At 71.0% G+C, this 55737-nt stretch carries 54 protein-coding genes (2 of these 54 cut by a window edge); 27 read left to right on the top strand and 27 right to left on the bottom strand.

The window, feature by feature from the left end; translation table 11 throughout:
- From AABA78_RS01675 to AABA78_RS01655, 5 genes are all read right to left on the bottom strand, one after another.
- Positions 1-115, bottom strand: the 5' end (the start) of a protein-coding gene (locus AABA78_RS01675; protein ID WP_338261331.1) for an anhydro-N-acetylmuramic acid kinase. It extends 1049 nt beyond the left edge of the window; only the first 115 of its 1164 coding nucleotides appear in the window; it begins with the start codon at positions 113-115; its stop codon lies beyond the left edge, outside the window.
- A gap of 139 nt (positions 116-254) precedes the next feature.
- The gene (gene murQ / locus AABA78_RS01670) at positions 255-1202 is read right to left on the bottom strand and encodes an N-acetylmuramic acid 6-phosphate etherase (RefSeq protein ID WP_338261330.1); all 948 of its coding nucleotides are present in this window, start codon (positions 1200-1202) and stop codon (positions 255-257) included.
- A gap of 23 nt (positions 1203-1225) precedes the next feature.
- Positions 1226-1417 carry a 50S ribosomal protein L28 gene (gene rpmB, locus AABA78_RS01665; protein WP_014398134.1) on the bottom strand — a complete coding sequence of 64 codons (192 nt, stop codon included), beginning with the start codon at positions 1415-1417 and terminating at the stop codon, positions 1226-1228.
- A gap of 105 nt (positions 1418-1522) precedes the next feature.
- On the bottom strand, positions 1523-3043 hold the full coding sequence (locus AABA78_RS01660) for an NAD(P)-binding protein (protein ID WP_171417226.1): 1521 nt from the start codon (positions 3041-3043) through the stop codon (positions 1523-1525).
- 94 nt (positions 3044-3137) lie between these two features.
- A complete protein-coding gene (locus tag AABA78_RS01655) occupies positions 3138-3827 on the bottom strand; it encodes an HAD family hydrolase (protein WP_171417228.1) in 690 nt (229 codons plus the stop codon).
- An 83-nt stretch (positions 3828-3910) separates the two neighbouring features.
- On the opposite strand from AABA78_RS01655, the gene AABA78_RS01650 reads away from it, so the two are divergent.
- Positions 3911-4984: an enoyl-CoA hydratase/isomerase family protein gene (locus AABA78_RS01650; RefSeq protein WP_338261329.1), complete on the top strand. Its 1074-nt coding sequence runs from the start codon at positions 3911-3913 to the stop codon at positions 4982-4984.
- Positions 4985-5073: 89 nt separating this feature from the next.
- Here the strand turns inward: AABA78_RS01650 and AABA78_RS01645 are convergent, their stop codons facing one another.
- From AABA78_RS01645 to purM, 3 genes are read right to left on the bottom strand one after another with little or no spacing between them, the layout of a single operon-like run.
- Positions 5074-5607, bottom strand: coding sequence for a 2-thiouracil desulfurase family protein (locus AABA78_RS01645; RefSeq protein WP_338261328.1), 534 nt, complete (start codon positions 5605-5607; stop codon positions 5074-5076).
- Positions 5604-6269 (bottom strand): phosphoribosylglycinamide formyltransferase, encoded by a 666-nt coding sequence (purN, locus tag AABA78_RS01640; RefSeq protein WP_338261327.1) that lies wholly within the window; start codon positions 6267-6269, stop codon positions 5604-5606. Before purN ends, AABA78_RS01645 begins: the two co-directional genes overlap by 4 nt.
- Positions 6266-7303: a phosphoribosylformylglycinamidine cyclo-ligase gene (gene purM / locus AABA78_RS01635; protein ID WP_338261326.1), complete on the bottom strand. Its 1038-nt coding sequence runs from the start codon at positions 7301-7303 to the stop codon at positions 6266-6268. The genes purN and purM overlap by 4 nt, the downstream gene beginning before the upstream one ends.
- Positions 7304-7455: 152 nt before the next feature.
- On the opposite strand from purM, the gene AABA78_RS01630 reads away from it, so the two are divergent.
- The 9 genes from AABA78_RS01630 (at position 7456) to AABA78_RS01590 (ending at position 18075) form a co-directional block, all read left to right on the top strand.
- The gene (locus tag AABA78_RS01630; protein WP_120527168.1) at positions 7456-8106 is read left to right on the top strand and encodes a Crp/Fnr family transcriptional regulator; all 651 of its coding nucleotides are present in this window, start codon (positions 7456-7458) and stop codon (positions 8104-8106) included.
- Between the two features lies 1 nt (position 8107).
- On the top strand, positions 8108-8863 hold the full coding sequence (locus AABA78_RS01625) for an MBL fold metallo-hydrolase (protein ID WP_120527169.1): 756 nt from the start codon (positions 8108-8110) through the stop codon (positions 8861-8863).
- Positions 8864-8935: 72 nt separating this feature from the next.
- Positions 8936-9787, top strand: coding sequence for an acetyl-CoA carboxylase, carboxyltransferase subunit beta (gene accD, locus AABA78_RS01620; RefSeq protein WP_120527170.1), 852 nt, complete (start codon positions 8936-8938; stop codon positions 9785-9787).
- 19 nt (positions 9788-9806) lie between these two features.
- Positions 9807-11120: a bifunctional folylpolyglutamate synthase/dihydrofolate synthase gene (locus tag AABA78_RS01615; protein ID WP_338261325.1), complete on the top strand. Its 1314-nt coding sequence runs from the start codon at positions 9807-9809 to the stop codon at positions 11118-11120.
- 9 nt (positions 11121-11129) lie between these two features.
- On the top strand, positions 11130-12401 hold the full coding sequence (locus AABA78_RS01610; protein WP_338261324.1) for an alpha/beta fold hydrolase: 1272 nt from the start codon (positions 11130-11132) through the stop codon (positions 12399-12401).
- A gap of 98 nt (positions 12402-12499) precedes the next feature.
- Entirely contained in the window at positions 12500-13996 is a 1497-nt protein-coding gene (locus AABA78_RS01605; RefSeq protein ID WP_338261323.1) for an AMIN domain-containing protein, read from the top strand.
- A gap of 51 nt (positions 13997-14047) precedes the next feature.
- Complete coding sequence (locus tag AABA78_RS01600) at positions 14048-16720, top strand: LPS-assembly protein LptD (protein WP_338261322.1); 2673 nt, start codon at positions 14048-14050, stop codon at positions 16718-16720.
- 71 nt (positions 16721-16791) lie between these two features.
- Positions 16792-17142: a helix-turn-helix domain-containing protein gene (locus tag AABA78_RS01595; RefSeq protein ID WP_014398120.1), complete on the top strand. Its 351-nt coding sequence runs from the start codon at positions 16792-16794 to the stop codon at positions 17140-17142.
- Between the two features lie 153 nt (positions 17143-17295).
- A complete protein-coding gene (locus tag AABA78_RS01590; RefSeq protein ID WP_338261321.1) occupies positions 17296-18075 on the top strand; it encodes a TetR/AcrR family transcriptional regulator in 780 nt (259 codons plus the stop codon).
- A gap of 39 nt (positions 18076-18114) precedes the next feature.
- On the opposite strand, the gene AABA78_RS01585 is transcribed toward AABA78_RS01590, so the two are convergent.
- On the bottom strand, positions 18115-19185 hold the full coding sequence (locus AABA78_RS01585; RefSeq protein WP_338261320.1) for a M23 family metallopeptidase: 1071 nt from the start codon (positions 19183-19185) through the stop codon (positions 18115-18117).
- 315 nt (positions 19186-19500) lie between these two features.
- On the opposite strand from AABA78_RS01585, the gene AABA78_RS01580 reads away from it, so the two are divergent.
- The 8 genes from AABA78_RS01580 (at position 19501) to AABA78_RS01545 (ending at position 23827) form a co-directional block, all read left to right on the top strand.
- Positions 19501-20013 carry a hypothetical protein gene (locus AABA78_RS01580; protein WP_338261319.1) on the top strand — a complete coding sequence of 171 codons (513 nt, stop codon included), beginning with the start codon at positions 19501-19503 and terminating at the stop codon, positions 20011-20013.
- A 26-nt stretch (positions 20014-20039) separates the two neighbouring features.
- On the top strand, positions 20040-20804 hold the full coding sequence (locus tag AABA78_RS01575) for an endonuclease/exonuclease/phosphatase family protein (RefSeq protein ID WP_120527520.1): 765 nt from the start codon (positions 20040-20042) through the stop codon (positions 20802-20804).
- A 163-nt stretch (positions 20805-20967) separates the two neighbouring features.
- Positions 20968-21441, top strand: coding sequence for a phage holin family protein (locus AABA78_RS01570; protein WP_120527521.1), 474 nt, complete (start codon positions 20968-20970; stop codon positions 21439-21441).
- On the top strand, positions 21431-21640 hold the full coding sequence (locus AABA78_RS01565) for a DUF3618 domain-containing protein (RefSeq protein ID WP_120527522.1): 210 nt from the start codon (positions 21431-21433) through the stop codon (positions 21638-21640). The genes AABA78_RS01570 and AABA78_RS01565 overlap by 11 nt, the downstream gene beginning before the upstream one ends.
- 71 nt (positions 21641-21711) lie before the next feature.
- Positions 21712-21906 (top strand): hypothetical protein, encoded by a 195-nt coding sequence (locus AABA78_RS01560; protein ID WP_120527523.1) that lies wholly within the window; start codon positions 21712-21714, stop codon positions 21904-21906.
- A 28-nt stretch (positions 21907-21934) separates the two neighbouring features.
- Entirely contained in the window at positions 21935-22315 is a 381-nt protein-coding gene (locus AABA78_RS01555; protein WP_171417770.1) for a hypothetical protein, read from the top strand.
- Positions 22316-22368: 53 nt separating this feature from the next.
- Entirely contained in the window at positions 22369-22680 is a 312-nt protein-coding gene (locus tag AABA78_RS01550) for a hypothetical protein (protein ID WP_338261318.1), read from the top strand.
- A gap of 139 nt (positions 22681-22819) precedes the next feature.
- Positions 22820-23827 carry a hypothetical protein gene (locus AABA78_RS01545; RefSeq protein WP_338261317.1) on the top strand — a complete coding sequence of 336 codons (1008 nt, stop codon included), beginning with the start codon at positions 22820-22822 and terminating at the stop codon, positions 23825-23827.
- A gap of 6 nt (positions 23828-23833) precedes the next feature.
- On the opposite strand, the gene AABA78_RS01540 is transcribed toward AABA78_RS01545, so the two are convergent.
- Positions 23834-24700 (bottom strand): hypothetical protein, encoded by an 867-nt coding sequence (locus AABA78_RS01540; RefSeq protein ID WP_338261316.1) that lies wholly within the window; start codon positions 24698-24700, stop codon positions 23834-23836.
- Positions 24701-24808: 108 nt separating this feature from the next.
- Between AABA78_RS01540 and AABA78_RS01535 the strand changes: the two genes are divergently transcribed.
- Positions 24809-27415 carry a CHASE2 domain-containing protein gene (locus AABA78_RS01535; RefSeq protein ID WP_338261315.1) on the top strand — a complete coding sequence of 869 codons (2607 nt, stop codon included), beginning with the start codon at positions 24809-24811 and terminating at the stop codon, positions 27413-27415.
- A 33-nt stretch (positions 27416-27448) separates the two neighbouring features.
- On the opposite strand, the gene AABA78_RS01530 is transcribed toward AABA78_RS01535, so the two are convergent.
- From AABA78_RS01530 to AABA78_RS01495, 8 genes are all read right to left on the bottom strand, one after another.
- Complete coding sequence (locus AABA78_RS01530; RefSeq protein WP_338261314.1) at positions 27449-28516, bottom strand: alpha/beta hydrolase family protein; 1068 nt, start codon at positions 28514-28516, stop codon at positions 27449-27451.
- Positions 28517-28533: 17 nt separating this feature from the next.
- Entirely contained in the window at positions 28534-28896 is a 363-nt protein-coding gene (locus AABA78_RS01525; protein WP_338261313.1) for a (2Fe-2S) ferredoxin domain-containing protein, read from the bottom strand.
- A 167-nt stretch (positions 28897-29063) separates the two neighbouring features.
- A complete protein-coding gene (locus AABA78_RS01520) occupies positions 29064-29828 on the bottom strand; it encodes a NuoI/complex I 23 kDa subunit family protein (protein ID WP_338261312.1) in 765 nt (254 codons plus the stop codon).
- A 27-nt stretch (positions 29829-29855) separates the two neighbouring features.
- Positions 29856-31301 carry a complex I subunit 1/NuoH family protein gene (locus tag AABA78_RS01515; RefSeq protein ID WP_338261311.1) on the bottom strand — a complete coding sequence of 482 codons (1446 nt, stop codon included), beginning with the start codon at positions 31299-31301 and terminating at the stop codon, positions 29856-29858.
- A 2-nt stretch (positions 31302-31303) separates the two neighbouring features.
- The gene (locus tag AABA78_RS01510) at positions 31304-33193 is read right to left on the bottom strand and encodes an NADH-quinone oxidoreductase subunit G (protein ID WP_338261310.1); all 1890 of its coding nucleotides are present in this window, start codon (positions 33191-33193) and stop codon (positions 31304-31306) included.
- Positions 33190-34449 (bottom strand): NADH dehydrogenase (quinone) subunit D, encoded by a 1260-nt coding sequence (gene nuoD / locus AABA78_RS01505; RefSeq protein ID WP_338261309.1) that lies wholly within the window; start codon positions 34447-34449, stop codon positions 33190-33192. Before nuoD ends, AABA78_RS01510 begins: the two co-directional genes overlap by 4 nt.
- Positions 34450-34462: 13 nt before the next feature.
- Complete coding sequence (locus AABA78_RS01500) at positions 34463-34981, bottom strand: NADH-quinone oxidoreductase subunit C (RefSeq protein WP_120594655.1); 519 nt, start codon at positions 34979-34981, stop codon at positions 34463-34465.
- 173 nt (positions 34982-35154) lie between these two features.
- Positions 35155-36429: an adenylate/guanylate cyclase domain-containing protein gene (locus AABA78_RS01495; protein ID WP_338261308.1), complete on the bottom strand. Its 1275-nt coding sequence runs from the start codon at positions 36427-36429 to the stop codon at positions 35155-35157.
- A 156-nt stretch (positions 36430-36585) separates the two neighbouring features.
- Between AABA78_RS01495 and AABA78_RS01490 the strand changes: the two genes are divergently transcribed.
- Both AABA78_RS01490 and AABA78_RS01485 read left to right on the top strand, forming a co-directional pair.
- On the top strand, positions 36586-38760 hold the full coding sequence (locus AABA78_RS01490; RefSeq protein ID WP_338261307.1) for a sulfatase-like hydrolase/transferase: 2175 nt from the start codon (positions 36586-36588) through the stop codon (positions 38758-38760).
- Positions 38750-39118 carry a hotdog domain-containing protein gene (locus AABA78_RS01485; protein WP_171419998.1) on the top strand — a complete coding sequence of 123 codons (369 nt, stop codon included), beginning with the start codon at positions 38750-38752 and terminating at the stop codon, positions 39116-39118. Before AABA78_RS01490 ends, AABA78_RS01485 begins: the two co-directional genes overlap by 11 nt.
- 85 nt (positions 39119-39203) lie before the next feature.
- On the opposite strand, the gene AABA78_RS01480 is transcribed toward AABA78_RS01485, so the two are convergent.
- Positions 39204-39767: an NADH-quinone oxidoreductase subunit B gene (locus AABA78_RS01480; protein WP_171420001.1), complete on the bottom strand. Its 564-nt coding sequence runs from the start codon at positions 39765-39767 to the stop codon at positions 39204-39206.
- Positions 39768-39776: 9 nt separating this feature from the next.
- Positions 39777-40145, bottom strand: coding sequence for an NADH-quinone oxidoreductase subunit A (locus AABA78_RS01475; protein ID WP_014398096.1), 369 nt, complete (start codon positions 40143-40145; stop codon positions 39777-39779).
- Between the two features lie 286 nt (positions 40146-40431).
- Between AABA78_RS01475 and AABA78_RS01470 the strand changes: the two genes are divergently transcribed.
- The gene (locus tag AABA78_RS01470) at positions 40432-41976 is read left to right on the top strand and encodes a methyl-accepting chemotaxis protein (protein ID WP_338261306.1); all 1545 of its coding nucleotides are present in this window, start codon (positions 40432-40434) and stop codon (positions 41974-41976) included.
- A gap of 12 nt (positions 41977-41988) precedes the next feature.
- Here the strand turns inward: AABA78_RS01470 and AABA78_RS01465 are convergent, their stop codons facing one another.
- Positions 41989-42819 carry a PHP domain-containing protein gene (locus tag AABA78_RS01465; protein ID WP_171437840.1) on the bottom strand — a complete coding sequence of 277 codons (831 nt, stop codon included), beginning with the start codon at positions 42817-42819 and terminating at the stop codon, positions 41989-41991.
- A 196-nt stretch (positions 42820-43015) separates the two neighbouring features.
- Here AABA78_RS01465 and AABA78_RS01460 point away from each other — a divergent pair, with 196 nt between their 5' ends.
- The 3 genes from AABA78_RS01460 (at position 43016) to AABA78_RS01450 (ending at position 45366) form a co-directional block, all read left to right on the top strand.
- Positions 43016-44239: a deoxyhypusine synthase family protein gene (locus AABA78_RS01460; protein WP_171420007.1), complete on the top strand. Its 1224-nt coding sequence runs from the start codon at positions 43016-43018 to the stop codon at positions 44237-44239.
- Positions 44240-44286: 47 nt separating this feature from the next.
- On the top strand, positions 44287-44715 hold the full coding sequence (locus AABA78_RS01455) for an OsmC family protein (RefSeq protein WP_338261305.1): 429 nt from the start codon (positions 44287-44289) through the stop codon (positions 44713-44715).
- 123 nt (positions 44716-44838) lie between these two features.
- Positions 44839-45366: a hypothetical protein gene (locus tag AABA78_RS01450; RefSeq protein ID WP_338261304.1), complete on the top strand. Its 528-nt coding sequence runs from the start codon at positions 44839-44841 to the stop codon at positions 45364-45366.
- Here AABA78_RS01450 and speA read toward each other — a convergent pair whose 3' ends face one another.
- A complete protein-coding gene (speA, locus tag AABA78_RS01445; protein ID WP_171420014.1) occupies positions 45367-47373 on the bottom strand; it encodes a biosynthetic arginine decarboxylase in 2007 nt (668 codons plus the stop codon).
- 236 nt (positions 47374-47609) lie between these two features.
- On the opposite strand from speA, the gene clpX reads away from it, so the two are divergent.
- Positions 47610-48686 (top strand): ATP-dependent Clp protease ATP-binding subunit ClpX, encoded by a 1077-nt coding sequence (clpX, locus tag AABA78_RS01440; RefSeq protein WP_171420015.1) that lies wholly within the window; start codon positions 47610-47612, stop codon positions 48684-48686.
- On the opposite strand, the gene AABA78_RS01435 is transcribed toward clpX, so the two are convergent.
- From AABA78_RS01435 to dnaK, 3 genes are all read right to left on the bottom strand, one after another.
- Positions 48676-49440 carry a CvpA family protein gene (locus tag AABA78_RS01435; RefSeq protein WP_338261303.1) on the bottom strand — a complete coding sequence of 255 codons (765 nt, stop codon included), beginning with the start codon at positions 49438-49440 and terminating at the stop codon, positions 48676-48678. The genes clpX and AABA78_RS01435 overlap by 11 nt on opposite strands.
- Positions 49441-49461: 21 nt before the next feature.
- On the bottom strand, positions 49462-50565 hold the full coding sequence (locus AABA78_RS01430) for a J domain-containing protein (RefSeq protein ID WP_338261301.1): 1104 nt from the start codon (positions 50563-50565) through the stop codon (positions 49462-49464).
- A 1212-nt stretch (positions 50566-51777) separates the two neighbouring features.
- Entirely contained in the window at positions 51778-53385 is a 1608-nt protein-coding gene (gene dnaK, locus AABA78_RS01425) for a molecular chaperone DnaK (protein ID WP_338261299.1), read from the bottom strand.
- Between the two features lie 214 nt (positions 53386-53599).
- Here dnaK and AABA78_RS01420 point away from each other — a divergent pair, with 214 nt between their 5' ends.
- Positions 53600-54433, top strand: coding sequence for a class II glutamine amidotransferase (locus tag AABA78_RS01420; protein WP_338261296.1), 834 nt, complete (start codon positions 53600-53602; stop codon positions 54431-54433).
- A gap of 7 nt (positions 54434-54440) precedes the next feature.
- Here the strand turns inward: AABA78_RS01420 and mrtX are convergent, their stop codons facing one another.
- On the bottom strand, positions 54441-55166 hold the full coding sequence (mrtX, locus tag AABA78_RS01415) for a myxosortase MrtX (protein ID WP_338261295.1): 726 nt from the start codon (positions 55164-55166) through the stop codon (positions 54441-54443).
- A protein-coding gene (locus AABA78_RS01410) for an MXAN_2756 family trypsin-like serine endoprotease (protein ID WP_338261294.1) crosses the window boundary here: on the bottom strand, positions 55163-55737 show its 3' portion. It continues 37 nt past the right edge of the window; the window shows 575 of its 612 coding nt (coding positions 38-612); the start codon falls outside the window, past its right edge; its stop codon occupies positions 55163-55165. Before AABA78_RS01410 ends, mrtX begins: the two co-directional genes overlap by 4 nt.

The following is a 55737-nucleotide window of genomic DNA, read 5'->3' as shown; positions in this document are numbered from 1 at the left end:
CCGTGCCCTCCACGCGGCACAGCGCTGCGTCCGCCGCGTCCACGCTGGTGCCGGACAGCACGCCCACGCACAGCCGGGGCGGCAGGGAGGGGGAGGGTGGCGTGGCGGGGCGCATGCTCCAAGTCTAAAGCCCGGCACCCACGCTCGCCGGACCCCGGCCCGGCGGGCAGCCCGTGTGTCTGGGAATGACGCCCTTCGCGGCGCTCCGTGTTCGGGTTCCGGCAGTCTTCGGCCCCAGCCCGGACCGCGTTGCGTCAGGGCCGGACGCGCGGACGCGGCTTGCCGCCGGAAGCCGCCCGGGCCTTCGCCGGACGCTCGAGCCCTCGCAGGCCCGCGTCCTTCAACCGGCGCCGCGCCTGGGCCGCCGGGAGCCCCGTGAAGTGCATGGCCAGCGCCAGCTTCACGTTGTCCCCCGCGGCCTTGAGCAGGGCCTCCGCGCGCGCCGGAGGCAGGTCCGTCAGCTCCGCCACCATGCGCGCCGCGCGGGCCCGCAGCTTCACGTTCGTCGGACGCACGTCCACCATGCGCCCCCGGTACACGTGGCCCAGCGACACGAACGCCGCCGTGGTGAGGGCGTTGAGCACGAGCTTCGTCGCCGTGCCCGCCTTCAGCCGCGTGGAGCCCGCCACCACCTCCGGCCCCGTGCGCGCCAGCACCACCGTGTCCGCGCGCATGAGCGGCCCGGGCGGGTTGCAGCACACCAGCACCGTGCGCGCCCCCCGCTCGCGGGCCGCGTCCAGCGCGCCCCGGACATACGGCGTGGAGGCGGAGGCCGAGATGCCGCACACCACGTCCCGCGCCGTCGCCCGGAAGGCCCGCACCGCCCGGGCTCCCGCGCCGACGTCGTCCTCGGCGCCCTCCACGGCATGCGTCAGGGCCTTCCGGCCGCCAGCGATGGCCGCCTGGACCCGCGTCGCCGGGACACCGAAGGTGGGGGGACACTCGCTCGCGTCGAGCACGCCGAGCCGTCCGCTGGTGCCCGCGCCCACGTAGAGCAGCCGGCCGCCAGCGCGCAGCGCTTCCGCCACGGCCCGGGCCGCCGTCGCGATGGACGGCAATGCCTCACGGACCGCGCGAAGCGCGATCAGGTCTTCTTGATGCAACCGTCGGACGACCGCCTCGACAGGGAGGAGGTCCAGGTCATCCGCACGGGGGTGGAGCCGTTCGGTGGGCGGAAGCGCGGACTTTCGAGCGCGCGTCATGCCCACCGGAAGGCTCCCGGACTTCAGGCGGCCTTGGTCACCTTGCCGGCCTTGATGCAGCGGGTGCAGGCCAGCACGCGCTCGATGCTGCCGCTCACGTTCGCCCGGACCTTCTGCAGGTTCGGCAGGGTCCGCTTCTTGGTCTTGTTGTTCGCGTGGCTGACGTTGTTACCCACCAGCGGACGCTTCCCACAGAGGTCGCACTTCCACGCCATGACTGCTAACTCCTTGAAAACTGGGGCGTTCGACAGCAGCCCATAAAAGAGCGGCGGACCCTACCAGAAACAGGCCGGAAATCCAGCCGGATCCGACCCGAGGGCCTATCCCTTGAGCGGATCCTTCTTCTTCAACATGTCCTGCACCAGCCTCGCGGCGCGCATGCCCGCGAGCAGCTCGCCCTCCAGGCCCAGGCCGGGCAACACCTCGCGGCCGGCCAGGATCACGTTCTTCGCGGGCGTGCGCTGCTTCAACCCCGTGACGCCCAGGAAGGCTTCCGTTTCGAAGCTGTAGAGCGGGTGGGGCATGAGCCGGCTGCCGCGCACCCCCCCGGCGTCCAGGTAGGGGACCGAGCGCAGCGCGCGGTGCTGCTTCGTGAAGGGCATCAGCCGGTCCAGGTGCGCGTCGATGCGCTCGGCCAGCACCTTGAGGTGCTCCTCGCCCTCGTCGCGCGCGGTGGCCGGGACGAAGGCGCCCGCGCACACCACGCGCACGCCCTCCACGTCCTTGCCCCCCGTGCCCGCGGAGGTGCGCGCAGGGTGCTGCTGCACGAGCAGCGGGCCCAGCTCCGCGTCCTGGGTGTCCACCAGCACCAGCTCGCCCATGCCGCGCGGGAGCGCCGCCTCCGGCACCACCCAGTTCACGCTGAAGAGCAGCGACTTGATGTTGGATTGATCCAGGTGCTCCAGCAGGCCGCGGTTGTGCTTCTTGTCCGTGACCAGCCGGCGCAGCGCCCCGGAGTCCGTGGCCGTCACCAGGCACGACGCGCGGTAGAGCGTGTCCGAGCGCACCAGCTTCACGCCGGAGAACTTGCTGCCGTCGAACGCCAGCTCCTCCACGATGAAGCCCGCCGGGTTGTCGCGGCCCAGCACGTCGCCGCCCAGCTCCGTCAGCCGCCGGGTGAGCACGTCGCGCAGGGCGTCCATGCCGCCGGGGTAGGTGGACGGCGCGGTGAGCACCTGGGACAGGGCCCGTGTCTGCGCCAGGGGCGCGGAGGGCTTCTCCAGGTGGACCAGGAAGGGCAGCAGGCCGCGCACCAGCGACAGCGCGGGGTCCTCGCCTGCCAGCCTCGGCGCGGCCTCCAGGGCCGGGTGGTCCTTGATCAGCCCCTTGAGCTTCCAGCCGTCGAAGAAGCCGTCGGGCGGCAGCTGGGGGCCTTCCTTGAAGAAGGCGTCGGTGGCCTCGTGCTGCGCGGCGCTGCCGGTGAGCGCGCCCTGGATGCCCTCGCCGGCCTCGCCGAACTCGCGCGTCAGCTCCGCGCGGCGGCGGGCGGCGTCCCCGGGCAGGTCCACCCGGTTCCTGGGCAGCACGAGCTGGAGCTCCGGGGCGTGGGGGCGCAGCGCGCGGCCGATGGCGGTGGACAGCCCCAGCTCGTTGAGGGCCTCCTCCACCGCGGGCATCGCCTTGAGGGGCGGCGCGACGAAGGGGGCGTAGGGCAGCACGAAGCCGTCGTGCTCGTAGCCGGGCCCCATGCCGTCGTGCTCCACCAGCAACACGCGGTGGTTGCGCTTCGCCAGGAGCGCGGCGGCGAGCGCGCCTCCGACCTGGCTGCCCAGCACGATGACGTCGTACACGTGCCGGGACGGGCCCGAGGGGAGCTTGAGTTTGGCGGCGGACGTCGACATGGCCGCCGAACACTACACAACGTCACCGCGTCTGGCGCCCTTTTGGCGCCCGGGTTTCCGGGAGGCCGGACCCGGGGTGGGGCGGGTGGTCCCCTCAGACCCTGGAGCTGAACAGGCGCGCGAGCAGCTCCGGAGGCAGCGTGTCGAAGTCCGGGGCAGTGTAGTGGGCCCCCGCCTTCTTCAGCGCCTCCGCGGTCGTGGTGGTGGTGATGCCCACGGTGATCATTCCAGCGGCGCGCGCGGACAGCACGCCGTTGATGGCGTCCTCGAAGGCCAGGCACGACTCCGGGGGAACGTTCAGCGCCCGGGCCGCCGCGAGGAAGATGTCCGGCGCGGGCTTGCCGCGCGTCACCTGTTCGGCGCCGACGATGCTGGCGAAGAATGGCCGCACGGAGAGCCCGTCCAGCACCAGCTCGCGGTTGCCCTGCGGCGCGGCGGTGGCCACGGCCATGGGAAGGCGCGCGTCGCGCAGCCGTTGCAGGAAGCCCTCCGCGCCCCGGTGCAGCGTCAGGTAGGGCCGATAGATGGCGCGGTAGTGGGACTCCTTCTCCTCGGCGAGCGCGTCCAGCTCCGCGACGGAGAGGTTGCGGCCCAGCAGCTGCGGGAGGATCTCCTCGTTCTTCTTGCCCGCGAACTCGCTCTGGAAGCGTTCCGCCGTCAGGCCTTCCAGCCCGAGCTTCCGGGCGAGCGACACCCAGGCGCGGTTGTGGAAGTCCATGTTGTCGACGAGCGTGCCATCCATGTCGAAGACGGCGGCGAGCAGGGGGGCGGCTGCGGGAGTCATGTTCTTCCCAATACCGATTCTGGCCGCCATGTCACCCCCGAATCTCACGTGCGAGCCCCTTCCGGGCTGATATCCCCCACGGCATGAGCGAGGACGTGCTGCTGGAGACGCGGGGCGCCGTGGGCCTGGTCACCCTTAACCGACCGAAGGCGCTCAACGCGCTCTCGCTGGAGATGTGCCGGGCGCTGCATCCCCGGCTGGATGCATGGGCGGCGGATCCGTCCGTGAAGGCGGTGGTGATCCGCGGTGCGGGAGGCAAGGCGTTCTGCGCGGGAGGGGACGTGCGCGCGGTGGCTGCTTCGGTCGCACGGCCGGATGCGGGCACGCCGCTGTCGCGCGAGTTCTTCCTCGCGGAGTACGCGCTCAACCACCGGATCCACCACTTCCCGAAGCCGTTCATCGCGCTGGTGGACGGCATCTGCATGGGCGGCGGGCTGGGGCTGTCCGTGCACGGGGCCTTCCGGGCGGTGACGGAGAAGCTGTTGCTCGCGATGCCGGAGACGGCCATCGGCATCTTCCCGGACGTGGGCGGCGGCTGGTTCCTGCCGCGCTTCCCCGGCGAGACGGGGACGTACCTGGGGCTCACCGGCGCGCGGTGTGACGCGGCGGATGCGCTGTGGCTGGGCTACGCGACGCACCGGGTGGAGTCCTCGCGGCTGGAGGACGTGCTGGACGCGCTGGTGGCCGCGGACTGGAGCGGGCCGGGGCGCGACGTGGCGGCGCGCGTGCTCCAGGGCTTCCATCAGGAGCCGGGCCCTTCGGGGCTCGCGGCGCGGGCGGACGTCATCGCGCGGTGCTTCCAGGGGAGCCGCGTGGAGGACATCCTCGTTGCGCTGGAGCGCGAGGGGACGGCGTGGGCGGAGGAGACCCGCGCGACGCTGCTGCGCATGTCGCCCACGAGCCTCCGGGTGACGCTGCGGCAGCTGCGCATCGGACGCGGCCAGGACTACGACGCGACGGCGCGCATGGAGTACCGGTTGAGCCAGGCGCTGACCGCGCGGCCGGACTTCAAGGAGGGGATCCGCGCGGTCCTGGTGGACAAGGATCAGAAGCCGCGCTGGAGCCCGGCCACGCTCGCGGAGGTGACGGACGCGGAGGTGGAGGCCTGCTTCGCGCCCCGGCCGGGAGACGAGCTGGAGCTGCCCGCGCTGGGCTGATCCGCGAACGCAGTGATGGCGCCGCGACTGCCCGGCTCGCGGCCGATGTGTCCTTCGAGTCGGGGACGGCAGTGGCCCGCGCGAGGGGGCTACAGGTCCTCGTCGCTCACGACGGTGCGCCCGTCCGCGCGCAGGAGCGCGGTGGTGATGCCTTCACCGGGGCGCAGCACGCCGGTCTCGTAGACGCGCTGGCTGCCGCACGAGGGACTCTTCTCCTTCAGCAGCGCCACCGTGACGTCGAACCGCCGCGCGGCGTCCAGGGCCAGCCTGGCGCCCTCCTGGAACGCGGCGGTGCGGTCCTCGCGCGTCTCCCGCGTGAGGGCCCGCGCCTGGCCAGCCCACACGTCCACGCCCGTGCCACCCGCGAGGTCCACGGGAGGCCGCGGAATGCCCAGGCCCGCTGCGGCCTCCGGACAGATGGGGATGACCGCCTTGCCCTCCAGCGCCGCGAGCACGCGCTCTGAACGCTGCGAGCGTCCGTCGTAGCGGCACGCCTCGCCCAGCAGGCACGCGCTGACCAGCACCGTGGGGGCTTCGCGCAGGGCCGCCCGTCGAGCCTCCTGGGCCACGGCATCGCTCCCGGAAGACGGAGCGTGCTCCGACAGGCCCTCCACCTTCGTCACTTCGGGGCACCCGGGCTGCGCAGGGCGCCGGCGTCTCCCGTCACCCGCGCATCCACCCGGGTGCGCGTCCCGTCCAGCGTCACCGCGCCCGTCACCGCCAGCCGCACGGCCAGCGGATACAGCCGGTGCTCCTCCGCGAGGATGCGCGCGCTGAGGCTCGCCTCGTCATCCTCCGACAGCACGGGCACCGCGGCCTGCGCGATGATGGGGCCCGTGTCCGTGCCCGCGTCCACGTAGTGCACCGTGCAGCCGGCCACCTTCACGCCGCGCTCCAGCGCCTGCTTCTGCGCATGCAGGCCCGGGAACGCGGGCAGCAGGGAAGGGTGGATGTTCAGCACGCGTCCCGGGAAGCGCTTGAGGAAGTCCGCGCTCACCAGCCGCATGAAGCCCGCCAGACACACCCACTCCACGCCCGCGTCGGCCAGCACGCCGAGCACCGCCGCCTCGAAGTCCGCCTTCGACCCGAAGCCCTTGTGGTCCACCACCTCCGCGCGCACGCCCGCCTTCCGGGCGCGCTCCAGCGCGAACGCCGTGGGCACGTTGGACAGCACGCACGCCACCTCGGCCGGGTAGTCCGCCTGCCCGGCCGCGTCGAGCAGCGCCTGCAGGTTGCTCCCGCCGCCGCTGACGAGCACCCCCAGCCGCGCCCGCCGCGCGCTCATGGGTCGATGACCGCCGTGGCCTCGCCCTGGCCCGCTTCCACCCGGCCCACCTCGGACGCCTCCACACCCCGGGCGCGCAGGACCTCCAGCGCCTTCGCCACGTCCTCCTTCGCCACCACGACGATGAGGCCCAGGCCCATGTTGAACGTGCTGAACATCTCGTCGCGCGCGACGCCGCCCGTCTTCGCGATGAGGTCGAAGATGGCCGGCTTCTTCCACGAGGACTCGGTCAGCACCGCGCGCGTCCCGTCCGGCAGGCAGCGGGGCAGGTTGCCCGGGATGCCGCTGCCGGTGATGTGCGCCATGCCCTTCACCTTCACGGCCTGGCACAGCGCGAGCGCGTCCTTCACGTAGATGCGCGTGGGCTCCAGGAGCGCGTCCCCCAGCGGCCGGTCCAGCCCCGGCGGCGTCATGTCCAGGGGCAGCTTCGCGTCGTCCAGCAGCACCTTGCGCGCCAGCGAGTAGCCGTTGCTGTGCAGGCCCGACGACGTGAGGCCGATGAGCGCGTCCCCCGGCTTCACCGTCTTGCCGTCGATGATGGCCGAGCGCTCCACCACGCCCACGCAGAAGCCCGCGACGTCGTACTCGCCCCGCGCGTAGAAGCCCGGCATCTCCGCCGTCTCCCCGCCCAGGAGCGCGCACCCCGCCTGCTCGCAGCCCAGCGCGATGCCCTTGACCACCTCCGCCGCGGCGTCCACCTCCAGCTTCCCCGTGGCGAAGTAGTCCAGGAAGAACAGCGGCTCCGCGCCACAGGTGAGGATGTCGTTCACCGACATGGCGACCAGGTCGACGCCCACCGTGTCGTGGCGACCCGCCAGGAAGGCCACCTTCAACTTGGTGCCCACCCCGTCGGTGCCCGCCACCAGCACCGGCGCCTGGTACTTGCCGGGCGGCAGTGCGAACAGGCCGCCGAACCCGCCCACCCCGGCCAACACCTCGGGGCGCGTGGTGCGCGCGGCATGGGGCTTGATCTTCTCGACGAACGCGTCGCCGGCCTCGATGTCTACTCCGGACTGCTTGTAGGTCGTTCCCACGGGCCGGCCTTGTACCCCTCCCGGAGGCCCCTGTCTCGGGCCTCGGCGAGCACCTGTCGGGTTTGCGGCGGCACGCAGCCCTCGGGCGCCCGCACGATATCGGTCTGGGATATTTGACCGGTGGGATGGGGGCTGATTGACTCGCGGGCCAGATGGGCGCCGAGGAAACCCTCTTTCAACGTTTTGGCAAGGAGTTCCCCAAGGGCACCGAGCTCTTCCGCGAGGGAGAGATCGGCAAGGAGATGTTCGTCATCCAGTCCGGGAAGATCGCCATCTCCAAGCGCGTGCGCGACGTGGAGAAGGTGCTCGCGGTGCTGGGCCCGGGCGAATTCTTCGGCGAGATGGCCATCATCTCCAACAAGCCCCGGAACGCCTCCGCCGTGGTGCATGACGACGCGAAGCTGCTCGTCATCGACCCCAAGACCTTCGAGGCGATGATCCGCGGCAACGCGGAGATCGCCGTGCGGATGATCAAGAAGCTGGCCGAGCGCCTCTCCGAGGCGGACGCCCAGATTGAGAACCTGCTCCACGGCGACCCCGCCAGCCGCGTCGTGCACCAGATCCTCCAGGCCTGCCAGACGCGCGGCCGGCCGCTGGAGGAGGGCGTGGAGGTGGACTTCGCCGTGCGGGAGATGCCCCGGCAGATCGGCGTGGGCGAGCCCGCCGTGCGCAGCATGCTGGAGCGCCTGGAGCGCGCGGGCCTCATCGAGCGCAGCGGTGACAGGCTCACCGTGTATGACACGGCCCGGCTGCATGACTTCCTCAACTACCTCGAGATGAAGTGGAAGTTCGGAGACCTCTAGCGTGAAGCTGCAAGTCCTCGGGTGCCACGGCGGCGAGCTTCCCACGTGCAGGAGCACCTGCTTCCTCGTGGACGACGTGCTCGCGCTCGACGCGGGCGCACTCACCGGGACGCTCTCGCTGGAGCAGCTGTGCAAGGTGGACGACGTGCTCGTCGGCCACAGCCACTTCGACCACGTGAAGGACCTGCCGCTGCTCGCCGACCTCGTCATCGGCCGGCGCGACAGGCCCGTCACCATCCATGCCTCCCGCGAGTGCGCCAAGGCGCTGCGCGAGAACATGTTCAACAACTCGCTGTGGCCGGACTTCACGCGCATCCCCACGCGCCACAAGCCCGTCCTGGCCATCAAGACCTTCCGCGCCGGCAGCACCTTCCAGGTGGGCCCCTACACCGTGAAGAGCGTGCCGGTGAGCCACCCCGTGGAGTCGTGCGCCTTCATCATCAGCGACGGCAAGTCGTCGCTCGCCATGAGCGGCGACACCGGCCCCACGGACAAGCTGTGGAAGGCGCTCAACGCCACGAAGAACCTGAAGGCGCTGCTGCTGGAGGCCAGCTTCCCCAACAGCCTCCAGGCCCTGGCGGACATCTCCGGCCACCTGACGCCCGCCACCGTGGGCTCGGAGCTGCGCAAGTTCGACCGCAACGGCGCCCAGGTGATGCTCTACCACCTGAAGCCCGCGTTCGTGACCCAGCTCAAGAAGGAGCTGGCCCCGCTGCCCGTGAACGTCCTGGAGCTGGGGGAGACGTTCCAGTTCTAGGGGCGGTCGTGCCGCGGCGCGCCGTACGGGGGTATTGACGGCCCGCGGCCGCCGGATTAACCCCCGGGCCTCATGGCCTGGTTCTCCAAGAAGCCCCGCATCGCCGTCGACTCCGAGCCCGCCGCCGAGCCCCAGCCCTCCCGCATGCAGGGCCTCTGGGCCAAGTGCGAGCAGTGCGACGAAATCATCTACCGCCAGGAGCTCGAGAAGAACTGGATGGTGTGCATGCACTGCGAGCACCATCACGCCTGGACGGCTCGCGCGCGCCTCGCGGCCACGCTGGATCCGGACTCCTTCGAGGAGTTCGACAAGGAGCTGGAGCCCCAGGACCCGCTCGGCTTCACCGACTCCAAGAAGTACAAGGACCGGCTGAAGTCCACGCGCAAGAACCTGGAGGAGAACGACGCGTTCATCTCCGGCGTGGGCCGCATCGAGGGCCACCCCGTCTCCGTGGGCTGCTTCGTCTTCGAGTTCATGGGCGGCTCCATGGGCTCCGTGGTGGGTGAGAAGGTCACGCGCGTGTTCGAGCGCGCCTTCGAGCTCAAGTGCCCCGCGGTGGTGTTCTCCGCCTCCGGCGGCGCGCGCATGCAGGAGGGCATCTTCTCCCTGATGCAGATGGCGAAGACGTCCGCGGCGATTGCCCGCTTCCGCACCAGCGGCAAGCCGTACATCTCCGTGATGCTCAACCCCACGACGGGCGGCGTGGCCGCGTCCTTCTCCTGGCTGGGCGACATCATCCTCGCGGAGCCCAAGGCCCTCATCGGCTTCGCCGGCCCGCGCGTCATCGAGCAGACCATCCGCCAGAAGCTGCCGGAGGGCTTCCAGCGCTCGGAGTTCCTGCTGGACCACGGGATGATCGACGCCATCGTCCACCGCAAGGAGCTGCGCGGGAAGCTGGGCCAGCTGATGGGCATGCTGGGGTAGGGCGGCGGGCCTCCCACCCATGGACGCCCCACGGACTCCGGAAGAAGCCCTGCGCTTCTTCCAGGCGCTCAACCCCTCCGGCATCAAGCTGGGGCTGGAGCGGGTGAGGGACGCGCTCGCCTCGCTGGACCACCCCGAGCGCGACTACCCGGCGCTGCACGTCGCCGGCACCAACGGCAAGGGCAGCACCTGCGCCTTCGTGGCGCGTGCGCTGGAGGCCGCCGGCCACCGCGTGGGGCTCTACACGTCCCCCCACCTGGTGCGCGTCAACGAGCGGATCCGCGTCTGTGGCGAGGACATCCCGGACGACGTCTTCGGGCAGCGCATCCTGGAGGTGCTGGAGCGCTATCCGTCCGCGCTGACGGAGCCGATGACGTACTTCGAGTTCGGCACCGTGGTCGCGCTCTGGCACTTCTCCCGCGAGCGCGTGGACGTGGCCGTGCTGGAGACGGGGCTGGGCGGCCGGCTGGACGCCACCACCGCCGCGAACCCCGTCGTGACGTGCGTCACCCCCGTGTCCTTCGACCACATGGAGTACCTGGGCCACACGCTCCGGGAGATTGCTGGGGAGAAGGCCGGCATCTTCAAGGCGGGCGTGCCGGTGGTGCTCTCGAAGCAGGAGCCGGAGGCCCTGGACTCGCTCGTGCGCCGCGCGGAGCAACTGGGCGTGCCCGTGCGGCTGGAGGGCCGCGACTTCGGCATCGTCCCGGGGTCCAATGACACGCTGTCATATCGGGGCGCTGACTGGTCGCTCGACGGCATCACGCTCGCGCTGCGCGGTCCGTATCAACGGCAGAACGCGGCGGTGGCCCTGGCCTGCCTGGAGGCCCTTCAGGCCCGGGGCGTGGCGGTGACACCGGAGGCCGCGCGCGAGGGCCTGGCCACCGCGCGCTGGCCGGGGCGGCTGGAGGAGCTGGCGCGGGGCCCGACGGTGGTGGTGGATGGCGCACACAACCCGGCGGGCGTGGCGGTGCTGCTGGAGGCCCTGCGCGCCCTCTACGCGGGCAGGCCGCTGCACCTCGTCTTCGGGGTGGTGGCGGACAAGGACCGGGGGCCGATGATGCGGGCCCTGTTTCCGCTGGCAGCCTCCGTACACCTCACGCCGCTGGACACGCCGCGCTCGCTTGCCCCGGAGCGATACATCGCTGAAGCACGGGTTTTGTGTTCACGGGTCGTCTCGCACGCCTCCCTGGAGGAGGCCCTTGCGGGAGCGAGGGCCGATGCAGTGGGTCGTCCGGACGGCGTCGTGTTGGCGACGGGCTCATTGTTCCTGGTAGGCGCCGTGAAGCGATTGGTCGACCGAAGCCTTGGCGCAATGCAGCAGCAGCAGTAACTTTGCGACATGCGCCTGCCGGACTGGAGATCAGCGCTTCCGGGACCCCCGATGCCCACCGTCGACGAGGTCGATTTCCGGGCGCTGTACTCCAAGACGAACTACGTGGTGGAGACGGCGGACGGCTGGTCGCTGGTCATCACGCGCTACCGGCCGGTGAAACAGGCGTTCGCGCAGCCGCTGTTCGGTGAGCCGCTGCTGCTGGTGCACGGCTTCTCCCAGAACCGGCACACGTGGACGAGCGGCCAGTTCGTCAAGAACCTGCTCTTCTTCGGCGTGGACATCCACATCCTGGAGCTGCGCGGGCACGGCAAGAGCTCCATCGCCTTCCAGAAGGAGCGCGCCGAGCGCTTCAAGCGCCCGCTGCCGCAGGACCTGGACTACGGCTGGGACCTGGACAGCTACTTCCTCTACGACCTGCCGGCGGCCGTCTCCGGCGTCAAGCGCATCACCCGGCGCGAGCGCGTCTTCTACTGCGGCCACTCCATGGGCGGCATGCTGGGCTACGGCTACGCCGGCATCCACGACGACTTCGAGGGGCTCATCACCATCGGGTCGCCCGCGGACCTGGGGCGCGGCTTCATGCTGCTGCGCGCGCTGGCGCACGGCTCGCCGCTGGTCGCCGGCGCGGTGGACCTGACGCTGGGCGGGCTGAACCTCAACCGCCGCGCGACGTCGCTGGGCCGCTCGCTGCTGGCGAAGGGGGCGGGCGCCTTCAGCCCCGCGCTCCAGAAGCGCCTGGAGCCGGACGCGTCCAAGCCCCTGGTGTTCAACGCGGTGCCGGTGGACGTGGTGCTCAAGTGGGTGGAGCGGCAGCTGTCGCAGGCGGACGAGTCCGCGCTGTATCAGCGCTTCACGCGCAGGCTGAACCGGCTCATCAACACGGAGCGTGTCAGCCGCGACGACATCCGCTGGCTGCTGCGCGAGGGCGGCGAGCGCGAGCCGCGCAAGGTGATTGAACAGTTCGCCAAGTGGATCCGCCGGGGCGAGATGGTCTGCTACCGCACGGACTACGACTTCAAGCGCGGCTTCGGGAAGATTGAAATCCCCATGGCCATCATCTTCGGGGACCTGGATCCGCTGGCGTCCGTGGAGTCCACGCGCAGCGTGTACCGCGCCGCGAAGAGCGAATACCTGCTGTGGCGGCCGGTGAAGGGCAACAGCCACGTCGAGCTGACGATGGGGCACGACATCCGGCAGATCTGCTACGACATCAAGAACCTCATCGAGTACACGCGCACGCACCGCACGCGCTCGCCCGCCCTGCCGCGCTTGCGTTGAAGCGCGGACGTTCCGGTCAGCCTGAAAAGTTGGTGCCTCCCGGGCACGTGATAATTTCGCGCGCGTCTGTCTTCTGACGCATGTCACGGGAGTGGTCGATGAAGGGCTTCGCGGTGTCGCTGCTCGGATTGTGGCTCGTGCCGCTGGTGGCGCTGGCGCAGCAGCCGGCGGACTTCAACACCATCACGTCCGTCACCGTGAACGGCGGCACGGTGGAGATCACCGGCAGCAAGAAGCCGGACTTCAACAGCTTCACCATGACGGATCCGCCCCGGCTCGTCATCGACGTGTCCGGCGCCGTCTTCCAGGGCGTGGCGGAGGAGCAGCCGGTGGGCAACGGCACCGTGACGGGCATCCGCACCCAGGCCTACGGCACGGAGTCCTCGTCCATCGCGCGCATCCTCATCGGCTACGAGCGCGAGGTGGAGACGGACATCCAGTCCTCCGGCAACAAGCTGGTGGTGAAGGTCCTGGGCAGCGGAGGCGGCACGGCCGTCGCGCAGGCCATGCCCGCGGAAGGGCAGGGGACGCCGGCGCAGCAGGGCACCGCCGTCGCGGCCAACACGCCCGCCGGGGCCAACGCCCAGGACGCGGCCCGCGCCGCCGCGTCGGACCGCGAGGCGCAGGAGAAGGCCGTGAAGGCTGCCGCCGACGCCGCCCGGGCGGAGCGCGAGGCCCAGGAGAAGGCCGCCGCCGAGGCCGCCGCCCGCGCCAAGGCGGACGCGGACGCGGAGCGCAAGAAGCAGGAAGACGCCCGCCTCGCCTCGCAGCGCCAGGACGAGGAGCGCCGCAAGTCCGAGGAGGCCGCCGTCGCGGAGCGCAAGCGCCAGGAGGAGGAGGCCCAGGCCGCCGCGAAGCGCGCCGAGGACGAGCGCCGCGCCACCGCCCAGGCCGCCGCCGACCAGAAGCGCCAGCGGGAGGAAGAGGCGAAGACGGCCGCGGAGCAGAAGAAGGCCGCCGCGCAGGCCGCCGCCGAGGAGCGCCAGGCCGCCGCGAAGACGGCCGCGGAGCAGAAGAAGGCCGCCGCGCAGACCGCCGCCGAGGAGAAGCGCCTGAAGGACGAGGAGCGCCGCGCCGCCGCTCAGGCCCGCCGCGAGGAGCAGCAGTCGGCCCGCGAGGCCGCCGCCGAGGCGAAGCGCCAGCAGGCAGCCGAGGCTCGCGAGCGCCGCCAGCAGCAGACCGTGGCGTCCCGCGAGCCCCGCGCCCGTCCCAGCCAGGGCAGCGCCGCGGCCGAGTCGCGCGAGAGCGGCGGGGGCGCGGTGTCTTCGCGCCGCAAGACGATGACGCTGGTGGGCTTCCAGCAGCAGCCGGACAGCTCCCGCGTGTTCGTGCGCACCAACGAGCCGGTGCGCTACTCGGTGAGCGGCTCCGGCAACCAGGTGGTGCTGGAACTGGAGAACACGCGCGTGGTGGAGTCCAACAACACGCTGCCCCTGGACACGCACTTCTTCCCGTCGGCCGTGTCGCGGGTGGAGGCCTTCTCCGGGGCGGGCAACACGGTGCGCGTCGTCATCCAGCTGAAGCAGGGGGTTCGTTATGAGACACGCCAGGAAGGCGGCCTCATCACCCTCGACTTCCCGCGCCCGGGCCGGTAGGACGGGCAGGGCGCCGTTGCCGGCACGGCGCCCACCGCCCACGCCTCCCGAATGTCCTTCCTTGCTCCGGTCGCCCTGACGCTCTGGGTGGCGGCCCAGATTCCGCTGGCCACGCAGGTGGAGCTGCCCACCGGCGAGACCGTGGAGCTGGCGGCCGACTACGTCGTCTACGAAAACGACGTCCTCACCGCCCGGGGCCACTGCGAATTGCGCAGCGGCCCCAACGTGCTGCGCGCGGACGAGGTGACGTACAGCGAGGCCACGCAGGTGGCCACCGCCACCGGCAACGTGATGTTCGTCAGCGGCCTGATGGCCGCCATCGCGGACGACGTGCGCGTGGACCTGCGCTCCAACGAGGCCAACGTGAAGGGCGGCCTCTTCATGCAGAAGAAGGGCGTCACCCCCGAAGCGCTCCAGGCCGCCAAGACGCCGGACGAGCTGCGCAAGATGGGGGAGACCCCCGTCCTCATGAGCGGCACGCGCATCCGCCGCACCGGGGAGACGGCCTTCTCCGTGGACGGCCTGGCCTTCACCCCGTGCCAGTGCGGTCCCGGTGAGCCCAGCTGGCGCGTGGAGGCGAAGGAGGCCAACGTGAAGATGGGCGAGCGCGCCATCCTCACCTGGCCCGTGGTGTACGTGCGCTCGGTGCCGGTGTTCGCGCTGCCGTGGCTGTACCTGCCCCTGGCCGAGCGCCGCTCCGGCCTGCTCATCCCCCGGCCGTCCAACTCCGGCCTCAACGGCTTCGCGCTGGACGCGCCCGTCTTCGTCACGCTGGGGGAGAGCTACGACATGACGTTCACCCCGGGCATCATCACGGGCAGCGGCGACATCGACGGGCCCCGCAAGAACGAGGACGGCTCTTTCATCAAGGAGCCCCGACCCAATGGCGTGAAGGGACCCCGGTTGCTCACCGAGTTCCGCTACGTCCCCAGCGACCACACGCGCGGCCGGGCCACGCTGGGCTTCCTGTACGACCTGCGGCCCCGGCTCAACCCCACCACCTTCGCCTTCTTCCGCGAGCGGGGTGATCCGGTCGGCGCCATCGTTGACGTGAAGCGCGGCCTGCGGGGCGAGGCCTCCTGGCAGCACACGCAGGACCTGGGCGACGGCTGGCATGACCGGGTGGACGCGTACTTCGTGTCGGACGGCTTCTACACGCGCGACCTCACCGCCGACCTGCTGGTGCAGAACTACAACTACCTGCGCAGCACCGCGGTCGTGTACCAGCGCAAGGACGACCGCTACCTGGGGCTGGACGTGTCGCTGCGCCAGGACCTGCGCTACCCCTTCCGCTTCTTCCAGACGAACACCATCCCCGCCGAGGCCACGGCGGACAACGTCGCCACCAACCCCCACGGCCCGACGACGTTCCAGCGCCTCCCGGCCCTCACCCTGGCCCTGCCCCAGCGGCCCCTCTTCGGCGGGCGCGTGGTGGGCGGCCTCCACGTGGAGTACAGCCGGCTGGCGCCCCTGCGCAGCGGAGGCTTCGCGGACGACGGCTTCGACGCGAACTTCGCGCCCCTGCGCCTGTTCCGTCCGGAAGGCTACCCGCTGGAGTACAACTACTTCGCGCTGCCCCAGGACATCCTGGAGGGCAACGGCCGCTACGACCCCATGGAGCGCGAGGGCCGCGACCGCGTGCTGCTGTCCCCGGGCCTGTCCACGTCCTACGGGCTGGGCATGTGGGGCCGGCTGACGCCTTCTGTGGGGCTGCGCCAGGCCGTGTCCGTGGGCGAGGTCTCCGGCCGCACCGCCTCGCGCGGCTACCCGCTGGCGGACCTGGTGCTGGACTCGCAACTGGCGCGCACCTTCACGGACGGCGACACGCTCTATCGCCACACACTGGCCCCGTCGGTGAGCCTGCGCTACGTGCCCGGCGGCTGGGGCGCGGGGCTCACCGCCCTGAAGTCCAACGGCTCCGGCACGCTGCCCCTCATCTACGACGAGTGGGACTCCGCGGTGCCCCTCAAGTCCGACGGCCGCGTGCGCGGTTTCTTCCACGCCGTGGTCGCCGTGGACCAGACGTTGCGCGTCCGCAAGGGGCCCACCACCCGCGAACCGCTGCGCCTGCGCATCGGCCAGGGCTTCGACCTGTCCCGCATCGCGCCCGTGGCGGGCCGGGACACGGTGCAGGGCAGCGTCGTGCGCGACACCTTCGCGCGCCTGTCCGCCAGCGCCGGCGTCCTCACCGCGGGCGCGGTCGTGCGCATGGATCCCACGACGCGAGACCTCACCCAGCTGTCCGCGGACTTCACCATCGACAACGGCAAGGGCAACGCGCTGTACGCTCGCTACGACGACCTGCTCGCCGTGAAACAATTGTCAATTGACCGTGGGTTGGATCCCTTGGCACAGGGACCTGATTTCGTACGGCGGGGCGTGGACATGCTGGTGGGAGACGCACCTCGTCCCCTGCCGTCCCACAACGACCAGGTCGACCCCTCTCCGACCGAACGGGCACAGGCTCTCACTGCCGGTACGCGAATCAAACTCGGATTCGGGCTCGGATTGCGATACGAAGCGTTGGTGCAACCGCTTTATAAGGATCCGATTTCCCAGGAAAGTCAGCCTCTTGCACAGCAGACATTTGGCGTGTCCTACGGACCCGCCTGTGACTGCTGGCGCATCGAGGGGGTGGTGATCCTGCGGCGCAATCAGTCGCCGGAATTCGCCGGCGTTAATCTGAGTGTGGCCGGTTTCGGGTCCTTCGGGTCGGGAGGATAGGAATCACCCGCCGTACGCGAGCGTTGCACTCACCTCGAAACATCCCCCAGAGGACAGAGGAGAAGTACTTCGTGTCGGATCTCGGAAAAAGAATTGGTCAGCGCATTCGCGAGCTTCGCACGCAGCGCCCGGAGCGATGGACGCAGGAGGAGCTCGCGGAGCGTGCGCAGATCAGCGTGTCCTTCCTGTCGATGATCGAGCGCGGCGAGCGTGTGCCTCATGTGGAGACCCTGGCGGCGCTTTCCAACGCCCTCAGCGTCAGCCTCGGTGAGCTCTTCACGGGCACCGAGCAGACCCCTGCCCAGACGGAGGACCTGCTGCGTCCGCTGTCGGATTTCGCCCGGGCGCGTGGCCTGAATGCGCGCGACGTGGACCGCCTGCTCGGCGTGGCCCGCGTGATGTTCAACGGCTCGGCGGCCTGATACCCCTCCCGGGGAGGGACCTTCCCCGAACGTGTCCCTTCCGCCCGCCACCCCCTCGGCGAGGCGGAGGGTCCCACGTAAGGATTGACCCCGGGGCCCCGCGTCCGTAGCGTGGCTGGCTGATTCTCGAATCAACCAGCCGTGGGAGGATGCGTGGGCCAGCAGAAGACGGCGCCAGAGAGCGGGACGCGGGAGAGTGAGCGCCGCCGCACCATCCTGCGAGCCGCCATCGACGTGTTCGCCCGCAAGGGCTACCACGGCTGCCGCATCGCGGACGTCGCCAAGGAGGCGGGCGTCGCGTACGGACTCGTCTACCACTACTTCAAGAACAAGGACGAGCTGCTGGAGACCGTCTTCGAGACGGGCTGGAGCGGCTTCATCGCCCGCGCGCGCGCCGTCGCCGAGAGCGAGGGCCCGCTGGTGGACAAGGTCCGCCGCATCGCGGACGTGGCCTTCGAGGCCTACCGCGTGGACCCCCGCGCGGTGAAGGTGCTCATCCTGGAGATTGCCCGTTCCCCGGCCGGCGCCCGCATCAACCGGCAGACGGCCTTCGTGGACGTCATCCGCCTGAGCGCGCAGATGTTCACCCACGCGAAGGAGGCGGGGGAGCTGCGCCCGGACGTGGATCCGCTGCTCGCGTCCGCGCTGCTCTTCGGCTCCATCGAAATGGGGCTCACCGCGTTCGTCGTGGGGCTGGCGGACGCGCGCGACACGGCGATGCTCGAGCGCGCCAAGGCGCAGATCGCCGACTCCTTCCTCCACGGCGTGCTGCTGGGAGGCGCGTCCCCCAAGGCCGAGCCCGCGAAGCACCACGAGCCCTCGAAGCATGAGGCCGTGAAGCACGAGCCGGCGAAGCACGAGCCCGCGCCGGACGCAGCCCCGCCGAAGCGCGAGAAGGCCGCGCCGAAGGCCCGGGCCCCCAAGCGCGGCTGACGCCTCACGGGGCCCGGAGCTCGGGGCCCGCGCGGCGCGCTACGGATTGCCCAGGCCCGGCGTGTTGGTGGCCACGCCCGGGGCTTCCGGGGCGCCGGTGAAGTCCAGCTTGAGCAGCGTCTGGCCATCCACCCACCGGTCATCCGCCTTCACGCCCCAGTGCAGGTGCGGGCCGGTGACGCGGCCGGTGCTGCCCACCAGGCCCAGCGCGTCGCCCTGCTTCACCGTCGCGCCGTCCTTCACGTCGATGCGCGACAGGTGGAAGTACGCGGTGTAGAGCCCCGCGCCGTGGTGCACGAGCACGGTGTTTCCGGACGCGTAGTTGTCGCGCACCATCACCACCGTGCCGTCGTTGGCGGCGACCACCGGAGAGCCCGTGGCGCCGTCCAGGTCCACGCCGAAGTGCTGCGTCTGCAGCTTGCCGTTGAACGAGCGGCGGTCGCCGTAGGGCGCCGTCACCGTGGCCTCGCGCGGCCAGGCGAAGTTCTGGCCGAACAGCGGCGCCCGGAAGGGCTGCGCGAACGCCGCGGCGAACGCCTTGCGGTCCGCCTCCATGCGCGCCTTCACCGCCTTGGGCGGCGACACGTACTTGCTGGCCACGCGCAGCTCGCGCTCGCGGAAGCCGGGAGAACCCACGGTGAGCGCGCCGGACAGCAGCACCGGCAGGCCGCGCCCGGCGGCCGTGACGTCCACCGGCACGGTGCCCTCCGGCTGCTCCACCGGGAGGCTGGTGAGGGCCGCGTAGCCGTCGTTCCACGCGAAGAAGCGCAGGGGCCGGCCCGCGAGCGTCCCCGTGGGGAGCGCGGACGCGCCGCTCACCGTCACCAGCACCGGGTCACCCGGCTTCGGGTGGGCGGGCTGGAGCGACAGGCGCGGCCCGTCCACGGGCTTCACCTTCAGCGGCGCCAGCTCCCCCTGGACCACGGCGCCCGGCGTGGGCGCGCCCGGGGCGCGGGTGCCGGACGCGGCGGGCGGGGCCGTGGAGCCCGGCACGCTGCCCGTCACCACGGCGGAGGACGCGGCGGGCGGGGCGGCGGCGAGCGCCGGAGCCCCGGTGGCGAGCAGGGCGAGGACGAAGACGCGGGGGGCAGAGGGGGTCCGGGCGGGCATGGGCCGTTCTTTACACCACGCACGCGCGGAACCTTCCCGGACCGGCGTCGGGCGTGTTGGCTGTCTGCTTCTCTGCCCGGAAGGGCTCGCATGGATGCCACCTGCTCGACGTCTGGTCGCCCGTCCCGCGGGCAGGCCCCGGATGCGTGCCATTGTCGGTACTTGGGTGCCCTGAGAGGCGAAAAGGTGTTCCTGGCCGGACGAGCGGCAGGCAGCCGTGCCGGTTCCTCGCGCGTCAAGGCGTTACGGACGGCGAGGGGCTCCCTAGCTTTCCCACATCAACGCAGCGCATCGATTTCGAAAGGGAGGGCACGCATGCCTCGCTCCTACAGCTTCGACCACTTCCAGGTTCCCAAGACGCTGCCGCCGCAGAAGCGCAGCCTGCGTCAGCGCGACAAGGAACACCTCGCCCAGTCGTCGCGCGTGACGGTGAACAACGACGAGGGCGTCCACTACGGCAAGAGCCACGCGCAGACGGAAGAGATCCTCATGGCGCGCAAGATGGAGCTCCAGCTGGAGGAGCTGGCCCGTCCGGACGCGGACGCCAAGTTCTCCCACGGGCCGGTGTCGAAGGTGAGCGGCGCCGCGAAGAAGCAGCGCAAGGCGGCCGCGTCGCCCGTCATCGGGACGACGGCGCCCATCGGGGCCCTGCCGCCCACCCAGGAGCGCCCGCCGCAGGCCCGTCTGCCGGACCTGCTCGACGAGGCGCGCCGGCAGGTGAAGGCCATCCAGACCGGCGTGGGCGACGTCGCGGCGGCCGTGCAGCGGCTGGCGACGCTGCCCCTGGAAGCGGTGCGGCTGGCGGCCCGCCGCATCATCCCGGCCTGAAACCCGAAGAGGAGGATGGACCGCGCGTGGAGCTGACCCTGGTCTCCTACAACATCCACTCCGGCATCGGCGTGGACGGAGCTTTCGACCTGGAGCGCGTGGGCGCGGTGCTCCGCGAGGTGAACGCGGACATCGTCGCCCTGCAGGAGGTGGGGGACTTCCGGGGCAAGACGCCCCGGGAGGACCAGCCCGAGCACCTGGCGCAGATGCTCGGGCTGCACATGGCCTTCGGTCCCAACGTGGTCCGCAACGGCCGCCGCTACGGCAACGCCATCCTCAGCCGGCTGCCGGTGCTCAAGTCGAAGAACTACGACCTGAGCGTGCACGGGCGCGAGCCCCGGGGCGCGTTGCGGTGCGACCTGGACCTGGGCGGGGGCAAGCAGCTGCACGTCTTCTGCCTCCACCTGGGCCTGTCCGTGAGTGAGCGGCGGCGGCAGGAGTCGCTCCTGCTGTCCGCCGACCTGCTCCGCGACGCGGCCCGCAAGGACCCCATGGTGGTGTGTGGGGATTTCAACTCCTGGGGCAACGGGCCGGTGTCCTCGCTGGTGCGCGAGGCCATCCACGACGCCGCGTTCGAGCTGGGCGCCGCCGCGCGCACGTACCCCACGCGGCTGCCCCTGTTCCGGTTGGATCGCATCTACGTGGACTCGGGCGTGCGGCCGGTGTCGGTGACGCCGCACCGCTCGCCCTTGAGCCGGGTGGCGTCGGACCACCTGCCCCTGGTGATGCGCTTCGAGGCCCCCATCTCCGTGCAGCCGCCGGTCGCGCCTCCGGTGCAGCTGATCGGCTAGGGGTGTGGCTTGGGCTAGGCTCACCCGCGTCCGGTATCTCGCGTTGAGTGGCCGACGCTGGCGAACGCCGGACAATTTCCTCGCGGCGCGGTTGTCGCGGGGAGGTGGGGTGCCTAGGTTGGCGCCCACGCGCACAGGGACGTGAGCGTCGGCCGGAGAGCGCATGCACGTGGGCAGTGAACAGACGGATCGCGGCGTCGCCGCGCTCGTCGGGCGCATGGCGGACGGCTTCAGTCGGTTGGTGACGCAGCACCTCCAGCTGGCGCGGGTGGAGTTGGCGGAGGACGCGAAGGCCATGGGCCTGGACGTGGCGAGCATCGCCGTGTTCGTGCCCTTCCTCCTCGTGGGGTACGCCTTCGTCTGCGGGGCGCTGGCGGCCGTGCTCGCTCCGTGGACGGGGTGGGCGGGTGCGCTGGCCATCGTGGGCGCGCTGAACCTGGTGGGCGGTGGCCTGGGCATCCTTCGCGCGGTGAAGCGGATGAAGTCGCGCCAGATGATGGATGACAGCGTGAGCGAGCTGTCGCGCAGCATGGCGGCGCTCACCACGGCCCGCCCGCAGGTGGCGGCGGCGCCCGGGGTGAACACGCTCAAGGACACGACGGGAATGGCTTTCAAGGAGCCGCGGGATGGCCGCTAGCAATGGACACCTGCCGCGCACGAGCGCGGCGCTTCGCGAGGAAATCGAGCGCACCCGGGCCGACCTGGCCACGTCGGTGAGCGCGCTCCGGGTGGAGGTGGCGGAGGTCACCGACTGGCGTCAGTGGGTGCGCAAGCATCCCTATGCCTGCGTGGGCGGCGCCTTCCTCGTCGGTTACCTGGTGGGCTCGCGGCGCTGAACGGGCGCGGCCGGGCTGGGATGAAAAGCTTCAGGATGCAATCGGAAACGAACGCACAGCAGAGGGCTTCCATGGAAATCAATCCGCAGCAGATGGCAGACCGGGCGCGGCACCTTCAGGAGCAGCTGCCGAACATGGACGAGGCGCGGCAGAACCTGGTGGACCTGAACCGTCAGGTCGTCGGCTTCATCAAGGCCAACCCGGGCACGTGCCTCTTGGGCGCCATCGCCGTGGGCTTCATCGTGGGCCGCATCGCGTCCCGCTAACCGGTTGCCTGGAAAAGGGAGCACGGACATGACGAACTACTCGGGCACGACGGGCAACGGCACGGCGGAACACGGCGAGGACGCGGGCTTCGGTCAGCGCGTGGATCAGCTGGGCTCCGACGCGCAGCAGTTCATCGACAACGCGCGCAGCGCGGTGGCGGACCTGGGGCAGTCGCTGGACCTGAAGGGGCGCGTGGAGCGCAACCCCTATGGCACGCTGGCCATCGCCGTGGGCGTGGGCTACGTGCTGGGCGGTGGCCTCTTCACGCCGCTGACCGGGCGCATCCTCAAGCTGGGCGTGCGGCTGGCCGCGCTGCCCTTCGTGAAGGATGAGCTCCTGGGCATGGCGGAGTCCGCCTTCCAGGGCTACCAGACGGGTCGTGGCACGCCGCCCTCGGGCAGCGTCTAGGATTCCTGCCGCACCCCGCGTCTTTCCCCCGAAGTCATCTCACGGAGTCGGACATGCTGAGCCTGAAGGATTTGAAGAAGCTGGACAGGGACGACGTGCTGGACCTCCTCGGCCTGGAGACGCGCCGCACGACGGCGGAGTCGGCGCTGCCAGCGCTGGGCATCTTCGCGGCCGGCGTGCTGGTGGGCGTGGGCGTGGGCATGCTGCTCGCGGACAAGCCGGGCACGGAGCTGCGCGGCGACCTGCGCCAGCGCATCCAGGGCGGCCAGGACAAGCTGGCGACGGCCATCAACAACGCGCGCGGCACGGAGACCCAGCAGGGCGCGGGCTCCACGGTGCCGCCGGGTTCCCGCACCACGACCTGATTCCAGGGCGTGCGTGAAGTGCACAGAGGGCCTCTTCCCGTGGAAGCGCGGGGAGGGGCCTTCGTGTTTGCTCGGGGGGCAGGGCGGATGGCCTAGGATGCGCGTCGATGCGAGGTCCTTCGCATCAGGAGCAGATCCCGTGAGCGCGGCGAAGAAGCGACCGACAACCGGCACGAAACCGCCCGAGGCGACGCAGCCGTCGCGACACGACACGCCCGTGGACACGCCGGCGGTCGGCGAGTCCGCGCCGCTCCCCGTGCGAAACACAGACACGCAGTGGGCCGCCGGACCCGAGGGCGCGCTGGGACAGTTGCGCGCGCTGGAGACGCTGGAGTCCACCTACGACGCCTGGGCGGAGCTCAAGCGCGAGCACGCGGCCTCCGTCATCCAGTTCCGCGAGGAGCAGGCCCGGCTCACGCAGCAGGGCTCGTTCCTCCTGGGCGCGGTGCGCGCCGCGGGCATGGACGCGAACTCGACGACTCCGGGACTCCAGCCCCAGGGCGCGGCCAGCGACTTCCTCCGCGACGCGGAAGCCAAGCTCGCCAGGGCCCGTGATGCTGTCTCCCAGCGCGAAGCGGAGAGCGAAGCCCGCTACCAGGCCGCGTTCACGGAGGTCCGCGCCACGCTCCTGGACCGCGTTCAGCGCTACCTCCAGCGCAGCCGCCCGCACCTCACGCTGCTGCTTCGCCGCGTGGGCGCGGAGCGCTCCATCCTCCACGTCGCGCGCGTGCAGCCGGATGAGGCCGTGCTGCTCTGCTACCTCCTCACGCAGCGGGTGCCGTCCCGCTACGGCTTCCTCTTCGACGACTCCACCGAGGACCTGGCACTCCCGCCCGCGCCGCTCTACGCGGAGGAGTCCGTCGCCTCCGACGCCGTGCGCCCGGACGCACCGGGCCTCTTGCGCGTCATCGACGCCAGCGCGGACGTCCTGCCGCTCAAGGGCTTCATCCCCCTGCGCGTGCCCAGGCCCGGAGGAGGGGAGGACTTCTTCCGCCTCCTCCAGCGCGGCGCCGTGATGGAGGTGGAGATCGCGGATGGCTCGGACTTCCGCAGCATCCTCACCCGCGAAGAGTCGGAGCGCTTCGCGGGCCACCTCCTGCGCCTCAAGCTCGAGGAGCGCATCGGCCTGGACATCGAGGCCGGGTAGACAGGCTCAGTTCGTCCGGACGATGCCCACTTCCGCGGTGCCCGCCATGACGACGCTGCCCAGGAAGAGGTTGTCGGACTCCGGGCCGCCCATGCGCACGGCCTGGAAGATGACCAGGTAGGTCTGCTTCGGGTTCGGGAACGCCGTGGCGGGAATCGTCACGCGCGCCTCGCGGAACGTCGCGGGCGTCGCCGCCAGCTGGAGGAATTCCACCGGCGTCGTCGGCACGTTCGAGTACGTCGCCTGGCCCTTCTCCCCGTTCGCGCCCAGCGGCACCACCGTCACGAAGCCCAGCGTGCGGTCCTGGCTCGGCGGAGGCGCCGGCCGGTCGAACGCGAACGCCGTGTTCGCGTTGATCCGCACGAAGCCCTCCGCCGGGTGGAACGCCGGGATGGCCTCCTTCGTCGGCGAGTCCTCCACCCGCGCCTCGTACTTCGTCCCGCCCTGCTCCGCGAAGAACGAATAGGTGGCGCCCGACGTGTACTTCAGGTCGTCCGTGGAGTCGCTCGTCACGCCGTAGCTGCCGCCGCCCTGGCCGTTGAGCGGAACGCCCGCCGCGCTCCCCGCCCGCAGCGTCACGGTGGCCCCGCTCAGGCCCTCCGGCTGCGCGTTCTCCCCGGACTTCGTCCCGAAGAACACGAACGCCGCCGTCTGCCCGGGGAAGGACACCACGTCCCCTCCGTCCGGGCCGCCGTAGGTCCCCGCGTCGTAGCCCGCCAGCGCGGACGCGGACACGTCCACCTGCGGCGTCGCGAGCAGGGTGCCCACCATCACGTGGTCCGCCGTAATCTGATTGGTCGTCTTCTCCAGGTCGCAGGCGAGCGGCGACAGCACGGACACGGTGGCGAGGGCGGACAGCAACAGGCGTTTCATGGGCACTCTCTTGAACGGGGCACGGATGAACAGGTGACAGCAGCCAACCATACCGCGCGTGTTGACCCATAGGCGCGGGGCCGCGACGGGGTATCCTGCACGCCGCTCGTGCAACGCCTCCGCATCCACTCCTCCGGCCGCCGCTTCCTCCACCGGCTCGGCTTCTCGCTCGTCATGGCGGCCCTGTTCGGCTGCCTGCTGGGCCTGCTCGTCTCCCAGCGCGTCACAGGCCCCACGCGGCCGGACGACACACCCGCCCCCCTGCTGTCGCCCTCCGGCTTCATCGACGGCATCTCCGTGTGGCTCGACGGCGGCGAACGCGTCTTCTACGACTGGCGCATCCGCCAGCTCGGCGAGGTCTCCGAGCGCTCCGACCGCGTGGTGCTCGTCTCGATCGACGACGACACGCTCGCCGAAGCCCAGCAGGGCCCCCGCGCGGACATCGCCGCGTACCCGTGGCCGCGCCAGGTGATGGGCGGCATGGTCCACCGGCTGATGGAGGAGGGCGCCTCCGTGGTGATGCTGGACTTCGCCTACCCGGAGCTCAGCCCCCGCGCCTGCGTCACCCCCACGCGCTCCGGCCGGGGCGCCCTGTCCCAGGACGACGACGCGCTCCGGGCCCTGCTGGACCAGGACTCCGGCCACTCCGTGCTCGCCTTCCGCTGGGGCGCCGAGGGCACCCGCACGCTGCCCCCCACCGGCCGCCTGTGGCCTTACAGGGTCCGCCTGGGCAGCTACCCCGGCGTCACCGAGGCCCGCGCCCGCGCCCAGTCCGTGCTCGCCCTCCAGCGCCCCGCGTTCCTCATCCCCGCCGGCAAGGGCCTGGAGGTCTGGGCCGGCGTCGCGGACGAGGGCGAGGGCCGCAACCTGGGCGAGCAGCTGGGCACCGCCGCCGCGTCCATCCAGGAGCGCCGCGCCGCGGACGATGCCTTCCGCGTCGCGCCGTCGGACCTCTTCCTCGCCCTGGCCTCCGTGCAGGTGCAGGGGTTGGATCCGGAGAAGCTCCCGGAGGTGCGCCAGCTCCAGCACCCGGTGACGCCGCTGCTCAGCCCGGCCAGCGGCTACGGCGCCACCACGCTGCCCGCGGACCCCGACGGCGTGGTGCGCGGCGTGCCCCACCTCGTCGCGTACAGCCCGCGCGGCGGTGAGCGCTATGTCCTGCCCTCGCTGCCCCTGGCCGCCGCCATGCGGCTCGCGGGCACGCAGAAGCTGCGGTACGCGGAGGGGCGCCTGTACATCGGGGACAAGTACTCCATCCCCATGGACGCGTCCGGCTACAGCCTCCTGCGCTGGGAGGCCCCGTCCGCCACGCGGGGCGCGCGCGGCCCGCTCGCCCGTTCCATCCGCGCGTGGAACGTGCTGCTCAACCTCTTCGACACGCAGGAGGCGCGGCCCGCCCGCTTCGACCACGACCTGGACGGCCGCGCCGTCATCCTCACCAACACCAGCAGCTACGCGCCCGAGCGGCGGGTGACGCCCATTGGCCCGGGCATCGCCAACGGCGCCGTGCTGGGCCAGGCGCTCGCCAACATCCTCGCGTCGGACGGCATCACCCGCGCGCCGCCGAAGGTGGACATGCTCGCCACCATGGGGCTGGCGTTCATCGGCGCGTTCCTGGCGCTGTCCTGCAGCTGGCTCTTGCGCTCCGTGGGCGGCGCCTTCCTCTTCGTCTGCGTGGCCGTGGCCGCGGGGGCGGGCTACGTGGGCGCGGCGGGGTACGTCTTCGTCCACGACAAGCTGTGGATCGCCGTGGCCGGCCCGCTGTGGTCCGGCGGGCTCGCGTTCCTCGTGACGACGATCTACGCCTTCCGCACCGAGCAGGACGTGCGCGAGTTCGTCCACAGCGCGCTGGGCCGCTACGTGAGCCCGGAGGTGGCGCGGCTGGTGGCGCGCGACGTGAGCCTGATGAAGCCGGAGCGCCGGCAGATGACGGTGTACCTCTGCGACATCGAGGGCTTCACCCGCCTGTCGCAGGCCCTGCCGCCGGAGCAGCTGGTGCCGCTGCTCAACACCTTCCTCACGGAGATGACGGCCGTGGTGCGCGCCACGGTGGGGCAGGTGGACAAGTACATCGGCGACTCGGTGCTGGCCTTCTGGGGCGCGCCCGTGCGCACGGACCGCCACGCGCACCTGGCCTGTGAGGCCGCGCTGAAGCTCCAGGCGGCGCTCGCGCAGAAGCAGCCCCTCTGGGAGAAGCAGTTCGGCCACCGGCTGGCCGTGCGCGCCGGCATCGACACGGGCGACCTGCTGGTGGGCGACATGGGCAGCGAGCTCAAGTCCCACTACACCGTCATGGGCGACGCGGTGGGCATGGCCGGCCGGCTGGAGGCGGCCAACAAGGAGTACGGCACCCAGGTGCTGGTGGGGCAGACCACCGCGCAGCTCGCCAGCGACGCGTACGTCTTCCGCGAGGTGGACCGCGTGCTCCTGCGCGACCGTCCCCAGCCCGTCCGCGTGCACGAGCTGCTGGGCCGCCGGGGCGAGTTCTCCCAGGAGAAGCAGGCGGGCATGGCCCTCTACGAGAAGGCCCTCATCGCCTACTACGGGCGCGACTTCCTGGTGGCCCAGGAGCTGTTCCGCCGCTGCACCGTGGAGCACGGCGACACCGTGGCCCGCGTCTACGTCCAGCGCTGCCAGCGCCTCATCCAGACGCCGCCGCCCGCGGACTGGGACGGCGTCATCCGCTGGGGCCGGCGCAGCACCGACAGCCGCTGAGGCGGCTGCGTCCGGCAGGGGCGCCACGGCCCTTCAGGGCCGCGTCTCGACCCGCAGGGGCACGCCGAAGCGCGCGGTGAAGAACTGGAGGAGGTGGGCGTGCTCGAACGCGACCTCCTCCGGGCGCTCCGTGAGGTGCGCGTGCTCGGGGATGATCATCAGCGACGCGTCCTGGCCCCGGGCCCGGAGCGCGCGCACGAAGACGTCCGCGTCCGACAGCGACACCTTGGGGTCTCTCGCGCCCAGCATCAGGGCGATGGGCGCCTCCACCCGGTCCACCCACGTCACGGGGGAGATGGAGCGCAGCCGCTCCGCGTCCTTCTCCGGATCGCCGTACTCGGCGGCCCGGGCGCGGCGCAGCTCTGGCGACGTCTGGGCGAGGAAGGAGGCCAGGTCCGTCTTGGCGGCCAGGGCGAAGCCCGCGTCGTAGCTGCCCGCGAAGCGCGTCATGCCCACCAGCGTCTGGTTGCCCCCGTAGCTCCACCCGAGGATGCCCAGTTTGGGGACCACGCCCTCGCGAGTGAAGCGTTGGCGCAGGCATCGGCTGGCGGCCTCCAGGTCCGTGGCGGCCTCCAAGCGCAGGGGCCCGTCGTCCGCGCGGGCCCAGTCCTCGGAGCAGCGGGTGCCCCGAACCGCCGGCTCCGCGTAGATGAAGCCCGCGCGGAGGAAGAACTCCGGACGCCAGTGGTAGCCCGGCCTGGGACAGCCCGTGGTGTAGAAGGCGAGCACGGGACACGCCCGCTCCGAGCACGAGGGCGGAACGCGCACCTGGATCCGGAAGCGGACGTCTCCGTTGTCACACGCCAGGTCCTCCACGGGCGCGGCGCTCCAGCGCAGTCGCTGCCCGGAGTCCGCCAGGACGGCCAGCAGCGTGTCCTTCAGCGCCGCGTCGGGCTCGACGCGCGGATGGCGCCGCAGCAACTCCTCGCGGGAGTCACCGTCCCGGACGAGCGCCGCCCCCACGACGCGAGGGCTGTCCGCGTCCGCATGAGCGCCCAGCACCCGCGGAGGCGGCGGGGCCACGGGCCGCGAGCACGCGCCGAGCACCAGCAGGCACCCGAGGCCTGAAAGGAGGAGGGGAGACGGGGATGCGCGGAGCACGGTCCACCTCCGGAGCCTCAGTCGTCGTCGCCGGAGTCCGGCTGGCCGAACAGCTCCCGCACCGGCGCGTCGTCCTGGATGTGCTCGGCCACCACGCGGCGCATCTTCTCCGCCGTCATCCCGGAGTAGTACACCTCTCCGGGCCACCCCATGAGCTGGTAGTCCTCCGGGGACAGCGGGTCTCGCTTGCGGCCCGTGTCCTCGCGCACCACCACGTTGGGCCCCATGTGGCAGAAGCCGTAGCAGCCGCCCCGGTACAGCTCGCAGCGGGACTGGAGCCCCTTCTCCGCCAGCGCCTCGCGCGCCGCCACGTGCACCGCGTCCGAGCCGCCCTCGCGGCAGCTGGAGCCCTTGCACACCGACATCCGGTAGCGCTTCACGGCGGGGCTCCCCGTGCCAGGCCGGCACCATGCGCATTGAAGAGCTGCAGCATCACCACATGCCCCCAGAAAAGGCTTCGGCCCGCCCTTCCCCTGACAGCGGGAAGAAGGCGGGCCGGGCTTGCGTGCGGAGGGGCGGGAAGGCCGCCCCCCCTGGCGCGGAAGGACTACTTGATGAACTTCGTCACCTGGATGGGACCCTGCTGCGTCACCACCGCGTGCCCGGCGCCCGGCTTGGCGTGGGCGCCGTGGCCCGCGCCCAGCTGCGCGGGCTTGCCGTGGTCCGCGTGGCCCTCGTGTCCCTCGCCGATGCGCGTGTGCGCCTCCTTGTGGACGTGGTGCGGCTCCGAGGAGCTGTCCCGCTTGTTCCAGGGGTCGGACGGGTGCGACACGGCCGGGCCCTTGAGCAGCTTCGGGATGTCGTAGACGAAGTTCTGCCGGTTGTACTCGGACGGCGTGTGCATGTACGTGTCCATGCGGATGGCGTCCTTCGGGCACGCCTCCACGCACAGGCCACACACGATGCAGCGCAGCTCGTCGATGACGAACTGGGTCGGGTACTTCTCGATGACCGCCGACTCGGAGTCGGAGTCCGCCGTCTCGTACTCACCCGCCTCGATGTAGATGCACTGCGCGGGGCAGATGGTCGCGCACATGTAGCAGGCCACGCAGCGCGGCTTGCCGTCCTCGCGCGGCACCAGCCGGTGAAGACCCCGGTAGCCCTCCGGATAGATGGGCTTCTCTTCCGGGTACTCCACCGTGGTCATCAGGTTCATGCCCGTGCGGTCCACCACCTGGGGGTTGGGGTCGCGCGTGCCGAACATGTTGCGGAAGAAGTGCTTGGTCGTGATGGCCAGACCGCGCAGCAGCTCCGGGATGTACATCCGCTCGCGGAGGTCCGTGCGCGGATCCTGGGAAGCATTGAACGCCATGGTGTCTTGTCTCGCTTCCGGACCGCGCTAGTGCGCGCCCGCCGGAGAATGGGAGTGGGGGTCCGCCGCGTGCGCCGGCAGGCCGTGCGCGTCGTGTCCGTGGCCGTGCGCGTCGTGCCCATGGCCGTGCGCCGCGTCGTGCGCGTCCGCCGTCTTGGAACCCGACGTCATCGTCAGTGCGACCACGAAGCCGATCTCCAGGAGGCCCACCACGCCCAGCGCGCGCAGGGACGGATCCCACAGCACCAGCGCGCCGCTGATGAACACGTTGGCCAGGCCCACGGGCAGGAGGATCTTCCAGCCCAGGTTCTGGATCTGGTCGTAGCGGAAGCGCGGGAAGGTCCAGCGAATCACCAGCTGCACCCAGATGAGCAGGATGACCTTGAGCCAGAACACCGTGCCCAGGAGCGTGCCGTACACCCAGCCGTGCTCCTGCATGAAGGGCTGCGCCGCCAGCCACTCGCCGCCGAAGGGCAGGTGGTGACCGCCGAAGAACAGCGACGTCGTCACGCCGGCCAGCACCACGACCTCCACGAACTCGGAGATCATGAACATGCCGAACTTCATGCCGGAGTACTCCACGAAGTAGCCGATGATCTCCGACTCGCCTTCCGGCGCGTCGAACGGGGCGCGCTTGGTCTCCGCGAAGGACGCCACGAAGAAGCCGATGAAGCCCAGGGGCTGGATGAAGATGCCCCACGCCGGCAGGCCCAGGTCGAAGCCGCCGTCCGTGCGCCACAGGTACTGCGCCTGGCCGGTGCCGGCGACGAGCGCGTTGCCCACGTCACCCACCAGCGTGGGCAGCTGCACGGAGGAGAAGGCCAGGAACAGGCCGACCAGCGACAGGCCCAGCGCCACCTCGTAGGAGATCATCTGCGCGGAGGCGCGCACGCCGCCCAGCAGCGCGAACTTGTTGTTGGAGGACCAGCCCGCCAGCGACGTGCCGTAGACGGCGAGCGACGCGATGGCCAGCAGGTACAGCATGCCGAAGTCCGGCGTGGCGACGACCATGTCCACCGTCTTGCCGAACACGTTCACCGTGGGCCCGGCCGGCACCACCGCGAACAGCGCGAACACCGGCGCGAAGGCGAGGATGGGGCCCAGGTTGAACAGGAAGCGGTTGGCGGTGCCGGGGACGAAGTCCTCCTTGGTCAGCATCTTCAGCACGTCGGTGATGATGTGCGGGATGCCGCCCAGGGAGCGGTTGGACAGGCCGGGGATGGCCAGACGCGCGCGGTTGGGGCCCACGCGGTCCTGCATGAACGCGCTCCACTTGCGCTCGGCGAGCGTGAGCAGCGTCGCGGTGATCATCACGAAGACGAGCATCAGGAAGATGATGTTCGTCAGGCGGCTGGCCCCCTCGAAGAGGTACTCCTCCGCCAGGTAGCCCACCAGATACGCCGAGGCCACTCCGCCAGCGACGGCGAAGACGATGGTGGCCATGGCGAACAACATGGTCAGGATGCGGCTCATGGTCAGATGCCCCTCACGCGCGGCGCGCCGAACTCGCGGTAGCCCGGCGGACGGCCGTCGGCTCCCGACGGCAGCGGATTGATGCCCGGCTTCTCCCGGTCCGGCGGAGAGGCCTTGTCCCAGTTGAACTCGGCGAACTCGGACACCTGGCCCGAGAGCGCCCGCCACACGTCGCGCGCGGAGGCGTGAGCGGCCTCGCCGCCCAGCTCGCGCGTCAGCTCCGCGGCCCACTTCCAGTGCGGCGCCGCGTCACCCTTGGGGGGGTACGCCTTGCGGAAGCGCTGGGTGATGCCGTCCTGCTGGGTGAACGTGCCCTCGTCCTCGATGTGCGCGGCGGCCGGCAGCAGCACCGTGGCCTGCGCCGTCACCGGGGACTCGTTCTGCGCCTGGACGACGAACACCTCCAGCTTCGCGACGACCTCCGCGAAGGCGGCCGCGTCCGTGGGGACCTCCGCGCCCAGCGCGTAGAGCGCCTTCACCTGACCCGCGTTGATGGCGGAGGTGAGCTCGTCGAAGCCCTTGAGCGACAGCCCCAGGCCCTTGGCGATGAGTGCCAGGCCCTGGCGGTTGGGGTTCTTGTCCGCCGTCATCAGGTAGTGGTCGGCCTTGCCCTGCGGCCGGCCGCCCACGAACACGGACGTTGCGCCCAGCACCGTCTTGGCGAACGTCAGGCCCGCGAGCAGGTCCTCGTTGGACGCGAGCGGCGAGGCCAGCACCGCGAGCTGCTTGGAGCCGGCCAGCGGCTTGAGCGCCTTCGCCGCGCCGACGGCGGCGTCCTTGCGCGTGAGCACCGGCTGCACCGTGCCGGGGGCCTGGAGGCCGCGGCCCACGCGGGCGGACAGCACGCGGCCCACGTTCAGGTCCTTGTACGACAGGCGGCCCTGGTCGCACATCCAGCTCTTGTTGATGGCCTCGTTCTCACGCGGGCGGTAGCGGTAGGTGTCCTGGGACATCCAGTCCGCGGAGATGTTGCAGCCGCGCGAGCAGCCCGTGCAGACGGACGGGGTGGCGGACAGGAACCAGGCGCGCGCCTTGAAGCGGAAGTCGCGGGAGAGCAGCGCGCCCACCGGGCACACGTCCACGGTGTTGAGCGAGTAGTTGCTGTCCAGCTCGTTGCCCGGAAACACGTCGATGCGCTCGTGGCTGCCGCGGCCGAAGACGCCCAGCTGCGGCTCCTTCGGGATCTCGTTCATGAAGCGGACGCAGCGCGTGCAGATGATGCAGCGCTCCTGGTCCAGCACGACGCGGGGCCCCAGCACCTTGCGCTTGTGCTTGAGGGCCTTGGTGCCCTCCAGGCGCGAGGGCTTGTAGTCGTACTTCATGTAGTAGTCCTGCAGCTTGCACTCACCGGCCTGGTCGCAGATGGAGCAGTCGACCGGGTGGTTGAGCAGCAGGAACTCCATCACCGCGCGCTGCTGCTCCTTGACCTTGGGGGTCGTGGTCTTGATGACCTGACCCTCGGCCATGGGCGTCTGGCAGGCGGGGACGAGCTTGGGCGCGTTGGACGCCTCGATGAGGCAGATGCGGCAGTTGGCCGCGATGGAGAGGCGCGGGTGGTAGCAGTAGTAGGGGATCTCCGAGCCGACCGTCTTGGCCGCCTCGATCATGTTGGTCCCCGGCTTCACCACGACTTCCTTGCCGTCGATGACCGCCGTCACGAAGCCCGGGTTCTTGGGCTGCGGCTTGGGCGGAGGGCCGCCGGCCGGCGCCGCCGGCTTGGGCGGAGGCGTGCCGGTGGGACCGCTGGCGGCCGCGGGCGGGTTGTCCAGCTTCGCGCCGGCGGGCGGGTTGGACGGCTCCGGGCCAATCTTGGCCGCGGGCGTGTCGGTGGGCGCGCCCTTGGGGGGCGTCTGCGCGTCACCAGTGGGCTTCTTCGTGTCGTTGTCGCTCACTGCTCGACCTCGCCGCCGATCATGTTGATGGTGTCAAAGGTGGGAACGAGGTCCGCGAGCATCTTGCCCTGGATGATGTGCGGCAGCGCCGACAGCACCGGGAAGCCCGGGGCGCGCACGTGGACCTTGTACGGGCGGCCGCGGCCGTCGCTCACCAGGTACCAGCCCAGCTCGCCGTTTGACGCCTCCGTGGCGTCGTACACTTCACCGGGGGGCACCTGGATGCCCTCCATCACCAGCTTGAAGTGCGCCATCACGCCTTCGATGGTGCCGTACACCTCCGGCTTGGGCGGCAGCGCGATGCGCCAGTCGTCCACGATGATGGGGCCCGCGGGGATGGTGGCCAGGGCCTGCCGCAGGATGCGGATGGACTGGCGCATCTCCTCCAGGCGCACGAGGTAGCGGTCGTAGTTGTCGCCGTGCTGGCCCACCACCACGTCGAAGTCGAAGCGGTCGTAGACCCAGTACGGCTGCACCTTGCGCAGGTCGTGGTCCACGCCGCACGCGCGCAGCGCGGGGCCCGTCCACCCGTAGTCGATGGCGTCCTCGGCGGTGATGACGCCGGTGCCCTTGGTGCGGTCCACGAAGATGCGGTTGCGCGTGAGCAGCCCGTCCATCTCCACGAGCAGCTCTTCGGTGCGGTCCAGCGACTTGAGGACCTTCTCCGACCACCCCTCCGGCAGGTCGCGGTTGATGCCACCCACGCGGCCGAAGCTGGTGGTGAGGCGCGCGCCGGTGAGCTCCGTGACACGGTCCTGGATGAGCTCGCGGGCCTCCATGCCGTAGAGGAACGGCGCGAAGCCGCCCATCTCCAGGCCGGTGGCGCCCACGCACGTCAGGTGGTCCGTGAGCCGGTGCAGCTCGCTGCCGATGACGCGGATGTACTGGGCGCGCTCCGGGATCTCCAGGCCGATGAGCTTCTCCACGGCGTTGAGGAACCCGAAGTTGTTCATCATCGCGGACAGGTAGTTGAGCCGGTCCGTGTACGGCAGGCACTGCGTCCAGGTGACGTTCTCGCAGCTCTTCTGGAAGCCGCGGTGGAGGAAGCCGATCTCCGGGTCGATCTTGACGATGGTCTCACCCTCGAGCTCCACCTTCAGCCGCACGGTGCCGTGCGTGGCCGGGTGGGAGGGGCCCATGTTGATGACCATGTTCTTCGTCTGGAAGTGCGACTCCAGCTCCGACTCCTCGTGGGCGAACCCATCGGTGTCGGGGTTGTGGGGCTTCTGCGCGTCGATGTTGTGGCTGTCGGACATGGGGAGGTCTCGATCAGGCGACGCCGCTAGTGCCGGGGCCGCGGAAGATGTCCTTGATGGGGCGCTCGGGGATCAGCGGCTGGCGGTCGCGCAGCGCGTAGTCCTTGCGCAGGGGGTGACCCTGGAACTCGTCGTACAGCAGGATGCGGCGCAGGTCCGGGTGGTCCGTGAAGCGGATGCCGTAGAAGTCGAACACCAGCCGCTCCCACCAGTTCGCGCCGCGGTACAGCGGCGTGAGGGAGGGAAGCTCCGGGCGGGTCTCCGTCACGCGCACCTTCAGGCGCACGTGCTCCTTCCGCTTGAGCGAATAGAGGAAGTAGACGACCTCGAAGCGCGGATCACTCTCCGCCAGGTGCAGGCGGTCCACGGCGTCCGCGGAGCCGAACAGCTTGAAGTCCAGCTCGGGATCCATCTTCAGGAAGGTGGCGACCTTCGGCAGCCACTCCGCATGGATGACGGCCCAGGCTCCGCCAGCGCGGTCGACATAGCGCTCCGCGACCGCCTCGGGAAACTGGGCGGCGACCCGGTCCAACGCGAAAATGCTCAAGGGGGGCCTCGATCTACGACAGAGGAAACCGCGGCTTTATAAGGACCGTTCGCGTGAGGCGTCAACGTAAACCCTCAACCATGTAGGCCACTTAGGTGGTCCAGTAGCCCGGCATCGCGATCCACCCCCTGCCTGCCTGGGCCCGGGGACCGGAAAGCTCAGGCCGCCACGTCCGGCCCCAGCACCGGGGCGCCCTCGGCGGGCTCGGGGATGAAGGTCACCACGGGCTGGCTCTTGCCGGGGACGAGCGCGGTGGGGGCAGGGGCCCAGCGGAAGGCGTCGCCCGCCTGCTCGCGGGTCGCCTGGGAGACGAGCACCGGCACCCCGAAGCCCTTGGTCAGCCGCTCGATGCGGTTGGCCAGGTTCACCGTGTCACCGATGGCCGTGTACTCCAGGCGCCGGAACGGCGAGCCGATGTTGCCCAGCACCACCGGCCCGGAGTGGACGCCCACGCCCATGCGCAGGCCTGCCTGGCCCCGGGCGGCGCGCTCGGCGTTGACGGCCTCCAGCTCCCGCACCATCTCCAGCGCGCACCGGGTGGCGCTCCGGGCGTGGTGGGCGTCCGGCAGCGGGGCGCCGAAGTACACCATCAGTGCGTCCCCGATGAACTTGTCGAGCGTCCCGCCGTGGCGGAACACCACCTCGACCATGCGGCCGTAGTACTCGTTGAGGATGGTGACCACCTCCTCGGGGGGCAGCCGTTCGCTCAGCGAGGTGAAGTCGCGCACGTCCGCGAAGAGCACGGACACCTCGCGCAGCTCCGGGGCGGGGGAGTCCCTGTCCTGGAGGCGCTCGGCGACGGCGGGGGAGAAGTAGCGGCCCAGGCGGGCGCGCTGGAGCTCCTCCTGGGTGACGGCGGCGGACAGCAGGCGGATGCGCTGGAGGAGCCGGGCCGCGCCCGCGGCCGTCATGGCCAGCATCACCGCGCCGGCCACCTGCGCCCCCCCTCCGATGGAGGCCTGCCGCTGGAGCTCCACCTCCGCCAGGATGGCGACGAGCGTGACGAGCTGGGTGACGGGCCGGCGCAGGCTCAGCGCGGACAGGAGGACGAGCGCCGCGAAGATGCCCAGCGTGAAGCCGGCCACGCCGCCAGGGGAGGGGGACACCGGCAGCGCCAGGTGCTGGAGCCAGTAGACGGCGGGCACGTCCACGAACGCGACGGACAGCGACGCCCAGCGGGCGATGCGCGTGGAGGCCGTCACCGCCACGGCCACGGCCGTGGTGCACACGAGGTACAGCGCGAAGGGCGCCAGGTAGACGTCCCAGTCGTGCAGCCCGCGCACCCGGCCCAGGTACACGGCCATGGTGAACAGCACGCCCACCGCGCCCAGCCGGACCCACGCCAGGTGCCGTCCATTGGACTGGCGCTCCACGTCGAGCGCGCGGCGCACGGACTCCTGCAGGGTATCGCTGGGCGCGGCGCTGGATGACATGACGGTGGCCCCCGGTCCTGGGAGGGCATCGCTTGGTAACAGTCCGGGCGCCATCTTGCACTGCCAGTGCAGCGCAAGCACGTCACGCTCTTCCAGAAAGCCTGGTGGAATACAGAGTTGGCGCCCCAATGCCCGGCCGGGGTAGACGCTGGGGGCATGTCCGTGCGGTCCGTCGCCTCCTTCCTCCGTGCCACTTCGGGGCGTCTGGCCCTGGGCGCCCTGCTGGGACTGTTGCTCTTCGCCGCCGAGACGGCTTGGCTGCTCAAGGCGGGCGTGGTGGGCGTGGACATCCCGCTGGACGGCCCCTACGCGGCGCTGGCGGCGGCGGTCCGGCCGCTGCTGCCCGGCGTCATCCTGCGCGTGGCCGCCGTGTACGCGGTGGCGGGCGGGCTGCTGGGGCTCGCCGCGGCGGTGCTGGCCCGGGCCTGGACGCGGCGGGGCGGGTGGGTGGCGCTGGCGGTGATGGTGCCGCACTGGCTGGGGCTGCTGCTGTTCTGGGCGTGGGACCGGGCGCTGGCGCGGCCCGCGCTCTTCGACGACCTGCCGGCGGCACGGCCGGTGCTGGCGTGGCTGGTGGATCACGGCGAGCCGTGGCAGGCGCGCGCGGCTGCCGGGGTGTGGGTGGCGGTCCATCTGGCCGTGCTGGCGGTGCGCGGGGTTCGGGCGCCGCGCCGGCTCGACGGCCCCGGGGCCCGGTGGGTGGAGCGCGTTTCGGGGGCGGTGGTGGTGGGCGCCGTCGTGGTGCTGGCGGTGGCGCTGACGGTGCGGCGCCCGGGGATTGCCGTCCGGCAGCCGCTGGTGGTGCTCATCGGCATCGACGCGTTCCGGCCGGACCGGCTGGGCGCGACGGGGCACGGGGTGGCGCCCCATGTGGAGCGCTTCCTCCAGGACGCCACGCTCTTCACGCAGGCCTATACGCCGGTGGCGCAGACGGAGCCCGCGTGGCGCTCGCTGCTCACCGCGCGGTGGCCGTACCGCACGGGCGTGCGCTACCCGCTGACGTCCGACGCGCGGCTCGTGCTGGCGCCCACCTTCGCGCAGCGCTTCGCGGACGCGGGATGGCGCACGGTGTTCGCGACGGACTGCTCGCGCTTCCACTTCGAGGGCCCCGCCTCCGGCTTCGCCACGCGCTGGCAGCCTCCGCGCGGCGCGCTCAACTTCGCGCTGGAGAAGCTGCGCTACCGGGCGCTGGGCCTCTTCGCGGACAACCCGGCGGGCGCCGCGTGGGTGCCCGAGTTCATCGACAACCGCGCGCTGGCCGGCATCCATGACCCCATGGGCTATGCGCGGCGGCTGTCGGACGGGCTGCTGGCGGAGGCGGGGGAGGGGCCGCTGCTCTTCGCCTTCCACGCCACGGCCGCGCACTTCCCGGGCGACCCGGTGTATCCGTTCTACCGTCGCTACGTGGCCGCGTCCGAGCCGCTGGAGCGCCGGCTGCGCATGCACTTCGCCCCGGTGTCGCCGGGCGCGAAGGGCGCGTGGAGCCGCGAGGGCGCGGAGGGGCTCTACGACGAGCTGCTCGCGCAGGCGGACGCGCAGGTGGGCACGCTGCTGGACGCGCTGCGGGCCTCCGGGCGCTACGACGACGCGCTCATCGTGCTGATGTCCGACCACGGCGAGAGCTTCCACGCGGACCGGCCGGACCTGGCGGGCGCGACGTCCGTGCACGGCGCGCGGCTGGGTGAAGAGGAGAACCGCATCCTGCTCGCGGTGAAGCCGCCCGGCGGACGCGGCGTGGGCCCCGCCCGGGTGGACGCGCTGGCGCGGCTGGTGGACGTGGGCCCCACGCTGCTGGAGCTGTCCGGCCTGTCCGCGCTGCCAGAAGCGGACGGAGCGTCGCTCGGGCCGCTGTTGCGTGGCGAAGGCCGTCCGCTGGCGCCGCTGTACGCGGAGACGGGCTACACGCACGTGAGCCCGGAGGTCTTCGACGCGGGCCACTGGCCGGGCGCGCCGCGCACCTTCGACGCGTACCGCCTGCGCCCGGACGGCGTGGTGGAGATGGGCGACGCCGCGGACGCGGCGGTGCTGCGTGAGAAGGACACCGGGGCCTTCGACGGCGAGCGCTGGGTGGTGGATCGGCCGCAGGCGGACGGCAGCGTGCGGCGCACCTGCACGGGGGACTGTGAAGGGGCGGACGCGCGAGCGCTGGCGGACTGGCTGGATGACGCTCGGGAGCGCGCGCCGGAGTCCGTCTCACGTAGAGTCGCCGGCCATGTCGACGACCGAAACAGCCCCCGGCCTCCAGGAAACGTACGCCCCCCACAACGCCTGCTTCGGGTGTGGCCCGGCCAACCCGAAGGGGCTGCGCATCCGCAGCCGCGTGGAGGGTGACCTCGTCGTCGCGGACTGGACGCCCGAGGAGCACCACCAGGCGTTCCCGGGCGTGCTTAACGGCGGCATCATCGGCGCGCTGCTGGACTGCCACTGCAACTGGACGGCGGCGTACCACCTGATGAAGGCGCAGGGCGCGGCCACGCCCCCGTGCACCGTCACCGCCGACTACGCCATCGTGCTCAAGCGCCCCACGCCCATGGGCCGCGTGCACCTGTCCGCGAAGCCGGTGTCGATTGAAGGCGACCGCGTCGTCGTCGAAGGCACCCTCACCGGCGAGAACGGCAAGGTGACGGCCACCTGCCGGGGCACCTTCGTCGCGGTGAAGGAAGGCCACCCCGCGTACCACCGCTGGTAGGGGCCAGGAACGCCTCGGGCCCCGTCACCGGCCTCTTCGTGAGAGGCGGCGCGGGGCCCGTGCGGTGAAGCAGTAGCGCTTCGGACTACTTGCCGGCGGCGAGCATGCGGGCGTGGTGCTCCGCGGTCTCGTTGGGCTGGCCGGGGTCGCGCAGCCGGTGCACCTGGTTGCCGATCTTGTCCTGCAGCAGCATCAGGCCGTCCAGCACCTGCTCCGGACGCGGCGGGCAGCCGGGGATGTAGACGTCCACCGGGATGATGCGGTCGATGCCCTGGAGCACCGCGTAGTTGTCGTAGAAGCCGCCCGACGACGCGCACACGCCGAAGGCCACGACCCACTTGGGCTCGGTCATCTGCTCGTAGACGCGCTTGAGGATGGGGGCCTGCTTCAGGTTGATGGTGCCCACCACCATCAGCAGGTCCGCCTGGCGCGGCGAGAAGCGGGGGAACTCCGCGCCGAAGCGCGAGATGTCGTGCCGGCTGGCCGCCACGGACATGTACTCCATGCCGCAGCACGCGGTGGCGTACGGGTAGGTGAACAGCGAGTACTTGCGGGCCCAGCCCAGGCCCTTGGACACCAGCTTCTGGAAGAAGCCCATGGCTTCGTCCCGGCGGGTGGTCATGATCGGAGCGATGTCGGTGTCAGCCATGGCGTAGTCTCAGCTCTCCCAGTCGAGAGCGCCCTTCTTCCAGACATAGATAAGGCCCACGACCAGGGTCGACGCGAAAACCAGCATCTCCACGTAGCCGAACCAGCCGAGCGCCTGGAAGTTCACCGCCCAGGGGTACAGGAACACCGCTTCCACGTCGAACACGATGAAGAGCAGCGCGATGACGTAGAACTTCACGGCGAAGCGCTGGCGAGCGGGGCCGCTCGACTCGGAGCCTGCTTCGAAGGGGGCCGACTTGGTGCTGCTCGGGCGCTTGGGGCCCAGCCGGGTGGTGACCTGGGGGATGATCATCCCGAGGACGCCGGCCAGCAGGAGCACCACCGCCATCGGCAGGTACGGTGCGAGGGGTGTAGTCATCGGGCGCGGACCCTAACGACACCGCTGGCGTCGTGTCAAAGGGAAACACCCCCGCCCAGGGCCCGCCAACCCCTTGAGAAGACGGCCGAAATGCCGGGCCCATCAGGCGCCCTCATCCGGCGGGCCCGCCCCGCCCGGACGCCTGCCGGTGCGAGGGGGGCCTGGATCATCCCGCGCGCCTGACCGCCCGACCTCCCCGGGGCCGGTTTGACGCTGTGGGGAGCGCACGCCTAGCGTCAGCGGGCTGTCCCGTGGTTTTGCGCTCATCGCCTGGGGAGTCGTCGACATGTGGGGCCGGCTGACCTTGCGGATGCAGGTGGCGATCGCGGTGCTGCTCCCGTGCCTCGCGGTGGTGTTCTTCAGCGGGGCGTACTTCCCCGCCCGCCAGGAGGCCGCGGGCATGGAGGTCCTGGGTGAGCGGGCCATGACGCTGGGGACGCTGGTGGTGCGCCACCCCTGGCTCGCGCTGCCGGACACCGCGCCGGACGCCCGCATGCGGCGCGAGGAGGTGTTCTCCCAGGTGGAGTCCGGTGGCTTCACGCTGAACTTCCAGGAGCTGACCCGCGCGGACGGCAGCGTCATCGCCGCGCGGGGCCGGGTGCCGGAAGGGCCGCCCCAGCCAGCCCAGCTCACGCCGGGTGCGTGCACGGTGGCGCGGCTGCGTGAGGAGGTCGTCGTGCGCTGCGAGAGCGACGGCCGCGTGTACCGCGCGGGCTTCGGCACCCACGAGGTGAAGGCCGCGCTGGCGGCGACGGAGGGCTATTCGCTCATGGGCTACCTGGGCGCCGCGGTGCTGGGCCTGGGGCTGGCGGTCATCATCAGCCGCGCCATCGCGGACCCCGTGTCGCGCGTCACGCAGGTGGCTCGCGAGGTGGCCCGGGGCGACGTGTTCCGGGGCGAGCTGGACGTGTCCGCCGCCGGCGAGGTGCGGCAGATGGCCACCTCCTTCAACGAGATGCTGGGCACGCTGCGCGCCACGGTGATGGAGCTCGTCACCCGCACCGAGCAGCTGTCCAGCGCGTCGCGTGGCCTGATGGGCGCCTCCGCGGATCAGGAGCACGTCATCAGCCAGCAGGCCGCGTACGCGCAGCAGATCGCCGCCACGTTCGAGGAACTCTCCCGCACCGCCGAGCAGATCTCCTCCTCCACGGAGGTGGTGGAGTCCAGCGCGCGGCGCACCCATGACGCGGTGGCGGAAGCGATGGCGGTGGTGGCGCAGGTGGTGGGCGGCATCAACGACATCCGCACGGAGTCCAAGGGCGTGGCGGACGCCATCGTGGGGCTGAACAAGGACCTGCAGCAGGTCTCCAAGATCGCCCAGGTCATCAACCAGGTGGCGGAGCGCAGCGACCTCCTGGCGCTCAACGCGGCGCTGGAGGGCACCAAGGCGGGCGACGTGGGCCGGGGCTTCTCCCTGGTGGCCGCGGAGATGCGCAAGCTGGCGGAGAACGTGTCCGCGTCCGCGCGCGACATCGCCCGCATCGTGGAGAAGGTGCAGGACTCCGGCGAGGAGGCCGCGTCCAAGGCCCGCGTGGGCATGGCCACGAGCGACCGCGGGGTGGAGGTGGCCGAGCAGGCCTCCGCCGTCTTCCTGCGCATCGTGGAATTGGCGCGCGGCACCAGCGAGGCGGCGCGGCAGATCACCATCGCCACCCGCCAGCAGCGCCAGTCCAGCGAGCAGGCCGTGCAGGGCGCCCGCAACGTGGCGGACCTGGTGAAGCAGGGCGTGGACGCCACCGGCCGCACCACGCGCATCGCCCAGGACCTCCAGTCCGTGGCCGAAGGGCTCACCGCCGTCACGAGCCGCTTCAAGGCCCAGCCCCGGTCCTGACGCCGGTCCTGATCAGGCGGGCTGCGACGACGGGGCGCGGGCGCGCAGCTTCTGGAACTGCTCCAGGGGCATGGCCGCGACGCCCAGGCGGTGGTCGGGCGCCACCGCCTCGCCGTGGAAGTCGCTGCCGAAGGTGGGCACCAGGTCGAACTCCGCCGCGAGCGCCAGGTACTTCTGCCGCACGGTGGGGTTGTGGTCCACGCTGAGCACCTCCAGGCCGGACAGCCCGGCCTTGGCCAGCGCTTGGATCTCCGGGCGCTCCATCTTGGAGGAGCCGGGGTGGGCGAGCGTCGCGGTGCCGCCCGCGTTGCGGATGAGCCGGATGGCCTCCGCGCCGTCCAGCTTGAAGCGCTCCACCCACGCCGCGCGGCCCGTGCCCAGGAAGCGGTCGAACGCGGCCTTCATGTCCAGGCACCAGCCCTGCTCCACCAGCACCCGCGCCAGGTGGGGCCGCCCCAGCTGCGCGTCCCCGGCCACCTTGCGCACCTGCTCCATGCGCACCGGGAAGCCCAGGTTGCGCAGGCGGGCCACCATCGCCTCCATGCGCCGGGTGCGCTCGTCCCGCAGCCGGTCCGCGAAGCGCGCCAGGTCCGGGTCCTCCGGGCGCAGGAAGTGGCCCAGGATGTGGGCCTCCTTGCCGTAGACGAAGGCGGACAGCTCGATGCCGGGGACCAGCTCCAGGCCGTGGGCGAGGGCCGCCTGCCTTGCCTCGTGGAGCCCCGCCACCGTGTCGTGGTCCGTCACGGCCAGGACGGTGACGCCCGCGGCGGCGGCGCGCGCCACCAGCTCCGAGGGCGGGTACTGGCCGTCACTGGCGGTGGTGTGCGAATGCAGGTCGATCACGGCGGTGGGACCCTCCGGAGGGCGGCGAGGGGGGCACTCTTACGCCATGTCCCCATGGGAAGGGGCCGGAAGAGCGGGCCCTGTGTGAATCCGCACGGCACGGGGTTTCTTCCTGTCGGGTGGAGGCCCCTTGGGGAGGGACGGAGCTGAAGGCGGGCCTCCCCTTGGCAGGCAGGCGGTGTTAGATCGCCGCGCCATGGCCAAGACCCCGACCCCGAAGAAGTCCTCCCTTCGCGCTGCCTACGCGAACGCGCGCAAGGCGGATCCGCGCCCCATCACCGGCAAGGAGAAGCCGGCGGAGCTGCTCGCGCACGCGTTCAGCGCCTACGTGGGCCGGCAGGAGCGCACCGCGTTCGAACTGATGCAGCAGTCCGTGCAGCAGGACGCGTCCATCTTCCTCACGCTGTCCGGCGCCATGACGCCCGCGGGCCTGCACCAGTCCTGCCTCATCCCGCTGGTGGAGAAGGGCATCATCTCCGCCATCACCACCACGGGCGCCAACCTCTACCACGACGCCCACCGCATCATCGGCCACGGCATCCGCGAGGTGAACCCCAACGCGGGCGACCTCCAGTACCGCCTGGCGCGCATCATCCGCATCTACGACCTGGGCTTCTGGGAGGAGGCGCTGCTCGACACCGACCGCCTCTTCTCCGCCATCCTCCGCCAGCCGGAGTTCCAGAAGAAGATGACCACGCCGGAGTTCCACTACCTCCTGGGCAAGGCCATCCACGGCATCGAGAAGCAGCTGGGCGTGAAGCAGCCGTCGCTCCTGTCCACCTGCTACAAGCACGGCGTCCCCATCTGGGTGGGCGCGGTGCAGGACGGCTCCATCTTCCTCAACGTCGTGAAGCTCAAGCGCCTGCTGGGTGACGAGTTCAAGTTCGAGCTCGACATCAACGACGACGTCTATTCCATGGCCGCGATGCAGCACTACTGCCGCCACCACGGCAGCGGGAAGCTGGCCATCTGGATCCTGGGCGGCGGCGTGCCCAAGAACTACACGCTTCAGGGCGAGCCGCTGCTGGATCAAATCCTCAACGTCCCCACGTCGGGCTTCGACATCGACGTGCAGTTCTGCGTGGACCCGGTGGACAACGGCGCGCTGTCCAGCTGCCCGGCCGGTGAGGGCCACACCTGGGGCAAGGTGTCCGTGGAGGCGGTGGAGACGGGCTCCATGTACGTGCACTGCGACGTGACGGCGGTGTTCCCGTGGCTCACGCACGCGTTGTTCAGCGAGCCCAAGAACAAGCGCAAGCCGATGCGCCTGATGGACAAGATGGGCGACGCGGTGAAGTTCCTGGACGCGGACGTCAAGAAGCGCAGCAAGGCGTTGATGAAGACGCTGGACTGGAGCGTCGAGGAAGCCGAGCCCTCGTCCGAAGAGGACGCGAAGGCCCACGACAGCTTCGTGCGTTAGACGGCAGTCCTTTCTTTTCCCAGGCTCGAAGTCCCAAGGAGACGGTGATGGCCCAGCAGCCCGCGACCGGTGTGGTGATGTCCCTGGTGAGTGCTCCCCAGCTGAAGACGCAGGTGACGCACGGCCCGTCCGGCGCGACGCTGCCCACGGAGGCGCCGAAGGACAACGGCGGCACCGGCGGCAGCTTCTCCCCCACGGACCTGGTGGCCACGGCGCTGGCGTCCTGTGTCGTGACGACCATGCACCTGATGGCCGGCAAGGAGGGCATCAGCCTGGGCGAGGTCCGCGCGACGGTGGAGAAGCGGATGACCCCGCCGCCGCGCAAGATTGGCGAGCTGGTGCTGTCCATCCTGATGCCGGCCGGCCTCACGAAGGAGCACCGCGCCATGCTGGAGAAGATCGCCCACGAGTGTCCCGTGGCGCGCAGCCTGCACCCGGACGTGAAGGTGACGGCGTCGTTCGGCTATCCGGACTGAAGCAGCCGGACCGGGGCTCGGAAGGACGCCTGCCCTCCGAGCCCCGTTGACCGCGTGCGGTAAGCGGGCGCCGTGCCCACCCTCGTGAGGTTCGTTCGACGCCTCGGGGGAGGGGCATCCGGCATGAATGTGAAGCGACTGGGCATCTACCTGAACGACCACCTGCTGGGCTCCACCGTGGGCCTGGATCTCGCGAAGCGGACGGAGCGCGAGAACCGCAGCAACCCGGTGGGGCAGTACCTGGCCACGCTCATCCCGCTCATCGAGCAGGACCGCGCCACGCTGCTGACCGTGATGTCCGCGCTGGACGTCCGGGTGGATCCGCTGAAGGTGGGCGGCGCGTGGCTCACGGAGAAGCTGTCGCGCCTGAAGCTCAACGGCTCCCTGCTGCGCTACTCGCCCTTGAGCCGGCTGGTGGAGCTGGAGGGGCTCTGCGTGGGCTCCCACGGGCGCGTGTCCCTGTGGAGGAGCCTGGAGAAGGTGGCCCCGAAGGAGCCGCGGCTGGCGAAGTTCGACTTCGCCTTCCTCGCCGAGCGCGCCGACGGGCAACTGGAGACGCTCCAGACGCTGCGGCTGCGCGCGACGGACGCCGCGTTCAGCGACACCTCCGTCGAGACCGGCGAACAGGCACCGGTCCCGACGGAAGCGTGATCAGGTCCCCGAGGGGGAGACGGGGCTGCGCGCCCCGTTCTCCGGCCCGGGCAGCAGGCGCAGCTGGCTGGCGGAGGTGAACGTCGCGTCCACCTCCCGCTCCAGGTACGTGTAGCCGGACAGGCCGTCCTCGTAGACGCGCAGCAGGTTGCGCGACTCGTCCAGGGTGATGCGCCCCTGGCGCAGCGCCAGCTCCGTGAACTTGCGCAGCTTCGCGACCAGGTCGTCCTTGTTGTAGCTCACGTAGTTGAGCACTTCCGTCACCGTGTCCCCGGCGACGACGTGGTCGATGAGGTAGCCGCCGCCCGGCGCCAGCGACACCTGCACCGTGTGCGTGTCCCCGAAGAGGTTGTGCAGGTCGCCCAAAATCTCCTGGTACGCGCCGACGAGGAAGATGCCCAGGTAGTAGTCGTCGCTGTTGAGCGCGTGCAACTCCAGCGCGTCCTTCACCTCGCGCTTGTCGATGAAGTGCTCGATCTTCCCGTCCGAGTCGCAGGTGATGTCCGCCAGCGTCGCGCGCCGGGTCGGCTTCTCCGCCAGACGGTGGATGGGCATCATCGGGAAGAGCTGATCAATGGCCCACGAGTCCGGCAGCGACTGGAACACGGAGAAGTTGCAGAAGTACGTGTCCGACAGCTGCTTCTCCAGCGCCTCCAGCTCCTCCGGAATCTCCCCGGCCTCGCGCGCCACGCGCAAAATCTTGTGGCAGATGGCCCAGTAGAGGTTCTCCGCCGCCACGCGCTGCTCCAGGGACAGGTGGCCCAGGGAGAACAGCTGGAGGCTCTCCTCCTTGGAGTCCTGCGCGTCGTGGAAGGCCTCGATGACGTTCTTGTTCGTGACCTCGCGGAACGTCGAATAGAGGTTGCGCACCACGGAGGGCGCCTTCTCGTCCACCTTGTCGGGCGTCTGCGACGGGTCGAACTCGCTGGTGCCCAGCACGTCCACCACCAGCACGGCGTGGTGCGCGACGACGGCGCGGCCGGACTCGGAGACGAGCGTGGGGTGTGGCACGCCCGCGCGGTCGCACGCCTCCATCACGCCGAAGACGACGTCGTTGGCGTACTCCTCCGTCGTGTAGTTCATGGAGGAGGCGAAGTTCGTCTGGGAACCGTCGTAGTCCACGCCCAGGCCGCCGCCCACGTCCAGGTACTTCAGCGGCGCGCCCTGGCGGGCCACCTCCACGTAGAAGCAGCCCACCTCGCGCAGCGCGTTCTTCACGTTGCGGATGTTGGAGATCTGGCTGCCCAGGTGGAAGTGCAGCAGCTCGAAGGAGGAGAGCAGGCCCGCGTCCTTCATGAAGCCGATGCAGGACATCAGCTCCGACGAGGACAGGCCGAACTTGGAGCGATCCCCGCCGGACGCCTCCCACTTGCCGGCGCCGCGCGTGGACAGCTTCACGCGCATGCCCAGCCGGGGGGTGATGCCGGTGCGGCGCGCCACCTCCGCGATGAGGGGCAGCTCGCTGGGCTTCTCCACCACCAGGATGACGTTGCGGCCCAGGCGCGAATAGAAGAGGGCCGTCTCGATGTACTCCTCGTCCTTGTAGCCGTTGCAGATGACGAGCGCGTCCTCGCTGTCCAGCAGCGCCATCACCGCGAGCAGCTCCGGCTTGCTGCCGGCCTCCAGGCCGTAGGTGAAGTCCTTGCCCGCCTCGATGATGGTCTCCACCACGTAGCGGTGCTGGTTCACCTTGATGGGGTACACGCCCCGGTACAGGCCCTTGTAGCCCTGATCCGCGATGGCCTTCTTGAACGCGTTGTTCAGGTGCACCACGCGGTGGCGCAGCACGTCCGTGAAGCGCAGGAGCAGCGGCAGGCCGATGCCCCGGCGGCGGACCTCGTCCACCAGCTCCTTGAGGTCCATGCTCGGAGCGGCGGGCCCGTCCGGGTGGACGCACACGTGGCCCTTGTCGTTGATGCCGAAGTAGGGCGAGCCCCAGTTGCGGATGCCGTACAGCTCATGGGCATCGGCCAGGGTCCAGCGGTGCTGAGGGGAGGGAGCGGCCATCGTTGTTTCGTGCCTCCGGTGGAGCGCGCGGCGAGGGGTGGAAACTCCCATGAACAGGGGAGGGGGGCCGGACTATCGGAAACGTCCCGGTCATTCAATAGCCGCCTGTTCGAGGAGCAGGCAGGCGAGCAGGGGCCCCATTCGCGGTGCTGGCCCTGGTGGGCCGGTCAGCATCCAATTCCTACCCTTCCTCCTAGGCAGCGCCGGGAGGCCGAGTGGAGAGAAGGGGAGGGTACATGGAGTCGTCCGCACGCAGGGAAGAGGCAGCGCCACTGACCCCGCGGGAGATCTTCGAGCGGCTGGATCGCTACGTCATCGGACAGGAAGCAGCGAAGCGGGCGGTGGCCATCGCCGCGCACAACCACCTCAAGCGCATCCAGGCGCGGCGGATGCGCCGGCAGTCCCTCATCAAGAAGTCCAACATCCTGCTCATCGGTCCCACGGGCAGCGGCAAGACGCACATCGCGCGCAACCTGGCGGAGATCCTCCAGGTCCCGTTCACCACCGTGGACGCCACCGAGTACACGGAGGCGGGCTACTACGGGAAGGACGTGGAGGTGATGGTGTCCGACCTGCTCTTCAAGGCGAACCACTCCGTGGAGGACACCCAGCGGGGCATCATCTTCATCGACGAGGTGGACAAGATCGCCCGCCGCACCCAGGGAGCGCGCAACGGCGCGGGCAGCCGCGACATCGGCGGTGAGGGCGTGCAGCAGTCGCTGCTGAAGCTGCTGGAGGGGCGCGAGGTGCACGTGCCCATGAACGTGACGCAGGCGTGGAACAAGAGCGACTTCGTGCAGGTGGACACGCGCGACATCCTCTTCATCTGCGCGGGCACGTTCAGCGACCTGCACGACTTCGGCGACGAGGGCGGCCGGGCCATGGGCTTCGGCGCGGACGCGCTCACGGCGAAGCGCAAGGAGAAGCGCATCTCCACGAAGCAGCTGGTGGACTTCGGGATGATGGCGGAGTTCCTGGGCCGCATGCCGGTGATGGTGCAGCTGGAGCGGCTGGGCGAGTCCGACCTGCTGCGCGTCCTCACCGAGCCGCCGGATGCCATCACCCGCGAGTTCAAGGAGCTGCTGTCGCTGGATGAGATTGAGCTGGAGTTCCCGGAGAGCGGCCTGCGGGAGGTGGTGCGCTACTCCATGTCGCGCGGGCTGGGCGCTCGAGGACTGCGTTCCATCCTGGAGCACGTGATGTCGGACATCATGTTCGAGGCGCCGGAGCGGCGGCACCGTCAGGTGACGGTGGACGCGGAGTTCGTGAAGGCCCGGCTCGCGAGCCTGGACGACGTGGAGCTCAACGCTTAGCGGGAGCCGGCCGTTCGGAGGCCCGGGCGGCGGCGCCCAGCCGTGCCGCCGCCTGCGGATCCTGGATGAGCTGGAGCACCACGTCGTTGCGCAACAGGGCCCGCGTGTCGCCGCGCTCCAGCGCGTCCTGCAGGTCCTGGTGTGACAGCGCGACCTGGAAGCGCGGGTCCTTGCGCAGGGCCTTGAAGGCCGGGTCGTCCTGGAGCTTCTTCGCCTTGGCGGGGTCGTGGGTGGCCTGGGCCACGCGGACCAGGTCCTCGAGCGGGGCGAACTGGGTCAGCTCGAAGAGGTTGAAGCGGCGGGACAGGTCGAAGGCCATGGAGTCCTTCGGGGCCACGCCCCAGCGCTTGCCGGCGATGACGACGTGCTGCTCCATGAAGGTGAGCGCGCTCAGGCAGACCCAGAACAGGGCCGCCATCTTCCCGCCGCCGAGGACGAAGCCCAGCGTGCGGTCCATGCCGCGCTCCTCCGGGTTCTTGCCGGAGAGGAAGCGCAAGAGCAGCGCGCCCAGGGCGTAGCGCACGGTGAGCCACGTCACGACGAAGAGGAGCACCGTTCCGAAGAGCGTGCCGATGAGCAGCGGCGAGCCCAGCGCGACGGCGAGCTTGGGGCCGGCGAGGGGCGCGAGCTTGCGGGAGACGAAGTAGCCCGCCGCGAGCCCCACGGAGTTGGCCACCTGCCGGGCGGCGCCGGAGAGGGCGCCGAGGATGCCGAAGAACAGCACCATGCCCAGGAGGATGAGGTCGATGACCATGGGTTGGGCTCCTGGGGGCCGCTAGCGGATCTTGAACGAGGAGTCGCCCTTGGACTTGTCCGCGGTCTGCTTCTGGGCTTCCGCGAGGGCTTCCTTGTAGCGGGCGTTGGAGGGCTCGTAGGTGAGCGCCATCTTGAGGTTGCGCTCCGCGGCGGACGGGTTGCCGGACTCCAGGTCCTTCTGGGCCTGCGTGTAGAACTGACGGCCCTTGGGGTGGGTGCCGATCTGCTCTTCCTGTTCCTTCTTCGCGGCGGCCTTGGTCTCGGACTCGGAGGCGTCGGTGAAGCGCAGCTTCTGCGCGCGGTCCGGGCCCGCGATGTCGGTGAGGTACTTCTTGCGCTTGGTGTCGTCGCGCAGGACGTAATAGGCCTCGGTGACGCGCTTGTAGAGCTCGTTCACCTGGTCCTTGAGGGCCTTGGACTCCAGGTGGAAGAAACGGTCCGGGTGGTAGACGCGGCTCTCCCGGTAGAAGGCCTTCTTGATGTCGCCGGGCGCGGCGGTGCGCTCCAGGCTGAGCAGCTCGAAGTAGTCCATCTGGTCGAGCTTCGCGCAGCGGGACTCCAGGTCCACGAGCTGCTCCGGGCTGAGGGCCGGGCCCTCGGAGGACGGAGGCGGCGGGGGCACGCTGGCGGCGGGAGGCCGGGGCGGGGCCACCGGGGGCGGCGTCAGCGGACGGGCGGATCCGGAGGGCGCCACGGCGGGCAGTGACGTGGTGGGCCGGTTGCCAGGGCGCGGCGGCGTGGGGCCCGCGGGAGCGATGGGCGGGACGACCTGCCCGACGGCGAGCACCGGCGGCGGCGTACCGGCGGGAGCGATGGAGGGCGGGCTGATCCGGAGCGCGACGGGAGGCGGCGTCACCGGGCCCACGGTGGGCACGGGGCGCGCGGCGGGCGGCACCGCAGCGGGAGGCCGGGCTCCGGCGGGAGCGATGGTGGGGACCGAGGGCGGACGGGCCGCCGGAGCCGTGGGGCTCAGGGGCTGCATGGTCGGCACGGCCGAGGGCGCGCGGGCCACGGGCGGCGGCGTCGGCATGGACGCGACGCCGGGCACCGCCGGAGGCATGGCGGGAGGCATCGCGGACGAAGCGCTCGCGGTGGGAGGAACGACCGGCGCGATGCGAGGCATCGACGCGGGCGCCCCGGGAGGCGTCACCGCGCCCACGGCAGGCGTCGCGGTGGTCGGCCGCGCGCTGGCGGGCGTTGCTGGAGCCTGGGGCGGAGCCACCGCTCCGACCGCTGGAATCGCGGAGACGGTGGGGCGTGCAGCGGCGGGCGTTGCTGGAGCCAGGGGCGGAGCCACGGCGCCGACCGCCGGAACCCCGGTGACGGTGGGGCGAGCAGCAGCGGGCGTTGCTGGAGCCTGGGGCGGAGCCACGGCGCCGACCGCCGGAACCCCGGTGACGGTGGGGCGAGCAGTGGCGGGCGTTGCTGGAGCCTGGGGCGGTGCCACCGCGCCGACGGCCGGAATCGCGGTGACAGTGGGGCGGGTCTGCGCGGTCGTCGCGGGAGGCGCGGATGCGACGCCGACGGACGGAACCCCGGACACCGTGGGCCGTGACGCGGCGGGAGTGCCCACCGGTGCGCTGCCCGGAGGTGTCCCACGAGGCGCGGCCCCCACGGACGCGAGGCCCGTGGGCGTTGGACGCGGGGGCGCTCCACTCGCGGGCGCAACGGATGGAACACCACTGGGCGACGCAGGCTGTGACGTCGCCGGAGGCACGGGCGGAACGCCACTCGCCGAAGGACCCGGGGCTGCCGCCGGAGGAACCGAGGGAACCTGACCCGAAGCTGGCCGTGTTGCCGCCGGAGGAACCGAGGGAACCTGACCCGAAGCTGGCCGTGTTGCCGCCGGAGGAACCGAAGGAACCTGACCCGAGGCAGGCCGTGCTGCCGCTGGAGCCACCGACGGCACCTGACCCGAGGCAGGCCGTGCCGCCGCTGGAGCCACCGAGGGAACCTGACCCGACGCTGGCCGTGCCGCCGCCGGAGGAACCGAGGGAACCTGACCCGACGCAGGCCGTGCCACCGCCGGAGCCACCGAAGGGACCTGACCCGACGCAGGCCGTGCCGCCGGAGCCACCGACGGCACCTGACCGGACGCGGGCCGTGCCGTGGCCGGAGCCAGCGGGGGCGTGACGGGGGGCGGAGTGGCTCGCGCGGCCGGTGCCGTCCCCGGGGGCGGCGGGGCCGCGGCGGGGGGCCGGGGCGCCGTGGGCGGGACGGACGGGGGCACGGAGGCCGTCACCCGGGGCAGCGCCGGACGCGCGGGGGCCGCTGGCGCGGCGGGCCCTGGCGGTGCGCCAGAGTTCGGATCGGAAGGCTCGGACATCGGCGGTGCCTAGTTGGCCACGGCGGGCAGGTCGCTGCTGTTGTGGCCCGCGAGCCGCGTGTTGCGGTTCGACTGGATCGACTGCTGGATGTCCGCCTCCGTCATGCCGGACGACAGCGTGATGGACGTGGACGTCTTCTGGCCCGTCTCCACGTCGCACGCGGACACGTTCACCAGACCGTCCGTGTTGATCTCGAACGTCACCTCGATCTTCACCTCGCCGCGATACCCGATGCGAAAGCCCGAGAACTCGAACTCGCCCAGCATCTCGCACTCCTCGGCGCGGTTGGACTCACCCTGGTACACGCGGATCTTCACCTTCTCCTGCCCGTCGCGGCTGGTGGTGAAGGTCTTCGACCGGTCAATGGGCACCGGCGTGTTCTTGTCGATGATCTTCTCCGTGTACCCGCCCACGGTTCCAATCCGCAGCGTCAGCGGCGTGACGTCCACCAGGAACGTCTCCGTCTTGCTGTCCAAAAGCGCGTGCGACTGGAGCGCGGCGCCCATGGCCACGACCTGATCCGGGTTGATGCCCTCCAGCGGCTCCTTCTGGAAGTAGTGCTTCACCGAGTTGCGGATGATGGGCAGCCGCGTGGGCCCGCCCACCAGGATGACCGCGTCGATGTCCGCCGCCGTCAGCCGCGCGCTCTGCAGCGCCTCGTCGCAGACCTTGAACGTGCGCTGCACCAGGTCCATCACCATCCGGTTGAACTGGTCCTGGTTGAGCGTGTTGCGCAGGTCCATCACGTTGCCGTTGGCGTCCTGGCAGATGCCCTGGCAGAGGATCTCCGCGGTGCCGAACTGGCCCACGTCGATCTTCGCCTTCTCCGCCGCGTCCTTCAGCATCTGCAGGCAGTACTTGTTCTGCCGCAGGTCCAACCGCGTGCGGTTGAGGAAGTCGTCCGCCATCCACGTCATGATGCGGTCGTCGAAGTCGTCGCCGCCCAGGTACGTGTCGCCCGCCGTCGCGAGCACCTCGAAGACGTCCTTGCCAATCTCCAGGATGGAAACGTCGAACGTGCCGCCGCCCAGGTCGTAGACGACGACGCGCTGGTTGACGTCCCGGCCAAAGCCATACGCGAGCGCCGCCGCCGTGGGCTCGTTGAGGATGCGCAGCACCTCCAGCCCGGCGATGCGGCCCGCGTCCTTCGTCGCCTGGCGCTGGTTGTCGTTGAAGTACGCCGGGACGGTGATGACCGCCTTCGTCACCTCGCGGCCCAGGTACGTCTCCGCGACGGCCTTCATCTCCTTGAGCACCAGCGCGGAGATCTCCGGCAGCGAATAGCTGCGCTCCCGCACGCCGATGCGCACCGAGTTGTTGTCGCCCTCGACGATGCGGTACGGCATCACCGCCTGCGCCTTCTTCACCTCGTCGGAGAAGTAGTACCGGCCGATGAGCCGCTTGGCCGAGTACACCGTGTTCTCGGGGCTGGTGATGATGTTCTTCTTCGCCGCGTTGCCCACCAGCACGGACCCTTCCTCCAGGAAGGACACGCACGAGGCATGGGTCGTCTCGCCCCACTCGTTGGGGATGACCGTGGGCTGGCCCTCGTGGACGACGGACACGCACGAATACGAGGTGCCCAGGTCGATGCCGATTGCGATGTCGTCCGCCATTCCGTCTCCGGTGAAGACCTGCACCCCGGCCCCTCTGGCCAGAGGGCAGTCGGGAAGCGCCCGGAGGTTAGGCGCCACGCTGTGAGGTGTCAATTCAATGACTGATTAAACGCCAGCCATTTCAAGGGCTTAGCGCCAGAGCAGGGGAGCGGCTGGGCGGCGCTGAACGCAGGGTCCGTGGACCTTATCCCTTGGGGTGAAGGGGGGAGTCACCATGTCCGCCATCCTCGCCGCCCTGTCGTCGGACCCGAACCTGCTGCGGTGCGAGCTGCAGCGGCTGACCCGACAGGTCGTCCTCCGTCCGGAGCCCCGGGCCAACGCCCTGGGGGTGGGCTCCTATGCCCAGGAGGAGGTGCTGCTGCGGCGCCTGGCGCCGGACCGGGACATCACGCTGGAGGACCTGGGGCCTCCCCACGAATCGGAGGCTGTGCTCTTCCACGCGGGCCGGCTGCCGCTCGGCCTGTCGCCCGAGGAGAACACCCAGCCCTTCCGGGCCCGCCACTGGTTGTTCGCCCACCAGGGGCCGCTGCCGGACTTCGAGCCCCTGCGCGCCCCCCTCCTGTCACGCGTGCCGGAGCACCTCCTGCGGCAGGTGCGGGGCCCCACCGACAGTGAGATCCTCTTCGCCCTGTTCCTCACGCGCCTGCGCGAGCTGGGGCGCACGGATGATCCGCGCCTGGAGCCTGGCGTCGCCGGCCGCGTGCTGCGCGACATGGTGCGCGAGGTGGAGGCCGCGCTCGTCCAGGCGGGACAGGTGCGCACGCCGCCGCTCAACCTGGTGGCCACCAACGGCACCGTGCTGCTCGCCACCCGCCGAGGCGAGGCCCCGCTGTACTACACGCGCCTGGAGGGCAGCGTGGAGTGCGCCCCCTGCGGCGTGGACGCGACCACGCCGGAGACGCACCCGGAGGTGAGCGCGCACCGCCGCCGCCGCACGGTGGTGGTGGCCAGCCACGTCACGCGCACGCAGGGTTGGGTGGAGCTGCCGCAGGGCATGACGCTGGTGGTGGGCGCGGACCTCCAGGTCCAGCACCTGCAGCCGGCCTGAAGGCCCGCTACGAACCGCCGAAGAAGGAGACCTCCAGGAAGCGCACGTAGAGGTTGCAGGCGGCGTGGAAGAGGGCGCAGCCGACGATGGTGCCGGTGCGCTCGCGCATCCATCCGAAGAGGAGCGCGGGGAAGAACACCGCCAGCCGCCACGTCTGGAAGATGGCCAGGTGGCCCAGCGCGAAGAGGAGCGCCGTCACCCAGAAGGCGCGTCCCAGCCGCGCGCCCAGCACCACGCGTCCCTGGGGCCACGCGTCGCGCAGGCGGGCCTGGAGGTAGCCCCGGTAGAAGAACTCCTCCGGCAGGGCCACGACGAAGAGCTGATCAATCACCCACTCGCCGAAGCGCGGGGGCAGGCGCGGCTGGAAGTGGCCCTCGCCGATGATGGGCGTCAGGTGCTGCGCGAGCCCGGGGGGCAGGTGCGGCACCACCTGCACGAAGCCCGCGAAGCCCACGAAGAACAGCGGCCCCACGATGACGGACAGGATGAGGAACAGCCGCACGTCCTGCTTCCACGCGCGCAGGCTGAGGCCATAGTCGCGGTAGTCCTCGTCGCGCCAGCGCATGGGGATGAGCGGCAGGTAGAGGAAGCCCACCGTGGCCACCAGCTTGGGCACGCTCGTGCCGCCGGCGATGACGAACGACACGACGATGCCCAAAAAGCCCAGCGCCCAGAGGCCCACGGCCTCCTGCACCGCGCTCAGCCGGAACGGCGGCCCCGGGGGACGGCTCATGGCGCGTCCGCCGACGCGAGCTCCGCCTTCACCGCGGACAGGGGGAGGGCGCGCGCGCCGCGGCCCCGGCGCTCGACGACGACGCCGACGAGCCGGCCGTCCCCGTCATAGAGCGGGCTGCCCGGCACGAGCGTGAGGTCCACGTCGAAGAACGGCGCGGGCGCGGCCTTCGCCAGCGTGGCCTTGGGTGTGTCCCGCTGGCCCTTCTTGCGCGCGGGCATGACGCCCACCACCCAGCGGCCCGCGAGCCCCTCCGGCACCAGCCGCACCGGCGCGGCGGGCCACGCGCCCTGGGGGCCCGCCACCACCGCGACCTGGAGGACGGTGCTGGAGAGCACCACGCGCGCCGTCAGGGCATTGCCCGCGTGCTCCACCTGGGCGGACTCCGGGCCCACCAGCGACACGGCGGTGAGCACCTGGCCATCCGCGCCCACGATGATGCCGGGGCCCGCGTGCTGGGGGCCCCGCACGCGCACCGACGAGCGGGCGTGCAGCTCCAGCACGCGCTGGAGGTCGGCGCGCGACGGACGGGCCTCCGCGCCGGCCCGCGCGGGCAGGGCCAGGAGGAAAG

The organism is Corallococcus caeni, from assembly GCF_036245865.1.
Taxonomy (GTDB): domain Bacteria; phylum Myxococcota; class Myxococcia; order Myxococcales; family Myxococcaceae; genus Corallococcus; species Corallococcus caeni.
Note: the sequence above shows the minus strand (reverse complement) of the source record. Positions and strands in the feature narration are given on the sequence as shown.

What these genes read in the sequence shown, in the direction of transcription:
- AABA78_RS01435 (WP_338261303.1), bottom strand. Translation starts at nt 49,440, where the DNA reads ATGGTCATCGACCTCATCCTCCTGGGCATGGTGCTGTTCTTCGGCATC.
- AABA78_RS01475 (WP_014398096.1), bottom strand. Translation starts at nt 40,145, where the DNA reads ATGACTACACCCCTCGCACCGTACCTGCCGATGGCGGTGGTGCTCCTG.
- AABA78_RS01450 (WP_338261304.1), top strand. Translation starts at nt 44,839, where the DNA reads ATGAATGTGAAGCGACTGGGCATCTACCTGAACGACCACCTGCTGGGC.
- murQ (WP_338261330.1), bottom strand. Translation starts at nt 1,202, where the DNA reads ATGACGCGCGCTCGAAAGTCCGCGCTTCCGCCCACCGAACGGCTCCAC.
- AABA78_RS01520 (WP_338261312.1), bottom strand. Translation starts at nt 29,828, where the DNA reads ATGGCGTTCAATGCTTCCCAGGATCCGCGCACGGACCTCCGCGAGCGG.
- AABA78_RS01655 (WP_171417228.1), bottom strand. Translation starts at nt 3,827, where the DNA reads ATGACTCCCGCAGCCGCCCCCCTGCTCGCCGCCGTCTTCGACATGGAT.
- AABA78_RS01630 (WP_120527168.1), top strand. Translation starts at nt 7,456, where the DNA reads ATGGGCGCCGAGGAAACCCTCTTTCAACGTTTTGGCAAGGAGTTCCCC.
- AABA78_RS01420 (WP_338261296.1), top strand. Translation starts at nt 53,600, where the DNA reads ATGTCCGCCATCCTCGCCGCCCTGTCGTCGGACCCGAACCTGCTGCGG.
- nuoD (WP_338261309.1), bottom strand. Translation starts at nt 34,449, where the DNA reads ATGTCCGACAGCCACAACATCGACGCGCAGAAGCCCCACAACCCCGAC.
- rpmB (WP_014398134.1), bottom strand. Translation starts at nt 1,417, where the DNA reads ATGGCGTGGAAGTGCGACCTCTGTGGGAAGCGTCCGCTGGTGGGTAAC.
- clpX (WP_171420015.1), top strand. Translation starts at nt 47,610, where the DNA reads ATGGAGTCGTCCGCACGCAGGGAAGAGGCAGCGCCACTGACCCCGCGG.
- AABA78_RS01650 (WP_338261329.1), top strand. Translation starts at nt 3,911, where the DNA reads ATGAGCGAGGACGTGCTGCTGGAGACGCGGGGCGCCGTGGGCCTGGTC.
- AABA78_RS01600 (WP_338261322.1), top strand. Translation starts at nt 14,048, where the DNA reads ATGTCCTTCCTTGCTCCGGTCGCCCTGACGCTCTGGGTGGCGGCCCAG.
- AABA78_RS01495 (WP_338261308.1), bottom strand. Translation starts at nt 36,429, where the DNA reads ATGTCATCCAGCGCCGCGCCCAGCGATACCCTGCAGGAGTCCGTGCGC.
- AABA78_RS01490 (WP_338261307.1), top strand. Translation starts at nt 36,586, where the DNA reads ATGTCCGTGCGGTCCGTCGCCTCCTTCCTCCGTGCCACTTCGGGGCGT.
- AABA78_RS01460 (WP_171420007.1), top strand. Translation starts at nt 43,016, where the DNA reads ATGGCCAAGACCCCGACCCCGAAGAAGTCCTCCCTTCGCGCTGCCTAC.
- AABA78_RS01555 (WP_171417770.1), top strand. Translation starts at nt 21,935, where the DNA reads ATGACGAACTACTCGGGCACGACGGGCAACGGCACGGCGGAACACGGC.
- speA (WP_171420014.1), bottom strand. Translation starts at nt 47,373, where the DNA reads ATGGCCGCTCCCTCCCCTCAGCACCGCTGGACCCTGGCCGATGCCCAT.
- AABA78_RS01615 (WP_338261325.1), top strand. Translation starts at nt 9,807, where the DNA reads ATGGACGCCCCACGGACTCCGGAAGAAGCCCTGCGCTTCTTCCAGGCG.
- AABA78_RS01580 (WP_338261319.1), top strand. Translation starts at nt 19,501, where the DNA reads ATGCCTCGCTCCTACAGCTTCGACCACTTCCAGGTTCCCAAGACGCTG.
- AABA78_RS01540 (WP_338261316.1), bottom strand. Translation starts at nt 24,700, where the DNA reads ATGAAACGCCTGTTGCTGTCCGCCCTCGCCACCGTGTCCGTGCTGTCG.
- AABA78_RS01455 (WP_338261305.1), top strand. Translation starts at nt 44,287, where the DNA reads ATGGCCCAGCAGCCCGCGACCGGTGTGGTGATGTCCCTGGTGAGTGCT.
- AABA78_RS01565 (WP_120527522.1), top strand. Translation starts at nt 21,431, where the DNA reads ATGGCCGCTAGCAATGGACACCTGCCGCGCACGAGCGCGGCGCTTCGC.
- AABA78_RS01470 (WP_338261306.1), top strand. Translation starts at nt 40,432, where the DNA reads ATGTGGGGCCGGCTGACCTTGCGGATGCAGGTGGCGATCGCGGTGCTG.
- mrtX (WP_338261295.1), bottom strand. Translation starts at nt 55,166, where the DNA reads ATGAGCCGTCCCCCGGGGCCGCCGTTCCGGCTGAGCGCGGTGCAGGAG.
- AABA78_RS01610 (WP_338261324.1), top strand. Translation starts at nt 11,130, where the DNA reads ATGCGCCTGCCGGACTGGAGATCAGCGCTTCCGGGACCCCCGATGCCC.
- AABA78_RS01605 (WP_338261323.1), top strand. Translation starts at nt 12,500, where the DNA reads ATGAAGGGCTTCGCGGTGTCGCTGCTCGGATTGTGGCTCGTGCCGCTG.
- accD (WP_120527170.1), top strand. Translation starts at nt 8,936, where the DNA reads ATGGCCTGGTTCTCCAAGAAGCCCCGCATCGCCGTCGACTCCGAGCCC.
- AABA78_RS01570 (WP_120527521.1), top strand. Translation starts at nt 20,968, where the DNA reads ATGCACGTGGGCAGTGAACAGACGGATCGCGGCGTCGCCGCGCTCGTC.
- AABA78_RS01480 (WP_171420001.1), bottom strand. Translation starts at nt 39,767, where the DNA reads ATGGCTGACACCGACATCGCTCCGATCATGACCACCCGCCGGGACGAA.
- AABA78_RS01515 (WP_338261311.1), bottom strand. Translation starts at nt 31,301, where the DNA reads ATGAGCCGCATCCTGACCATGTTGTTCGCCATGGCCACCATCGTCTTC.
- AABA78_RS01560 (WP_120527523.1), top strand. Translation starts at nt 21,712, where the DNA reads ATGGAAATCAATCCGCAGCAGATGGCAGACCGGGCGCGGCACCTTCAG.
- dnaK (WP_338261299.1), bottom strand. Translation starts at nt 53,385, where the DNA reads ATGGCGGACGACATCGCAATCGGCATCGACCTGGGCACCTCGTATTCG.
- AABA78_RS01585 (WP_338261320.1), bottom strand. Translation starts at nt 19,185, where the DNA reads ATGCCCGCCCGGACCCCCTCTGCCCCCCGCGTCTTCGTCCTCGCCCTG.
- purN (WP_338261327.1), bottom strand. Translation starts at nt 6,269, where the DNA reads ATGAGCGCGCGGCGGGCGCGGCTGGGGGTGCTCGTCAGCGGCGGCGGG.
- AABA78_RS01550 (WP_338261318.1), top strand. Translation starts at nt 22,369, where the DNA reads ATGCTGAGCCTGAAGGATTTGAAGAAGCTGGACAGGGACGACGTGCTG.
- AABA78_RS01430 (WP_338261301.1), bottom strand. Translation starts at nt 50,565, where the DNA reads ATGCCTCGCATCGCGCCGGTCGTTCCTCCCACCGCGAGCGCTTCGTCC.
- AABA78_RS01660 (WP_171417226.1), bottom strand. Translation starts at nt 3,043, where the DNA reads ATGTCGACGTCCGCCGCCAAACTCAAGCTCCCCTCGGGCCCGTCCCGG.